The following is a 56,102-nucleotide window of genomic DNA, read 5'->3' on the forward strand; positions in this document are numbered from 1 at the left end:
AATATCAACAGCCATGTTTTCTCCCTGTGTGGCCTCAGCCACTGTATTTGTTAACGCCGCCGACCCCTGTAGGAGCGAGCTTGCTCGCGAAGGTCGTCAACGGTGACGCGGGCATCCTGGATGAACGCAGCGCCTTCAAGTTTTTCGCGAGCAAGCTCGCTCCTACAGGGAGCGAGCCAGTCCCGATTTTTTACGCGCTTTTCGCCGAAGGCAGCTTCGATACCAGGCGCAGCGACACGGTCAGCCCTTCGAGCTGGTAGTGCGGGCGCAGGTAGAACTTGGAGTTGTAGTACCCCGGGTTGCCCTCGACGTCTTCCACGATCACTTCGGCGGCGGCCAACGGGTGCTGGGCCTTGGTGGTTTCGGTGGAGTGCGCCGGGTCACCGTCGACGTAGTTGAGGATCCAGTCCTGCAGCCAGCGCTGCATCTCGTCCTTCTCTTTGAAGGAGCCGATCTTGTCGCGCACGATGCACTTCAAGTAGTGAGCGAAACGGCAGGTGGCGAACAGGTACGGCAGGCGCGCGGCCAGGTTGGCGTTGGCGGTGGCGTCCGGATCATCGTATTCGGCCGGTTTCTGCAACGACTGGGCGCCGATGAACGCGGCGAAGTCGGTGTTTTTCTTGTGCAGCAGCGGCATGAAACCGTTCTTCGCCAGCTCCGCTTCACGGCGGTCACTGATGGCGATTTCGGTCGGACACTTCATGTCCACGCCACCGTCATCGGTAGGGAACGTGTGGGCCGGCAGGTTTTCCACTTCACCGCCAGACTCCACGCCACGGATGCGCGAGCACCAGCCGTAGTGCTTGAACGAACGGTTGATGTTCACCGCCATTGCATAGGCCGCGTTGGCCCAGGTGTACTTGGAGCTGTCGGCGCCGTCGGTGTTTTCTTCGAAGGCGAAGGCTTCCACCGGGTCGGTCTTGGCGCCATACGGCAGGCGCGCCAGGAAGCGCGGCATGGTCAGGCCGATGTAGCGCGAGTCTTCCGATTCACGCAGCGAGCGCCAGCCGGCGTATTCCGGGGTGGTGAAGATCTTGGTCAGGTCGCGCGGGTTCGACAGTTCCTGCCACGAGCCCATGCCCATCACGGTCGGCGATGCCGCAGCGATGAACGGGGCGTGCATGGCGGCGCAGACTTTCGACAGCTCGCCCAGCAGTTCCACGTCCGGTGGCGACTGGTCGAAGTAGTAGTCGCCTACCAGGCAGCCGTACGGTTCGCCGCCGAACTGGCCGTATTCTTCTTCGTACATCTTCTTGAAGATCGGGCTCTGGTCCCACGCGGTGCCCTTGAATTTCTTCAGGGTCTTGTGCAGGTCCGGCTTGGAGATGTTGAGCACGCGAATCTTCAGCTGCTCATCGCTCTCGGTGTTATTGACCAGGTAGTGCAAGCCACGCCAGGCGCTTTCCAGTTGCTGGAAATCCTTGTGGTGGATGATCTGGTTGACCTGGGCGGTGAGCTTGGCGTCGATGGCGGCGATGATCGATTCGATCGACTTGATCGCATCGTTGGACACCAGGTCGGTTTGCGCCAGGGCCTGTTCGGCCAAGGTGCGCACGGCGGTTTCCACGGCTTCGCGGGCACGCTCGGTCTTGGGCTTGAATTCCTGCATCAACAAGGATGCGAACTCGCTGGTTTCCTCGGTTGCACCCAGGCTCTGGGCGCCTTCGCGGGCGGTATTGTCAGTCATGATTACTGCTCCCCTGCAGGCTTAGGCGCGCTGGCAAGTGCCTGGAGCAGTGCCGGGTCCTTGATCGCCTTCATGATGATTTCTTCAGCGCCAGTCTTGCCGTCCATGTAGGTCAGCAGGTTGGCCAGTTGGGTGCGGGCTTCGAGCAGTTGCTTGAGCGAGTCGACCTTGCGGGCCACGGCGGCCGGGCTGAAGTCGTCCATGCTTTCGAAGGTGATGTCCAGGCTCAGGTTGCCTTCGCCGGTCAGCTCGTTGGGTACGTGGAACGCCACGCGCGGCTGCATGGCCTTGAGGCGCGAGTCGAAGTTGTCGACGTCCACTTCAAGGAACTTGCGGTCGGCCACCGGCGCCAGAGGCTCGGCAGGCTTGCCAGCGAGGTCGGCCATCACACCCATCACGAAGGGCAGCTGGACCTTTTTCTCGGCGCCGTAGAGCTCGACGTCGTACTCGATCTGCACTCGAGGCGCGCGGTTGCGCGCGATGAATTTCTGAGAACTTTGCTTCGCCACGTTGCTGCTCCTGGTCGCTTGAGCGACGGTGTTGTTACTGCACAGTCGGGCGGCTTACTCGCCGTCCGGGCCGCGCAGGTTTTCAAATTGGGACATGCCATCGGGAATCAGGTTGCGCACGATGGCCGCGAAGTCGGCGTGCACCAGATGCTTGGCCCGGTTCAACAACACCGGCAGCGGGCTCGAAGGCTCGTGCCGGGTGTAGTACGCAAGAATCTTGTCGAGGCTGCGCAGCACGTCATCACGGTTGGTGATGTCGCCGGTAGGGCGAGGTGCGGCGGGGGCAGCGGCGAAGTCGACCGAGGGGGCATTGTCGTCACTGACGGCCTCGGGTTCGCTGCTGGTATCGCTGTTCGGTACGAATTGGTTGAGGACCTGCAGTGCTTGCTTGAGCGGTTGCTTCAACAGGCTGAGGTCCACGCCTTGGGCGGAACCCACTTGGTCGCTGACTTGCTGTTCGATGGCTTCGCAGGCAGCGCGCGCGGTGCTCAAGGCGTCGCGGGTGGCTTGCAGTTGTTCGGGGTCGCTGTCGAGGAACGCGGCGTTGAGTTGCTGGGCGCCGAGCTGTTCGTCGGGGAAACTCATGAGGCCGCTGGCATTCAGCGCGGCGCGCAGGCTCACAGGACCGAAGGTGCGCGAGCGCGTGAGGATACTTTCGCGCAGCAGACGAATGGTCGCATCGCTGGTCAAGCCGGAGAGGGCATTGATCCGTACGGTGGGGTCGTTATCGTCGTCGGCATCCAGGCGCGGATGCAGGTCGGCCCAGTATTCGCGCAGCAGCGCGTTGATCAGCGTAAGGACGTCTGCCAACCCGGCCACACCCTGGAGGGCGAGGGAGCTTTGCAGCAGGAAATGGGTGATGCGCAGGTCTTTGCTGCGCTGCAGCAAGTCGAGGCTCTGTTGCTGGATGCCACGCCATTCCGGCGGCTCAGCAGGCAGGATCGAGTCGCCCATGCTGCGCTCGGGTTGGCCCTTGGCATCACGCTCCAGTTGGAGAAAGTCCGCGTCATATTCCATATCTTCGCCACAGGGCGAAGTCGCGGAAACGGCGGTGAGCAGCAACGGCACATCCACTGGAATTGATCTCCCTATCAGCCCGTTAGATGACGGGCAATGCATGCATTAGTTGCGCGAGGAACTTTGCATGTTTTCTTGGTCATATAAGCAAGATGCCACTAATGTGCCATCACTGGTATTCAAGAAGTTGTGCATTTTTGGTGTAGTACTTAGGCCTTGTCAAGGTAAGCTATTCGCCCTCTGTGACAGATGTGCGGTGCTTAACAACCTGCGCGACTGGTGGGTCGAACGATGCACCGGCATAGGATTTTTGTCATGGAGCCCAGTTAAGATCAGCGATCATGCTGGCATCAGCCGGTTTTGGACGGTCGATTACACGACCCGATGGGGATCTCCCGGGAATCGCTGTCCCTGGGGTCGACTGCGCGCGAAGTATCAGCAAGGAGGCAAGATGTCGCTGTGTTTGACTATCACTAGTTATCACAAGATTACCCCCGGGCAATGCTCGGAAAAGTCCATGAATCAGGGCTCGATGGCCATTGGCCGCAGCTCGGATAATGACTGGGTATTGCCTGATCCTGAGCGGTTGGTTTCTTCACAACACTGCGTTATTCAATACAAAGATGGCCGTTATTATTTAACTGATCACAGTACAAACGGTGTGGAGTTGGTTAACGCCGGCATCCGTTTGCGCAGGGGTAATAGCGAGCTGTTGCAAGATGGCGAGCTGATCCGCATCGGCGATTACGAGATCCAGGCGCGTATTGACTTCAACGTGCAGGCCATCGACAGCCAGCCATTCGCCGGTGATTCGCCGAACAGCTTTGAGGCCTTGATGGGCGCCGTGGTGAGCAAGCCCGCGCCGACGCCGGTGATTGCCCCGCAGTTCCAAGGCGCCTCGTCGATGGACACGCTGCCGGACCTGTTCGACTTCCTCAGCCCCACCGCCGTGCCGCCGCCCACCGTGGCCGACCACGTCCCCAGCGAACAACACGACTTCCGCCCGCCGACGCCGGTGGCTGTGCCCGTGGTCGAGACGCCCGTGGTCTCGGGCTCGGTGATTCCCGAAGACTGGGACCTGTTTGGCGACACGCCAGCGCCGTTGGCCAGTGCACCGCCACCGCCACCTCCGCCACCCGCACCGATCATCCAGCCGCCACCCGTGGTCGAGCCAGCGCTCCCCGTGGCAGACAGCCAACAACCCGACCTCTTGCAAGCCTTCCTGCGCGGCGCCGGCCTGGACCAGTTGCGCCTGGATAAAGCCCAGGCTGAAGCGCAGATGGAGAACATCGGTCGCAGCTATCGCCTGATGGTCGAAGGCCTGATCGACGTGTTGCGTGCCCGCGCCAGCCTCAAGGGCGAATTCCGCATGCAGCAGACCATGATCCAGCCTGCCGAAAACAATCCGTTGAAATTCGCACCGAATGCCGACGAAGCGTTACTGCTGTTGCTTCGCCACGGCAACCAGGCGTTTATGGCGCCGGACCTCGCCGTGCGCGACAGTTTCAATGATCTGCGCGCCCACCAACTGGCAGTGATGGCCGGCGTGGAGGCGGCGATCAAACACCTGCTCACGCGCTTTGAACCGGCACAACTGGAAGAGCGCATGGGCAAGCCCGGCGGGCTGTCGAACCTGTTCGCCGGCTCGCGCCAGGCCCAGTACTGGCAGCAGTTCACCGAGCTTTACAGCAATATTTCCCGCGAGGCCCAGGAAGACTTCCAGGACCTGTTCGGCCGCGAATTCAGCCGGGCGTACGAAGAACACAGCGCGCGACAGCGTCGGTAAAGCTGCGCCGCAACACACGGATTAACGGATAGCTAAGTACGTCATTGAGGACGCAGGATGATTCCCAGGTTTTTACTCGCAGTCGCCACCGCGCTGCTGCTGACCGCGTGTGCCAAGGACGCGGCCAAACCCGAAACAGCCGCCGAGGCTGAAGCGGACACCGCCGCCGTCGAGCTGCATTTCCACGCCATTGCCGGGCTTAACCCGGGTGCCAACGGCCAGTCCGCCCCGGTGCGGGTGCGCATTTTCGAACTGAAGAACGCGGCCACCTTCGCCCGCTCCGATTACTTCGCCCTGGCCGACCGTGCGCAATCCACACTCGGTCTGGACCTGCTGGACCAGGACGAAGTCATGGTGCAACCCGGCCAGCAACTGAGCATCCAGCGCGATCTCGACCCCTCCACGCGCCAGATCGGCTTGCTGGTGGGTTATCGCGAGTTGGACCGCGCGCAATGGCGCACGGTGATCAACGTGCCGGCGCGCCAATACACCGAATACCAGATCAGCCTCGATGTACGTGCCGTGCGCGCCGACGTCGTGGTCACCCCATCCAGCCCTGCCCAATAAGAAGCAATCGGAGCTCCCCATGTCCTGGAACAATCGCGTGGTCTGGTCGGAAGGCATGTTCATCGGAACGCAGCACTTCCAGCAGCATGACCGTTACCTGGAAAACCTGATCGATGCCCGCAGCCGCCCGTTGTCCGCCGGCGCCTGGGGGTTCTCCGAGTTGCTGATCGACCAGGGCCTGTTGGCCCAGGGCAAGCTGGCCATCGTCTCGGCGCGCGGCCTGTTGCCCGACGGCACGCCGTTCAATATCCCCCAGGACGACCTGGCGCCCAGCCCGTTGAATATCGACGACAACCTGCGCGATGGCCTGGTCTACCTGGCCTTGCCCCTCAAGCGTGCGGGTGCGCGTGACACCGTGGATGAAGGCGAAGCCCTGGAAGCCGCGCGTTACGTGAGCCAGGTGCGCGAAGTGCGCGATGACAACGCGCCGTTCGAAAACCGCGCGCCGGTGGCCGTAGGAGCCCGAGCCCTGCGCTTGCTGACCGCCCAGGATGGCATCAGCGACTACGCCGCCGTGGGCCTGGTGCGCATCAAGGAAAAGCGCGCCGACCGTGCGCTGGTTCTCGACGACAGCTACATCCCGCCAGTCCTCGATGTGGCCGCCAGCAAACCGTTGAGCGCGTTTCGCAGCGAACTGCTCGGCCTGCTGCACCAGCGCGGCGAAGCCCTGGCTGGCCGCGTGGTTGCCTCGGGTGCGGGCGGTGCGTCGGAGATCGCCGACTTCATGCTGCTGCAACTGGTCAACCGCGCCCAGCCGTTGATCCAGCATTTCAGCCAGTTGAGCCCGCTGCACCCGGAGCGCTTCTTCAGCGAACTGGTGAGCCTGGCCGGTGAGTTCTCGACGTTCTCCACCTCTGGCCGTCGCCCCCAGGAATACCCGCAATACCAGCACGACGACCTGGCCCTGAGCTTCGCCCCTGTCATGGCGGCGTTGCGCGAAGCCCTGTCGATGCTGATCGACAGCAAGGCCACGCCGATCCCGATTGTCGAGAAAGCCTACGGCGTTCATGTGGCCATGTTGGCCGACAAGACCCTGCTCGACAGCGCCAGCTTCATCCTGGTGGTCCGCGCCGACGTGCCCGGCGAAACCCTGCGCGCGCGCTTCGGCCAGCAGAGCAAGGTCGGCTCGGTGGAGCACATCCGTGACCTGGTCAACCTGCAACTGCCGGGCATCACCTTGCTGCCGTTGCCAGTGGCGCCGCGCCAACTGCCGTACCACGCGGGTTCCACCTATTACGAGCTGGATCGCGGCAGCGAGCATTGGCAGCAACTGGGCAATTCCGGTGGTTTTGCCTTCCATATCGCCGGGCAGTTCCCGGGCTTGAACCTGGCCTTCTGGGCGATCCGAGGATAATCCGCGATGCATCCCAATGATGATGACCGCACCCAGTTCATGCCGCGCCCGGGTGGCCGTGCGCCGGAACCCGCGCGTGCCGAACCGGCCCCGCTGTCGATGCCGGCCGCGCCGATCCTCACCGGCAAAAGCCAGGGCCTGAACCCGCTGGAAAGCGCCGCCGGCCCGCTGCTGGCGCTGCTGACGCGCCTGCGCAACACCATCGCGCACCCGGCGCCGGCCAGCCTGCGCGCGCAGTTGCTGGCCTACCTGCGCCAGTTCGAAGAGCGCGCCGAAGCCGCTGGGGTGGCCCGCAACGAAGTGCTGCTGGCGCGTTACGCACTGTGCACCGCCCTCGATGAGGCGGTGTTGAGCACGCCGTGGGGCAGCACCAGCGATTGGGGCAAGCAGAGCCTGTTGATCACCGTGCACAACGAAGCCTGGGGGGGCGAAAAAGTCTTCCAGTTGCTCGACCACTGCCTGCAAAGCCCACGGGAGCGCCTGTACCTGCTGGAGCTGTTGTACCTGTGCATGTGCCTGGGTTTCGAAGGCCGCTACCGCGTGATGAACGACGGTCGCAGCCAGTTGGAAGCCTTGCGTGAGCGCACGGCGGCGGCGATTCGCAGTGCTCGCGGTGACCACGAGCGCGAGCTGTCGCCGCATTGGCGCGGCGTCACCGTGGCGCGTGATCGGCTGGCGCAGTTCATGCCGCCGTGGATCGCCGTGGCGATTGGCCTGGCGTTGCTGCTGGCCTTGCTGTTCACCTTGCGCATGCTGCTCGCGGCGCAGGCGGAGCCGGTGTTCAAAAATATCCATGCCCTGGGTGAGATCCCGGTGCAGGCCATCGACCGTCCCGTGGCGCAGCCCAAAGTGATTGAGCGTCCGCGTCTGGCCGGCTTCCTGGCGGAAGACATCAAGGCCGGTCGCGTCGCGGTGGAAGACAAGGTCGACCGTTCTGTCGTCACCATTCGTGGTGATGAGCTGTTTGCGTCCGCCAGCTCCAGCATCGTCGAGGACTACCAGCCGCTGATGCTGCGCATTGCCGACGCCATCCGTAAGGTCAAGGGCCAGGTGCGGGTCACCGGGCACAGCGACAACCGTCCGATTGCCACGCTGCGCTTCCCGTCGAACTGGGCGTTGTCCGAAGCGCGGGCCAAGTCGGTGTTGGAGATCCTCGCGGCCAAGACCGGCCAGGCCGATCGCTTCAGTGCCGAAGGCAGGAGCGACACCGAGCCGTTGGCGACCAACGCGACTGCCGAAGGCCGTGCCCGCAATCGTCGGGTTGAAATCACCGTATTGGCGGAGGGCGTCGAGTGAAGGCGTTTTTCAGTTTCATGATTCGCTGGGTGATCCCCGTACTGGGCCTGATCGCCCTGAGCCTGATCATCTGGTTTGTGGGGCCGTTGCTCGATGTGCTGGTGCCGGAAGGCCGGCGCTGGGCGCTGATCATCCTGGTGTTTGCGGTGTGGATCGCCTACCGCGTGTTTCGCATCATCCAGGCGCGGCGCCAAGCGGCCGAAGTGATGCGCAGCCTGGCCGCCGAAACCCCGGCCGACCCCAACAGCGTTGCTACTGCCGAAGAGCTCACCACCCTGCGCCAGCGCATGGACGAAGCCCTGGCGCTGCTGAAAAAGGCCAAGCTGGGTGGCGACGAACGCCGCAACCTCTACGAGCTGCCGTGGTACGTGATCATCGGCCCGCCGGGTTCGGGCAAGACCACGGCGCTGGTCAACTCCGGGCTGCACTTTCCGTTGGCGGCCCAGTTGGGCGCCGGGGCGGTGCGCGGTGTTGGCGGTACGCGTAACTGCGACTGGTGGTTTACCGACCAGGCGGTATTGCTCGATACCGCCGGCCGCTACACCACTCAGGACAGCAACTCCACGGTGGATAAGGCCGCGTGGCTGGGCTTTCTCGACCTGCTGAAAAAGCAGCGCTCGCGCCGCCCGATTGATGGCGCTTTTATCGCCATCAGCCTGTCGGACCTGCTGCTGGGCACCGATGCCGAACGCGCGGCCCATGCGGCGGCGATCCGCCTGCGTATCCAGGAGCTGTACACCCAATTGGGCGTGCGTTTCCCGATCTACCTGATGCTGACCAAGCTCGACCTGGTGCCGGGCTTCATGGAGTTCTTCGACAACCTGAGCAAGGAAGAACGCGCCCAGGTGTGGGGCATGACCTTTGCCCTCGATGACGGCAAGAACAGCGACAGTCCGCTGGCCCATCTGCAAAGCGAATTCGCCGGTCTGGAGCAGCGTCTCAACGAGCGTCTGGTGGAGCGCCTGCAACAGGAGCGTGACCCGGCGCGGCGCGACCTGATCTACGGCTTCCCGCAGCAGTTCGGCGCATTGAAGGATTGCCTGCAAAGCTTCCTCGAAGGCGTGTTCAAACCCAACGCCTTTGAAGAGCGCGTGTTGCTGCGCGGCGTGTACTTCACCAGTGGCACCCAGGAAGGCAGCCCGATTGACCGCCTGATCGGCGCCATGGCCCAGAGCATGAACCTGGACCGCCAGCACCTGGCACGCCAAAGCGGCACCGGGCGCAGTTACTTCATTGAAAAACTCTTCACCGCCGTGGCCTTTGCCGAACGTGGACTGGTGGGGGTGAACCCGAAAGTCGAACGCCGACGCAAGTGGATCGCGCGGGGTGTGCTTGCGGCCACCGTGGCCTTGGTGATCGTGGTCAGCAGCCTGTGGTGGGTGAGCTATCGCGCCAACCAGGCGTATATCGCCCAGGTCGACCAAAAGGTCGCGCCGCTGGGCCAGACCGTACAGAACCTGAGCCCGGCGCAGCGTGAAGTGCTCGCGGTGCTGCCGCTGCTCAATGCGGTGAAGAACCTGGCGGGCGATTCGCCGAGCTGGTCCGAAGGCCTGGGGCTGTATCAGGGCGATATGCTCGAAGCCGAGTCTGCCAGTGTCTATCGCAAGCTGTTGATCGCCGTGTTTGCGCCGCGTCTGGTGACGCGCATCGAGGAGCAACTGCACGGCGGCGGCAACTCGGACTTCCTCTACGAAGGCCTCAAGGCCTACCTGATGCTTGCCGACAGCGAGCATTACGACCCGGACTTCATCAAGGCCTGGATCGCCCTTGACTGGGACCGCAACCTGCCGCGCGACCTGCCGGCCGATCAGCGCCAGGCGTTGACCGGGCACTTGCAGGCGTTGTTCGAACGTCATCCGCCAAGTGCGCGCCTTGACCCCCGCTTGATCGACGATCTGCGTCGCCAGTTGCAACAACTGCCGGTGGCCCAGCGTGTCTACGACCGGGTCAAACGCCAGAAACTGCCCGAAGGCATCCCGGACTTTCGTATCAACGAAGCCGCTGGCCGTGACGCTGCGCTGGTGTTCAGCCGTAAAAGCGGCAAGCCGTTGGGCGAGCCGTTGAGTGGCTTTTTCACCGCCAAGGGCTATCGCCAGGCGTTTTTGCTGAGCAGCCTGAACCAGACCGGCACCCTGGCTGAAGAGCAGTGGGTGTTGGGCCGCGAGCAGGCCGATCAGCAGAACGTGGTCAGCCTCGCCGCCGATGTGCGTCGCCTGTACTTCCAGGACTACCAGCGCCAGTGGGATGCGTTGCTCGCCGACATCGACTTTGTGCCCATCACCAGCGTGGCCCAGGCGGCCGACGTGCTGCGGGTGATTTCCGGCCCGAGTTCGCCGCTGAAAAAACTGCTGGTGGCCGTGGCCAAGGAAACCGATCTGCAAGCTGAAGAGCGCCAATTGGCGGCCAAAGGCGTACCCGTGGAAGGTGGCGTCGACAAGCTCAAGGAGCGCCTCGGCAGCCTGCTCGGCCAGGAGCAACCGACGGCCAATGCGCCGGCGGCGGCGGATGATCCGGTGACCGCGCACTTTGCCGAACTCAACAGCATCGTCAGCAAGAACGAAGGCGAACCTGCGGCCATCGACGGCCTGTTGTCATACATGAACGCGCTGTATGTGCAGGTCAGCGCCATGGTCGGTGCCAGCGGCGATGCCTTGCTGGGCGAGGCCAAGAACCAGGCGGCGGCTGCGGCCACGCGGGTCAGCCTGAATGCCGAGCGCCAACCGCCGCTGGTGCAGGGCATGGTCAAGTCGGTGGTCAACTCCACCACCAACAGCATGATGGGCGGGGTGCGTAACCAGTTGAACGCGGCGTGGGTCAGCGAAGTGGTCAATGTGTACCGCCAGTCCCTGGCCGGCCGCTACCCGATGTCGCCGGGCAGTTCGCGGGATGCGACCCTGGATGACTTCGGTCAGTTCTTCGGCGTCGGCGGGGTGATGGACAACTATTTCCGCAAATACCTGCAGCCTTACGTGGACACGTCGGCACAGACCTGGCGCTGGCAGCCGGGTGCGGCGCAGAAGCTGGGGATTGCGCCGGGCGTGCTGCAAACCTTCCAACGGGCTGCAACGATCCGCGATGCGTTTTTCCGCTCCGGGGGCACCCAACCGATCGTGCGTTTCGAACTCAAGCCGGTGTCGATGGACCCGACCATCACCCAGTTCCTGCTCGACCTCGACGGCCAGCAATTGAGCTATGACCACGGCCCAAGCCGCCCGGTGGCGATGCAATGGCCGAACCCCGGCAGCATCGGCGTGGTGCGTATCTCGATCATGCCGCCGTCGGCCAGTGGCCGCTCGGGCGTGACCCTGGACGGGCCGTGGGCCTGGTTCCGCTTGCTGGAACAGTCGGACCTCACTGCCGGTAATTCGCCGGACCGCTTCAACCTGCGCCTGCGCGTCGACGGTGCGAGCATCGCCTACGAGTTGCGCGCCAACAGCGCCTTCAACCCGTTCAAGAGCCGCGTGCTCAGTGGCTTCAGCCTGCCGGAGCGGCTATGACGACGCTGGGCTTCTACGGCAAGTTGGCCAGCCGTGGTGACTTCGTCAGTCGCGCCTTGCCCCAGAGCTTTATCGGCCCGTGGGACAGCTGGCTGGCGGCGGGTTTGCTCGCCAGCCAGAACAGCCTGGGCGCCGGCTGGCTCAATGCGTACCTGGTCAGCCCACTGTGGCGCTTTGTGCTGGCGCCCGGCGTGTGTGGGCCGGACGCGGCGGCGGGCGTGGTGATGCCGAGCATTGACCGGGTCGGGCGCTATTTCCCGCTGGCGGTGGTCACCTTGCTGGATCACGACATCAACCCTGCGTCCCTGGTGGGTGGGCCGGATGCCTGGTTCGAGCAGGCCGAAGAGCTGTTGCTCAGCACCCTGGATGCCGGCGCCACGTTCGAACGCTTCAACGATGGCCTCGACGACCTGGGCTTGCCGGCGACAGAGCCGCGTGCGGTCGACAGCCGTTTCGCCGGCCTGCAGCGCGTGGCGGCGAGCGTGCCGCACCAGCGCATGACCGCGCTCGCCGAACAGGCCTGCGACGGGGCGAGCCTGTGGTGGGGGCGTGGTTCGCAGACGATTTCCCCTGGTTTATTGCGGTGTCAGGGCCTGCCAGCCGCTGGCGATTTTGCGCAGTTTTTGCTCGGACAAGAAGGTGTGGTGTAGATGGGGTCGACGTACAAATCCGCGAGCAAAAGCCATGTGGGCATGGTCCGCCAGGTCAACGAAGACGCGTGCCTGGACCTGCCGGAAAACCGCCTGTGGGTGGTTGCCGACGGCATGGGCGGGCATGCGGCCGGGGATTACGTCAGCAGCCTGATCGTCGACAGCCTGCGCAGCGTGCCGATGGGGCGCTCCCTCGACGAGTACTCGGCGGCCTTGCGCAATGACCTGATCCGCATCAACGCCGCCGTGCGTGAAGAAACCGCCAACCGTGGCGTGACCATGATGGGCAGCACGGTGGTGGTGCTCGCCGCCCGTGGCTTGCGCGGTGTGTGCCTGTGGGCCGGCGACAGTCGCCTGTACCGCCTGCGTGACGGCGTGCTCGAAGGCGTTTCCCGCGACCACAGCTACGTGCAGGACCTGCAAGACAGCGGCCTGCTCAGCGAAGCCGATGCCCGCGTGCACCCGCGCGCCAATATCGTCACCCGCGCGATTGGGGTGGAAGCCCAGTTGGAGCTGGCGGTGGTCGACCTGCTGATCGCCCCCGGCGACAGCTACCTGCTGTGCAGCGATGGCCTGAACAAAACCGTCGAAGACCATGAAATCCGCGAAGTGCTCAGCCACGACGCGCCGGACGAAATCGTGCGCAGCCTGGTGCACCTGGGGCTCAACCGCGGCGCGCCGGACAACATCACCGCCATCGTCGTGAAGGTATCGGCATGAACATTGTGATTCCGGGCTATGACATCGACGGCGAGATCGGCGAAGGCGCCATGGCCAGCGTGTACCTGGCGACCCAGCGCTCTCTGGAGCGCAAGGTGGCGTTGAAGGTGATGGCGGCGGCGCTGGCGGCCGACCCGAGTTTCTGCGAGCGTTTCCTGCGCGAGGGCAAGACCCTGGCGCGGCTGTCGCACCCGCACACGGTCACCATCCATGACATCGGCAATGTCGGTGAGCTGTATTACATGGCCATGGAATACCTGCCCAACGGCACGCTCAAGGAGCGCATCGCCGCCGGCCTGACGCCGGAGCAGGGCATTACGCTGATCCGCCAGATCGCCTCGGCGCTGGGCTATGCCCATGCCCAGGGGCTGGTGCACCGCGACGTCAAACCGGCAAACATCCTATTCCGTGCCGATGGCACGGCGGTGCTGTCGGACTTCGGTATCGCCAAGTCCCTGGACGACCGCACCCAGTTCACCCAGGCCGGTTTTGCCGTGGGCACGCCGAGCTACATGAGCCCGGAGCAGGCGCGGGGCCAGGAGATCGATGGCCGTGCCGACCTCTACGCGCTGGGCGTGGTGCTGTATGAAATCCTCGTCGGCAAGCTGCCCTATAACGGCAGCGATGCGCTGTCCACGGCGCTGGCGCACCTGACCGAACCCTTGCCGGAATTGCCGGTGCACCACGGCCGTTATCAGGGTGTGCTGCGCAAGCTGTTGGCCAAGGACCCGGCGGAGCGTTTCCCGGATGCGGCGGCGTTGCTGCAGGCGCTGGATAACCTGCCGACGGACTCGCCGGAAGCCACGCTGGTGCGGCCGTTGCCGATCCCGCTGAGTTTTGACCTGGCGGGCATGACGCCGGTCACCATCGACATCCCGACCGATAAACCCCAGCCGCAACCGGTGCGCCAGCCGGTGGTGACGCCGACCCAGCATCACGCCGTGTCCGAGCAGCGGCGTGGGCCGGTGTTGGCACTGGCCGCCGTAGCGGTGGCCGTCGCATTGGCCATTGCTGGCGGCAGCTACTGGTGGTTGAGCGGTAGTGATGAACCGGCCAAACCGCCGGCTGCCGTCGTGCCTCAGGCCAAGCCACCTGCAGCAGCAGCCGAAGTGCCCCAGGCAACACCACCCGTGTCGGTCGCCGAGGTGGACGGCGGCCAACGGCCGTTGTTGATGGCCGGCAAGAAGACCCTGTTCCAGCGCGTCCTCAGCAAGCCCGGCGCCAAGCTGTCGAATGACGCCGGCAGCGCACCGGGCAAGGCTCTGCCGGCGTTCTCCGTGCTTTATGTGTACCAGCGCAAAGACGTCGACGGCAGCCCGTGGGTGCGCGTCGGTGCCGCCACCGATGGTCGCAGCGACGGCTGGTTGCCGGCCGCCCAGGTCAGCGACTGGAAGCAAAGCCTCGTGCTCAAATTCACCGAACGCTCTGGCCGGGCGCCGGTGATGTTCCTGCGTCAATCCGCTGAAGTGGAAAAACTGCTGGCCGACCCTGCCGCCGCCAAAGGCGTGTTGGCCAAGGCGCAGAAGAACCGCGAAGACAACGGCCAGGTCCTGGCCCTGGAGCCGACCGCCAGCGCGGTGCCGCAGAACCAGTTCTACCTGCTGCCGATTTTCGACGCCAAGGAGAGCTTCGACGAAAACGGCCAGCCGGTGCAGTTGCTTAACATCGCCTCCATCGACCCAGGCAGCAACGCGGCGGCCAAGCCCGCGACGCCGGTGATCAACGCCAATGCTGATGCCTTCCGCACGGCGGTGGTGCTGGTAGTGGACACCACGGTCTCCATGCAGCCGTATATCGACCAGATCCGCGATGTGGTGCACGAGTTGCAAACCCGCATCGCCGAGCGTGGCGAGCTGGACAGTGTCAGCTTCGGCATGGTCGGTTTCCGGAGCAGCATCAAGAAAACCCCAGGCCTGGAATACGTGGCCAAGACCCTGATCAGCCTCGACCAGGGCCGCGACCCGCAACGCTTCCTCGACATGGCGCGCCAGGTCAAGGCGTCTACCGTGTCCAGCCACTCCTTCAATGAGGATGCGTTTGCCGGCGTGATGCAGGCCGTGGACGGCATGGACTGGTCTGGCTACGGCGGTCGTATCATCCTGCTGGTCACCGATGCCGGGGCGCTGCGCAAGAACGACCCCTTTGCCGCCACCCAGATGAACGAAGCCGAAGTGCGCCAGGCCGCGCTGGGCAAGCAGATCAAGATCTACGCGCTGCACCTGCGCACCGACGCCGGCAAGAAAACCCACGCCGGCGCCGAGAGCCAGTACCGCATCCTCACGGCCGACGCCAACCCGCAGATCGGCGACCTCTACACAGCGGTTCCGGGTGGCGACGTACGCAAGCTGGGCGAGCGCGTCGATGAGATCGGCAGCGTGTTCGCCAACCTCGTGCATCAAGTGCGCAGCAACACCCCGCAACCGGTGCCGCTGCTGAGTGCCGCGCCGAGCCTGGCGGACAAATCCGCAGCGGTCGGTTATGCGATGCACATGGATTTCCTCGGTCGTAAGAGCGCGAGTCAGGCACCGCAGCTGGTCAGCGCCTGGACCGCCGACCGCGACCTCACCAACCCCGCGCTGCCGGCGTTCCAGGTGTGCGTGATGCTGACCAAATTACAGCTCAACGACCTGCAACAGTCGCTGAAACTGATCGTCGATGCGGCGCGCAAGACCCAGACCTCGCCCAAGGATTTCTTCCAGGAAATCGCCAGCGCCTCGGCCTACATGAGCCGCGATCCGCAGGCCCTGCGCAAGGGCGGCAACCTGGCCGACGGCGGCATTCTTGGCGAATACCTGGAAGGCCTGCCGTACCGCAGCAAGTCGCTGAACATGACCCAGGACCTGTGGTTGTCGTTGAGCGTGGCCGAGCAGGAAGACTTTATCGACGAGTTGGATTCGAAAATCCGCCTCTACGAAACCTTCCACAATGACGTGGCCAACTGGGTCCGTTTCGGCGATGCCGAGCCGGGCGATGCGTTGTACCGCGTGCCCTTGTCGACACTGCCGTAATGCTGAACCTGAGCGCGGTGCATAAGAGCCGGGGGATCGGGAGCCAGCGTTACAGCCTGGTGATCCCGGCGCTGCACCTGCGGGCCGGGGAGCAGTTGGCGATTGTCGGGCCGAGCGGGTGCGGCAAGAGCACCTTGCTGGATCTGTTGGCGCTGGTACTGGCGCCGGATCAGGTGGGTCGGTTCGAATTCAATCAGCAGGACGTTGGTGGACTGTGGCGCGTCGATCAGCAATCCACCCTGGCCGCGCTGCGCAGCCAGCACTTGGGCTATGTGCTGCAAACCGGCGGGCTGCTGGGCTTTCTGGATGTGCGCAGCAATATCGCGCTGTCGCGGCAGTTGCTGGGCCTGAAGGATGACGGCAGCGTGACGCGCCTGGCTGAACAGCTGGAGATCAGCGACCAGTTGGCCAAGAAGCCCGCCGCGTTGTCGGTGGGCCAGCGCCAACGGGTGAGCTGCGCCCGCGCCCTGGCCCATGCGCCGCAACTGGTGCTGGCCGATGAACCGACTGCGTCCCTTGACCCGCTGAATGCCGAGCGCGTGATGCAGGCCCTGCTGGCCCAGGCCCGCGAGCACCGCGCCGCCTGTGTGATCGCCACCCATGACGAACCCCTGGCCCGCGCCAGTGGCTTGCAGGTGCGGCGTATCAGCTGTCGGCGCGACACCGACGGCGGCGTCACCGCGACCCTCGGGGAGGCGTGCTGATGCGCATCCCTCTGGTGGCGTCCTTGGCCTGGCAGGATTACCGCAACGATGCCTGGCTGTCGGCCTGTTCGGTGCTGGCGCTGGTGGCGGTGATCGCGCCGTTGCTGGTGTTATTCGGCCTGAAATTTGGACTGGTTAGCAGTTTGACCGAACGTTTGGAGACCGATCCGGCTACCCGTGAAATTATTCCGTTGGGCGGTGGTCGATTCAGCAGTGCATTTGTCGAACAGCTCGGCCAGCGCAGTGATGTGGCGTTCGCGCTACCGCGTACGCGGCAGATTGCGGCGACGGCGCAGGTCGGCACGCTGACCTTGGAGATGCTGCCGACGGCGGCGGGTGACCCGTTGCTGGGCGGCCTGCCGATGCCCAAGGGCCTGGACCAGATTGTGTTGAGCCACACCGCTGCCGAGAAGCTCGCGGCGCGGCCTGGGGATTGGTTGGAGACCAGCTTTGCGCGGCAAGTGGCAGGGCGCGTGGAGGCCCAGCGCACCCGCGTGCAGGTACTGGCGGTGCTGCCGCTGGAAGCCTTCGCTCGGGATGGGTTGTTTGCCGATTTGAGATTGCTGGAAGCGGCGGAAGATTACCGCGATGGCCGTGCGGTGCCGGCGTTGGGTTGGGCCGGTGATGAGGTCGCTGTGAGCGAACAGCGGGTGTATCCGGCGTTTCGTTTGTACGCGCGTAGCCTGGTCGATGTGGAGCCACTGCGGGTATTTTTCGCCGGGCAGAATTTGTTGGTATCGACCCAGGCCCAGACCATCGCCCAGGTGCAGTCGCTGAGCCGCAACCTGTCGATCGTGTTTTGGATCATCGCCGGGTTGGCCTTGGCGGGCGCATTTGCGGCGATCTTCGCCGGGGCGTTGGCGGCTGTGGCACGCAAGCGTCGAGAGTTGTCGGTGTTGCGCCTGTTGGGGTTTTCCACCGGCGCGCTGTTGCTGTTTGTGGTGCTGCAAGCGCTGTACAGCGCAGGGTTTGCCGCTTTGCTCAGTGCCGGGTTGTATGGCCTGGCCGAAACAGCTGTGAATAAGCTATTTGTGCAGGTGCCGGGCGAACACGCCAGCCACCTGCTGGCGCGTCACTATGGCCTGGCCCTGGTTGCAGTCCTTGGCGTCAGCGCCGTGGCGGCCGCCTGTGGTGGTTGGCGAGTGGCGCGTATCCAGGCTTCTGAAGGAATCAGAGATGTATAAGTTACTGGGCGCCGTTGTGGCGCTGAGCCTGGCCTCGATGGCCTGGGCCGATGAGGCAAGCGACAAGCTCGACAACCCCAAGCCGTTGCCGGATGACGTCAGCCTGCCGCTGCCGTGCGAAGGCAATATGGTGTTCCGCTACGCCTACGTGCTGGCCCAAGGAACTTTGGATGACCGCGAGATCAGCCTCGGCTACCCCTTCGCCGAAGGTGAGGCGGGTTATCAGCAGTCGTTTATTTCCGGCTATCGCCGCGACTTTATCAACGGCCAGTTCACCCTCAAGGATTTGCCGAAAGACTGGAGCAAAGTCATCGCGCCCCTGATGCCGAAGACCGACGCCAAGACCCCGCTCAAGCCCATGCTGTATTTCATCGGCAAGTACGAAGTGACCGCACGCCAGTACGCCCAGGTGATGGCCCAGGCGCAGTCGCTGGCCAGTGGCGAGCCAGCGCCGGCGTGCGATGCACCCACCGGCATGGCCGGGCGTTTGCCCAAGGTGAAGCTGTCGCGCTTCGAGGCTGAACGCTTTTCGGCGGTGTACAGCGCCTGGCTGATGAAATACCACCGCGACTTGCTGCCGGTGAGCGGTCGCGGTTCGTCGGCAGAAGATGGCGGCCTGGGCTTTGTACGCCTGCCCACCGAAGTGGAATGGGAGTTCGCCGCGCGCGGTGGCCAGGCGGTGAGCCGTCAGGATCTGGAAGGGCGCCTGTTTCCACGCCGCGTCGAAGGCAGCGACAGCGATGGCCCGCTGGGTGATTACGCGGTGTTCAATCAGGTCGCCGGCGGCACCGGCCAGGCCGCGCGCCTGATGCCCATCGGCACCAAGCTGCCCAACCCCATCGGCATGTTCGACGTGATCGGCAACGCTGCGGAGATGGTCCAGGAGTCCTTCCAACTGGTCCACGCCGGTCGTCGCCAGGGCACGTACGGTGGCTTTGTGGTCAAGGGTGGCAACTACCTGGAAGGCGAGGGCACGTTGTTTACCGGCATGCGCCGCGAATACCCGCTGTTCGCCGCCGACGGCACCGAGCAAAGCAATGAGACCACCGGGTTCCGCGTGGCGATTGGTGCGTTGTCTGCGCCGCGTTCGCGTTACAAGGAGCTGTTTGCGCAATGGCAGAAAGAGGGCCGCCTGGCCTCGCTGACCGATGCCATCGACGACGCCCAGGACCCGACCAAGCGCCTGGACAGCATTATCGCCGCCAGCGTCGATCCCAAGCTGCAAGCCGAGTTGGGGCTGGTCAATGAAGAGCTCAAGCGCAATGTCTCGCTGATCGCCCAGCAACGCGAAGAAGCGGCGGGCAACCTGATTCAGTCGGCCGCGTTGGTGGCCGAGACCATCGGCAACTACAACATCCGCCTGGCCAACCTGCAGAAGAGTCGCCAGCAGGCCCTGGACAATAAGGACGAGGCCAGCGCGGCGCTGTTTGCCACGGCCATCGACAACGGGCGCAGCGCCCTTGATGGCGCGGTGGCGATCTATATCGACAACCTGGCCACCGGCACGCGCTACACCGATGCGGTGATCCAGGCGCAGTTTCAACGGATCAAGGAAGAGTTGGATCGCAAGCCAGTGCTCGGCAAAAGCCTGGTGACGCGCGCAACACTGTTCGTTCGCCATGTCGGCAACTACCGCAAGCAACAGCGGGCCGACCCGGCGACGATCTTGAAGGAATTGCTCGCAGCGAGCGGTCAGCGATGATCGCTGGCTGTATGGCGAGCTTGGAAGGGACTCAGGCGGCAGTGGCCGTGCTGGGCAAGTCAAACTTAGAAGAGAACACAACCTATGCTTTTTTCCCGTAAGGCGGTTTCCAAGCGTCATCTTTTGCTGATTGCCGCTGGCTTCAGCACCGTGTTGACAGGCTGCGCCACGTCACCGGCTTCCAAGGTCGCGTCCAGCACCAAGGTCGAGTACTACCCCAACTGCTACGAGCCGGTGCAGCACTTGCGCGCCACCGATTCGAACATGACCAAGTCGGTGGTCACCGGTGCAGCCATCGGCGCGGCCGGCGGTGCATTGTTGGGCGCCCTGACCGGCGACAAGGAAAAGCGCGGCCGTAACGCCGCCATCGGCGCAGCGGGCGGGGCCCTGGCCGGCGGCGCAGCGGGTTATTACACCGAGCGTCAGAAGCAGATCGCCGATGACAACCAGCGCATTGCCTCGTATGCGGCTGACGTGAACAAAAGCGCCTCCGACATCGACCGCAGTACCGCGTACGCCAAGGCGTCCCAGCAGTGCTACCAGAGCGCATTCACCAAGTTGGTGAATGATCGCAAAGCCAAGACCGTCAACGACACCGAAGGCCGCAAACGCCTGGCGGAAATCGTCTCGGGCCTGAAGGAGTCCAATGACCTGATCGTTGCGGTCAACGGCAAAGCCGCCGAAGACCTGAACAACTACACCCAGGCGTACGAGAAAGATCTGCAGCAGGTTGGCGTACAGCGTGCCGACGTGGTCACCGTGGCCAAGGCCGATGCAACACCCGTTGTGCCAGCGGGCAAGAAGAAAGGTACCGGTACCAAACCGCCGAAAAAGCCGCCGCTTCCAACCGTACCAACAGAAGCGGTGAGCACCGAGAAAACCTTCCAGACCGCCCAGACCAAGCAAGATGAAAGCAAGAAGGTCGCCAGCGCCGGTAAAGCGCAGATCGAAGGCACTTGCCGTGATCCAAACCTGGCCGACTGGGCGCCGGTTCCTTGCCCTAACGTTTAAGTAACATGCTGCTATAAGCGTCAAACGCCAGCCGATCTTCCGCTAATGCGCAAGATCGGTGGCGTTCTTTTTGCAATTGGTTAAACTGCTGCGGCCACTCAATAATTACACCGAGGCCGTGTGCATGAAATTTCGTCTTCTGCTGTGGGTGCTGGGCCTGATGATGGGCAAAGCCAGCCGCACCAATCCTGCCTTCCAGCAACAGCTGGGTGACAAAGACCTGGCGTTCCAGTTGCAGACCCTCGACGGCAAGGTTGCCCGTCACTTCATCGTCAAAGACCAGCGCATTACCAGCCGCTCGGGTGTCCATCCGGCGCCGGCGTTTGCCATCGCGTTCAAGGATGCCGCCTACGGCTTCGCCACGATGCAGGCGAAGAACAAGCAACTGGCGTTCATGACGGGCATTCAGGACAAGTCGATCCAGATCAAGGGCAACCCGGCGCTGGTGATCTGGTTCCAGGGGTTGACCAAGTATTTGAAGCCGAAGAAAAAGGCAAAAAGTTAAGACGGTTATCGGAACTCTTCATAAACAAAAACCACGCATTGGAGAACAGCGATCCCCGGTGCGGACATGAAGATTGATGTGTCAGTTAAGCCCTCGTATCACACGAGGGCTGCAGCAGAAGAGCCTTTCAACAAGCTTGCAGATAGCCCCCGGCCGCCTCTCAAGGCCGCGCTGGCTCCCGATGCATTACGACCTCCTGAGGCGGTCTGCAATGCGAGGCTCAATAAAGCCGATCTTTCAGCGGGAGATATTCTGCTCTTGATGGACCAGCCACAAAACACCGCGATGAGTCATCGGTTAATCAAGCTTGGCCAGCGATTGCCTGCGCTTTCGGTATTACGTCGTAATGGCGGCGATGCTGAATTGGTGCATGCGGTTATGTGGTCTAAAAGACCGAATAACGGTGCGAAACTTGGACCGAGCGCTGAGGGCGAATCGGAAATAGTCGAGATGCGGGGCGGATCCAAACTTTCATCCTCATCAAGTGCAGTTCGACAGGGGCTTTACAAAGTCTACTCGCCAAAAGATAAAAATCTGGGCGACTGGGCCGCACAAGTCGGGCAAGTTTGGAGCGTCGAAGGAGGGATTCCTTATTCAAAGCCGCAATCGGTATTGAGTGTATTGAGAAACTCGAACTTCAAGGAAAATGCGGCGGTGGCGAGCGAGCGATATGCCAACCAGGCCTTTGAAAATGAGCCTCGGTTTTTGAAAAAGGGCTCCTTCTGCTCGCATTTTGTACTTGCGGCCTATCAGGCGGCAGCAAAAAACATAGGCGTTGAGCTGAGCGGCGCATTAAAGGTGGATGCGCAAGGCACTTCGGTAAGAACGTTGGAGCATTTCCTCAAAGAGGATAAGCAGGGGTTCGATTTCAAAGGGTATTTGAACGTCGAACCCCAGGATGTGCTGTATCAAGAATAACGGTGTTGTACTTATCCCTGACTGAACTGCGATGCCAATTCGCGCAGCAGCACTTCGGCATCCAGCACCTTGCCCACTACTTCCTCAGCCTTGTCACGGCTCAAGCCCAAACGCTCAAGCAATTCGTCCGGGATGGTCTCATCCGGCCCGGAGCCGATCCCCCGGCTGCGCAGCAAGCGCACGGCCAGACACACCAGGTTCGGGTACTCGGCGTATTGCCCATCGTAGGTCGGGTCGTGCTGGAAGCGCAGGGCGGTGGACAGTTCGTCCGGCATGTCCCAGTAGCGCATCAGCCAGGCGCCGATCTGCTCGCGGCTGATGCCCAACAAGTGTTGCTCCACGTAGCTGTGGCACAGGTGCGGGTTGACCTCCAGGTGGCGGCAGATCAGTGAGAAATGCGGCGGGAACACATGGGCCAGCAGCAGGTAGCCGAAGTTGTGCAGCAGGCCGGCGAGGTAGGTCAGGCCGGCTTCCGGGCGCTGGGCGCGAGGCATGGCGCGGGTCAGGCCTTCGATCACGGCGGCGGTGTAGATGGACTGGTGCCAGTACGGCGTGGCCTGGTGCGGGTGGTCCTTGGGCAGGCTCAAGGTCTTGCCCAGGGCCAGGCCCAATGCCAGGTTGATCACCAGGTCAAAACCCAGCACGCGTACGATGGCGTCTTCCACCGAGCGGATCTTGCCCGGCGATGCGTAGTACGGTGACGCGGCCCAGCTCACCACTTGGGCGGCCAGGGCCGGGTCGGTTTCGACCACGCCGGTGATGTCGTCGATGGTGGCATTGGGGTCGACGCGCAGCTTGATGATCTTCTGTGCGGTGTCGGCCAGCGGTGGAATCTCGATGGTCGCTTCCAGGCGTTGCTGGATGCGGCGGGCGGTAAACGCCTGCATCGCCTGGGTGATTTCCTCACGGTCATCATTCGGGCGGTCGAGGTTCGGGCGGATATTGCTCAGTGGCTCACCGAACTGGGCGGCGCTGGCTTTGGTGAGCATGGTCTTGAAGGCGTCGCTGGCGATTTCCAGCAGCAGCCCGGCTTCACCTGAATGCACCAGCAGGCTCGGCTCGTTGAGCAGGCTGCCTTCGTACAGGCACGGCGAACTGGTGAGTGCCGGCAGACCCGGCAGCAGGCTCAGGTCGTGCTTGCCCAGCATGCGTGCGACGCGATCCGGTGACACGGCCGTAAGGCGGCGACCGGTGAGTTCGGTGAGGCGGTTGAGGTCGAGCAGCTGGCTCTGTGGGAACAGCACCATCAGAGCGCCCACCGCGTCTTCCAGCAATACGGCCTGGACCTTTTGCGCAGGATTCAGGCCCGGATGTTCGGTGACTTCCGTGTAGCTGATGGCGAGTTTTTCGAGCAGCGCGCGAATGACCGGCGGGGCGGTCAGTGGGGCTGTGGCGAGGGCAACTTCTGACATGGCCTGATCCAATTTCCTACAGTCACCGGAGTATAACCAGCTTGATACAACTGTAGGTCGGATAAGTGAGTCTGGTGTCACACTTGGCCGTATTGCTGTCCATGACGCAGCCAGCGATCCAGCAGCGGGCTGACATGATCCGGCCAGCGTTCCAGCAGCGCTTGCGCGGCATCGCGCACGGCGGGCAACAGGTCGGCGTCGCGCATCAGGTCGGCGACCTTGAATTGCAGCAGGCCGGTCTGGCGGGTGCCGAGCATTTCACCGGGGCCGCGCAGTTCGAGGTCTTTTTCGGCGATGACAAAACCGTCGTTGGTTTCGCGCATGATCCCCAGGCGCTGGCGGCCGATCTGCGACAGCGGTGGGTGGTAGAGCAGCACGCAATGGCTGGCGGCGCTGCCCCGGCCGACACGGCCGCGCAACTGGTGCAGTTGCGCCAGGCCCAGGCGCTCGGGGTTTTCGATGATCATCAGGCTGGCGTTGGGCACGTCCACGCCCACTTCAATCACCGTGGTAGCAACCAGCAATTGCAGGTTGCCGGCTTTGAATTCGGCCATCACCGCGGCCTTTTCCGCGGGTTTCATGCGCCCGTGGATCAGTCCGACCTTGAGCTCGCCCAAGGCGCTGGTGAGGTCTTCATAGGTGGTCTCGGCGGCCTGGCAGGTCAGCTCCTCGGACTCTTCGATCAGCGTGCACACCCAGTACGCCTGGCGGCCTTCGGCGCAGGCGCCGCGCACACGCTCGATCACTTCGACCCGCCGCGTATCGGTGACCAGCACGGTATTGACCGGTGTACGGCCGGGGGGCAGTTCGTCGAGGATCGAGGTGTCGAGGTCGGCATAGGCGCTCATGGCCAGGGTGCGCGGGATCGGGGTGGCGGTCATGATCAACTGGTGCGGGTTCATGCGCCCGCCCACGCCTTTCTGGCGCAGGGCCAGGCGCTGCTGCACGCCGAAGCGGTGCTGTTCGTCGATGATCACCAGGGCCAGGTTCTTGAACTGGACTTCGTCCTGGAACAGCGCATGGGTACCCACCACCATCGGTGCGCCGCCGGCGATCTGCTCCAGCGCTGCCGCGCGCGTCTTGCCCTTGAGCTTGCCGGCCAGCCACGCGACTTCCAGGCCCAGGGGTTCGAGCCAGCGCTTGAACGTGATGAAGTGCTGCTCGGCGAGGATCTCGGTGGGCGCCATCAGCGCCACCTGGTAACCGGCTTCCAGGGCTTGCAGGGCGGCGAGGGCGGCGACCACGGTCTTGCCTGCGCCCACGTCGCCCTGGATCAGGCGCAGCATCGGCTCGTGCTGGCTGAGGTCGTAGGCGATTTCATTGCCCACGCGCTGCTGGGCACCCGTCGGCGCAAAGCCGAGGTTGGCCAGGTATTGCGCAGGCAGGCGCGTGGCCTTGGGCATGGCGGGCGCACGCAGGGAGCGCATGCTTTCGCGCAGGCGTTGCTGGGATAGCTGGTGGGTCAGCAGTTCTTCGAACGCCAGGCGATGCTGGGCCCAGTGATGACCGAGGGCCAGTTCGTCGACATCGGCGTCGGCCGGTGGGTGGTGCAGGTAGCGGATCGCATCGGCCAGCGGCGCCAGTTGATAGTCGCGCGCCAGCTCCAGGGGCAGCCAGTCGGGCAGGCTCTGCGGGCCGAGCATGCCCAGGGTCTGCATGCACAATTGACGCAGGCGTTGTTGGGTCAGGCCTTCGGTGAGCGGGTAGATCGGCGTCAGGGTGGTGTCCACCGGAGGCGGTTCATCGCCGGTGATGGCGCGGTACTCCGGGTGGTAGATCTCCAGGCCCGAGGCGCCGGGGCGGGCTTCGCCGTAGCAGCGCACGCGGGTGCCGCGCTTGAGGCCTTCCTTTTGTGCGTTGCTGAAATGGTAGAAGCGCAGGCTCAGGCCACCGGTGCCGTCCTGCAGGCGCACCACCAGACTGCGGCGCTTGCCCATCACCACGTCGGCGCCGCTGACGGTGCCTTCGACCACGGCATCCTGCCCCGGGCGCAAATGGCCGATGGGCACCACGCGGGTGCGATCCTGATAGCGCAGGGGCAGGTGAAACAGCACGTCCTGGAGATTCTCCAGGCCGACCTTGGCCAGCTTTTCGGCCATGGCTTCACCGACACCCTTGAGTGCCGTCACCGATACCTGCGACAGCTCAGTCATACGTTTACTTAGCTCGCAGCAGGCGGCTTGGCCACCGAGCACAGGCGGATCGAGTCGGCGAGGATCTCAATCGCTTTGGGCCGTGGGAAGCTGGCGCGCCAGGCGATCGCTACGGTGCGGAACGGCACCGGTGGCGTGAGTGGACGCACTTCGATCACACCGGGGGCGTAGTGATGGCTGTCGACTGCCGACAGCGGCAGGATCGAGATGCCCAGCCCGGAGGCGACCATATGGCGGATGGTTTCCAGGGAGCTGGATTCCACGGTGGTGTGCTTGGCGCCATCGTTGCCTTTGGTCAGGGTCGGGCAGGCTTCCAGCACCTGGTCGCGGAAGCAGTGGCCTTCGCCGAGCAGCAGCAGGCTCTTGTCGTTGAGCAGGCCGGCATCGATGGTGTTTTTTTGCGTCCACGGATGGGAGGCGGGCATCAGCACGTAGAACGGCTCGTCGTAGAGCTGCAGGGTCAACACATCCGCTTCGTTGAACGGCAGGGCGATGATGATCGCATCCAGCTCGCCGTTGCGCAGTTTGTCGCGCAGCACGTGGGTGAAGTTCTCTTCGATATACAGCGGCATCTGCGGCGCGACGCGGTGCAGTTGGGGGATCAGGTGCGGGAACAGGTACGGGCCGACGGTATAGATGGCGCCGACTTTCAGCGGTGCAGTCAGCTGGTTCTTACCGGCCTGGGCCAGTTCGCGAATGCTCTGTGCTTGCTCCAGCACCTTCTGGGCCTGGGCAACGATGCCTTCGCCCACCGGGGTGAGGCGCACGGCGCTTTTGCTGCGCTCGAAAATCAGCACACCGAGTTCGTCTTCAAGCTTTTTCACACCCACCGACAGCGTCGGCTGGCTGACGTGGCAGCGTTCGGCCGCGTGGCCAAAGTGCTGCTCTTGGGCGAGGGTAACGATGTAGCGTAATTCTGTAAGAGTCATAGCGGGCGTCCATGAGGTTGCGGGCCAAGCATACCGGCTGCAATCGATAGACGCACGTTATCAGAACTTTGCTGGGCATTGAGGGGGGAATGCGCGGGATTTTGCTGAGAGTGGCGAGGGGGCCCCTCGCCACCTTCATTTTCAGCGACGACGTTTTTCGATGTTGTACACAAACGGTGCAACGATCTCGATGCTGCCGCCCTTGAGCATATCGGCCGGCGGCTTGGGCAGCGGCTGGGCACGACGGATCATGTCCAGGGTGGCACGGTCCAGGTCGGCGTTGCCGGAGCGGCCCACCAACTCGTAGGACAGCACGTTGCCGTCGGCATCCACCACGAACTTCAGGCGGTTCAGGCCTTCCTTGCCACGGGCCTGAGCACCTGGCGGGTACTTCTTGTACTTCTGCAAGTGTGCCAGCAGGGTGCCTTCCCAGGACGCTTTGGCGGCGATCTGTTGCGGCGACGGGCCTGGAACCGGCTGGGCCGATTTTTCAGCTGGAGCCTTGGTCGGCGGAGCGTCACTCGGTGGGTCCTCGGAGGGTTTCTCCTTGGGCGGCTCGATCTTCTTCTCCACCGGCTTGGGCGGTTGCGGTTTAGGCTTGGGCTTGACCGGTTTGGGCACCTGGATCGTTGGCTTGGGTGCCTCGGCCAGTTTCGGCAGGGGCAGCTCTTCCACCGGTGCAGGCGGTTGCGGTGGCGTTACCACTTTCGGCGGCGCCGGAGGCGGCGGTGCAGGCATCGGGGCCAGGTCGATGACCATGGCTGCCGGAGGCAACTGCACCGTGCGTGGCGCTGACCAATGGAGCGCGATGGCAATCGCGACGGCATGCACGCCCAGCACGACGGCGAGGCTGGTGCCATAACGCGTCAGTTTGTGGCGCGTCGTGATCATTTCTTGGCTGCCGTCTCGAGTCCGACCAGGCCTACCTTGAGGTAGCCGGCTGCCCGCAGGGCATCCATCACGCTCATCAGGTCGCCGTAGTCCACGCCCTTGTCAGCCTGGAAGAAGATCGTCGTGTCCTTCTTGCCTTGGGTCTTGGCGTCGAGCACCGGCCCCAGGGTTTCAGCTTTGACTTCTTCTTCGCCCAGGAACAGGCGTTGGTCCGCCTTGACGCTGAGGAAGATCGGTTTCTCTGGCCGCGGCGCCGGCTTGGCGCTGGAGGCGGGCAGGTCAACCTTGATATCCACGGTGGCCAACGGTGCGGCCACCATGAAGATGATCAGCAGCACCAGCATCACGTCGATAAACGGCGTGACGTTGATTTCGTGGTTCTCGACGAGTTCGTCGTCGCCTTGATTCAAATGCAGGCCCATGGCCGATTACCCCACTTTCACCATGTGCGGTTGCGAGCTGCGCTCGGTAGGCAGGTGATCGAGGTCGCGGCTGACCAGCAGCAGGACTTCTGCCGACGCATCCGATACCTGGGCCTTGTAGCCGGCAATCGAACGGGCGAAGACGTTGTAGATCACCACCGCAGGAATTGCGGCAACCAGGCCCAGGGCGGTTGCCAGCAGGGCTTCGGCGATGCCCGGGGCAACGACGGCGAGGTTGGTGGTCTGGGTTTTGGCGATGCCGATGAAGCTGTTCATGATGCCCCATACGGTACCGAACAGACCGACGAAAGGCGCGGTAGAGCCGATGGTCGCCAGCACGCCAGTGCCGCTGCTCATGTTACGGCCGCAGGCTGCAACGAGACGCTCCAGACGGAAGGCCACGCGTTCCTTGATACCTTCTTTTTCGCGGGTGTTGGCCGACAGGCGCATTTCTTCCAGCGCGTCGTGCACCAGGGTGTTGGCCAGGGTGCCTTTCTTGGTCGCGCTTTCGCTGGCTTCCTTGAGGGTGGTGGCCTTTTTCAGGTGGACGATTTCATTGCGCAGACGACGCTTGGCGCCCAGCAGCTCGAAGCCCTTGGCGATCCAGATGGTCCAGGTGATGATCGAGGCGATGGCCAGGCCGATCATCACGGCTTTAACCACCACGTCAGCGTTCTGGTACATGCCCCATGGGGACAGGTCGTGGGCCATGCCCAGGGTGTTGTCTTCTTCCAGCACCACCCCGGTGTCGCCGGCGGAGGCCGCTGGGTCGGCAGCCAGGGCCGGGTCGGTAGCCACTGGCGCAGCGGCTGGAGCCGCCGTGCTGTGCTCTGCAGCCGGTGCAGTGGCAGGTGCGGTGGCATCAGCGAATGCGGCGGTCGGTGCCAGCAGTACGCTGAACAGCAACGCAGCAATCGCGCGCCAGGCGCGGGACGGGCTGTGAGGCTTGGTTGGCGAAGCGGGGGTTGTATTACGTGTCATGCTGGCCGGACCTGAGAGGAAAAAATGGGTAATCGTCCTTCCAGACCCTTTAGGGCCGAGGACAAATGGGCGGTTATTATTGCAAGTAATTCTTGTTAACAAAAGTAATACAGTAACTTTATTTGCCCTTTTTCTGGCCGCCGGTCTGCTACGAGGGCTAATCTAGACCTTTAAGTAGGGAGTTTTTTGATGTCTGCGCCGTCTGTTGTGATTGCCGGTTGTGGCGATGTGGGTAGCCGGCTGGCTAGCCAATTGCTCGCTTCGGAATGGGAAGTTCATGGTCTGCGACGGGACATTTCGCGCCTGCCGGAAGGAGTGATCGGCATTGCCGGTGACCTGTTCAACAAGGACTGCCCGGACACCTGGCCTATCGGTGGGGTGGATTACCTCGTCTACTGCGCCGCTGCGACCGACCACGATGAAGCCGGTTATCGCGCGGCTTACGTGCAAGGTTTGCGGCATGTCTTGGAATGGCTGAAAGACTACGGCCAGGAACCGAAACACCTGCTGTTTGTATCCAGCAGCAGCGTATACGGGCAGCAGAATGGGGAATGGGTCGACGAAACATCCGAGACCCAGGCGAAAGGCTATTCCGGGCAGGTGATGCTCGAAGCCGAGCAAGTGGCGCTCGGCAGCGGCATTCCGGCCAGCGTTGTGCGGTTGACGGGGATTTACGGCCCGGGCCGTGAGTGGCTGCTGACCCAGGTGCGCCAAGGTTATCGCGTCGCGATCGATCCACCGCTGTATGGCAACCGGATTCACGCGGACGATGCGGCAGGCTTGTTGGCGTTTTTGCTCCGGCATGTGGAGCAGGGCGGTTCGCTGGATAAGGTCTATATCGGCGTCGACGATTCACCGGCGCCGCTGGCTGAGGTGGTGGCCTGGTTGCGTGAGTACCTGGGCGTGACAGAGTGGTCCGAAGACGCCAGTGTGCGGCGGGCGGGCAGTAAGCAGTGCAGTAATGCGCGGATCAAGGCGTTGGGTTGGGTACCGACGTATCCAAGCTATCGCGAAGGGTATGCAGCCATTCTTAAAGGCTGAAATGCGGTTAAAGATGTGGGAGGGCTTGCCTCCTCCCACATTTGGATCTGGGTGATGACGGCTATTGTTTTTCAAGCAGCCATTGGCGTGGACCTTGGGTGAATTGCGGCACTTCGTCCGCCTGTGCGGTGTTGACCGCCTGGAATATTTCCAGCTGCTTGCCTTTGCGGGCGAAGATCCAGGGGTTGCCGACACCGTTGAGTTGCAGCCAGATGCTGTCGTAGCCGCCGCTCATGGAGGCGCAGTCGCCCGCCAGGCACAGTGAGTACCGATCAACATTTGGCAGGCCCACGACCTTGCCGTCGGGCTGGAACTGCACGATGGCGCCGTTTCCGAAGCCGTCAGTGATCTTCCAGTCGCCGCCCATATAGGCCGCGTACAGCGCACGCTCAAAGTTGGCGCCTAGTGGCGCGCCTTCCGGTGCGGGGTCCTGGGCACGGGCGAACAGTTGCTCAGGCTCATTGTCGTTGGCGGATTGCAGCAGTTGCTTGCCTTTGCGCTTGAGTTCGGTGGCGGAGCTGCCGTAGAAATCCACGTTCCAGGCGCCGGATTTTTCACCCAGCAACTTGCCTTCGGCGACTTCAAAACCGTTGTAGTAGCGCGCCTGCGAAGCCTTGGGGTTGATCTCCCATTCGAGGTTCGGGCCATAGCTTTGCAGCGCTTCACGCAAAGGGCCGCCTTTGGCTGCCGCATCGATGGCGACCTGATTGATCCAGGTGCCGCTCACATCCAAATCGGCAGGGTTGCTGGCGCAGCCGCCAAGCAGCAGGGCGAGCAACGACGTGGCTACAAGCGCTTTGCGCATCATGAAATCCTTTTAAAACGAAGTCGGCGCAGCCTGTGGAAGCTGCGCCGGGTGTTTTACTCGATGACCAGAATCGCGTCCATTTCAACCTGCGCGCCCTTTGGCAGGGCTGCAACACCAATCGCGGCACGGGCGGGGTAAGGCTGTTCGAAGTACTTGCCCATGATCTCGTTGACCTTGGCGAAGTGGCTCAGGTCGGTGAGGAAAATGTTCAGCTTGACGATGTCCTTGAAGGAGCCGCCGGCAGCTTCTGCTACGGACTTGAGGTTTTCGAAGACCTGAACGGTCTGGGCTTCGAAGCCTTCCACCAGTTCCATGGTCTTTGGATCCAGCGGGATCTGGCCGGACATGTAGACGGTGTTGCCCGCCTTGATGGCCTGGGAATAAGTACCGATGGCGGCTGGGGCTTTGTCGCTGGTGATAACGGTCTTGGTCATGAATGACTCCTTGTAATGGATGGGCTACGCACGCATGCGGGTGATGCGGATCACACCGGTCAAGGCGCGCAGTTTCTTGATCACGCGGGCCAGGTGCACGCGGTCATGCACACTGACCACCAGCTGGACCACGCTGATGCGACCATCGCGCTCGTCCATGCTGATTTTCTCGATATTGCCGTCGGCAGCGTTGACGCTGCTGGCCAGCAGGGCGATCAGGCCGCGCTGGTGTTCCAGCTCCACGCGCAGCTCGACGTTGAATTCGCCGGTGACATCCTTGGCCCACGAGAGCTGGATGCATTTTTCCGGGTTGTGACGGATCTCGGTGATGTTGCGGCAGTTGTCGAGGTGAACGACCATGCCCTTGCCAGCCGACAGGTGGCCGACAATCGGGTCGCCAGGGATCGGCGTGCAGCATTTGGCGTAGCTGAGCACCAGGCCTTCGGTGCCGCGAATCGCCAGCGGGCCTTCGGGGCTTGGCAACTGTTCGCCTTCGCCCAGCAGGCGGCGTGCGACCACGTAGGCCATGCGGTTGCCCAGGCCGATATCTTCCAGCAGGTCTTCGATGGTTTCCTGGCGGTACTCGTGGAGCATCGCTTGCACGCGCTCTTGCGGAATCTTGTCCAGGGCGCTGTCGAAGCCGTTGAGCACTTTGTTCAGCAGGCGTTCGCCCAGGCTGATGGACTCGGAGCGGCGCTGCAGTTTCAGGGCATGGCGGATGTGTGTGCGGGCCTTGCCGGTGACCACGAAGTTGAGCCACGCCGGATTCGGGCGGGCTCCGGGTGCACTGACGATCTCGACCGTGGAGCCGCTTTGCAGCGGTTCTGACAGCGGCGCGAGACGGCGGTTGATCCGGCAGGCAATGCAGCTGTTGCCGACGTCGGTGTGCACCGCGTAGGCAAAGTCGACCGCAGTGGAGCCTTTGGGCAGCTCCATGATGCGGCCTTTGGGCGTGAACACGTAGACCTCGTCCGGGAACAGGTCGATCTTGACGCTTTCGATGAATTCCAGGGAGTTGCCGGCTCGTTGCTGCATTTCCAGCACACCCTTGACCCACTGGCGGGCGCGGGCATGGGTGCCTTTGGGCTGCTCGTCGCCGCTGGATTTGTACAGCCAGTGCGCAGCGATGCCATTGTTGGCCATCTCTTCCATTTCGCGGGTGCGGATCTGGATCTCGATGGGCACCCCGTGCATACCGAACAGCGTGGTATGCAGCGATTGATAGCCGTTGGCCTTGGGAATGGCGATGTAGTCCTTGAAGCGCCCCGGCAGGGGTTTGTACAAATTATGCACAGCCCCGAGTACGCGGTAGCAGGTATCGACCTTGTCCACGATGATGCGGAACGCGTACACGTCCATGATCTCGTTAAAGGCCCGGCGCTTGCCGCGCATCTTCTTGTAGATGCCGTAGATGTGCTTCTGCCGGCCGCTGACCTCGCCCTCGATCTCGTCGATCGCCAGGCAATGGCTCAGGGATTCTTCGATCTTGTTGACGATTTCCTTGCGGTTGCCCCGGGCACGCTTGACCGCCTGGTAGATGCGCGCCGAACGCATCGGGTGCATGGCTTTGAAGCCGAGGTCTTCGAACTCGATACGAATGGCGTGCATGCCCAGCCGGTTGGCGATGGGCGCGTAGATTTCCAGGGTTTCCTTGGCGATGCGCCGGCGTTTTTCGCCGGACAGCACTTCCAGCGTACGCATGTTGTGCAGCCGGTCGGCCAGCTTGACCAGGATCACGCGGATATCGCGGGCCATGGCCATGGCCATCTTCTGGAAGTTTTCCGCCTGGGCTTCGGCCTTGGTCTCGAAGTTCATCTGGGTCAGTTTGCTGACCCCGTCGACCAGTTCGGCCACGGTTTCGCCAAATTGCGCACTGAGCGCTTCCTTGGCAATGCCGGTGTCTTCGATCACGTCATGCAGCATCGCGGCCATCAGGCTCTGATGGTCCATGTGCATGTCGGCCAGGATATTTGCCACCGCAAGAGGGTGGGTGACGTACGCCTCGCCGCTTCGGCGGCGTTGGCCGTCGTGGGCTTGTTCGGCGTAGAAATACGCTCGGCGGACCAGGTTGACCTGGTCGGGACCGAGGTAGGTCGATAAGCGATCGGCGAGGGCGTCTATGCTCGGCAAAGTGTGAACTCCTGCCGAAGGCTGTGACCCCGCGCCGTGCTACGTCGACCAGGCATAGGCTTAGACGGCCTCGTTGGACTCGTCCTCGAACGCTGCGAACAGCGGTTCGTCTTCAACGATCTCAGCGTTGGCGATGAACTCGTAGCTCATCAGGCCTTCAGCGATTTCGCGCAGGGCTACAACGGTAGGCTTGTCGTTTTCCCACTGGACCAGGGGCTCTTTGCCGCCAGTGGCCAGTTGACGGGCACGCTTGGTAGAGAGCATGACCAGCTCAAAGCGGTTTGCCACGTGGTCTAGGCAGTCTTCAACGGTTACGCGGGCCATGATATTCCTCGGAGCGAATGCAAGATGCGCGCTGCCCGGTTGGGCGAGCGGACTAAACAGTTTAAAAAATCACCAGCGTTTAGGGAAGCGCTGATTTTTCGCAGGCCCTCGCAAAACCGCTACAAGCGCCAATGTAAAGCCCTTGCAGCGGTTTTGGGAAGAGCCAATCAGCCGAGCAGTTCGGCCAGTAATTTGCCGAAACGCTGCTGTTGACGCTTTTGCTGGAGCTGATTGGCACGAAAAATCGCCTTCAAGTCATCCAGTGCATGGGAAAAATCGTCATTGATGATCAGGTAGTCGTAGTCGACGTAGTGGCTCATTTCGCTGACGGCTTCACGCATGCGGCCTTCGATGATTTCGTCGCTGTCCTGTCCCCGGTTGGTCAGGCGCTGGTGCAACGCCTCGAGGGACGGCGGCAGGATGAAGATCGAGCGTGCCTTGGGCATCAGCTGGCGTACTTGCTCGGCGCCCTGCCAGTCGATTTCCAGGATCAGGTCATGGCCTTCGTCCAGGGTCTGCTGCAGGTGGCTTTGCGAGGTGCCATAGAGGTTGCCGAATACTTCGGCGCGCTCCAGGAAGTCGCCGTGTTCGATCATCTTGACGAACTCGGTGCGCTCGACAAAGTGATAGTGCACGCCGTTCACCTCGCCCGGGCGCATGGCACGGGTGGTGTGGGAGACCGAGATGCGAATCTGCTCGTCGGCGTCGGTCAGGGCCTTGACCAGGCTGCTCTTGCCCGCGCCCGAAGGGGCGGAAATGATGTAAAGGGTGCCGGTGCTATGGGTCATGGAGGTTGCCTTACTCAATATTCTGTACTTGTTCGCGCATCTGCTCGATCAACACCTTGAGGTTGACCGCCGCCGTGGTGCTGCGCGGATCGAAAGCCTTGGAGCCCAGTGTATTGGCTTCGCGGTTGAGTTCCTGCATCAGGAAGTCCAGGCGCCGACCAGCGGCGCCGCCGGACTTGAGCACGCGGCGCACTTCGAGGATGTGGGTGCTCAGGCGGTCCAGTTCTTCGGCGACGTCGCTCTTCTGCGCCAGTAGCACCATTTCCTGCTCCAGGCGCACGGGGTCGAGGTCGGCCTTCATGTCGGTGAAGCGATCGAGGACCTTCTGGCGTTGGGTGGCGAGCATTTGCGGGACCAGCTCGCGCAGGATGACCACGTCTGCTTCGATCGATGTCAGGCGCTCATTGATCAGCCGGGCCAGTTCGGCGCCTTCGCGCTCGCGTCCGGCCTTGAGCTCCTTCAAGCCCTGGGTGAACAGGGCGAGGGCTTCGGCATTGAGGGCTTGCGGGTCGGTGGCATCGGCCACCAGCACGCCGGGCCAGGCCAGCACTTCCAGAGGGTTCAGCGCGGCGGGTTGCTTGATCAGGCCGGCGATGGTTTCGGCGGCAGCGACCAGTTGCGCTGCGCGCTCGCGATCCACCTGCAGCGGCTTGCCAGTGGTTTCCTCGGTAAACCGCAGGGTGCATTCCAGCTTGCCGCGGGAAATCCCCTGGCGCAGTGCCTCACGCACGGCGCCTTCGAGGTCGCGGAAGGATTCCGGCAGGCGCAGGTGCGGTTCCAGGTAGCGGCTGTTGACCGAGCGCAGTTCCCAGCTCAGGGTGCCTTGGACACCGGCTTTTTCGACGCGGGCGAAGGCGGTCATGCTGTGCACCATGGAGGTACCTCGCGTTACAGCCTGCAAACACGGGCTGATGGGTAAATTGAAGCCGACTGGCTGCGAAGGCGCAGGATTGTAGCGCAGTGGGGCGAGCGCGCCCAAACAATGGGCGATAGGCTGGCCATTCGTAACCAGATTTTTAGCAGTGCCCCGAATCGGCTCGCGGCTCTATAATGCTCGGCAGTTTTTCGTCCTCAGTACAGGTATCCCCTATGAAACGTCCAAGTGGTCGCGCTGCCGATCAGCTCCGCTCGATCCGCATCACCCGCAACTACACCAAACACGCCGAGGGATCCGTACTGGTCGAGTTTGGCGATACCAAGGTGATCTGCACCGTCAGCGTCGAAAACGGCGTGCCGCGTTTCCTCAAGGGCCAGGGCCAGGGCTGGTTGACCGCCGAATACGGCATGCTGCCGCGCGCCACCGGCGAGCGTAACCAGCGTGAAGCCAGCCGTGGCAAGCAAGGCGGCCGCACCCTGGAAATCCAGCGTCTGATCGGGCGCTCCCTGCGCGCCGCGCTGGACATGTCCAAGCTGGGCGACGTGACCCTGTACGTCGACTGCGACGTGATCCAGGCCGACGGTGGTACGCGTACTGCGTCCATCACCGGCGCCATGGTGGCGCTGGTTGATGCACTGAAAGTCATCAAGAAGCGTGGCGGCCTGAAAGGCGGTGACCCGCTCAAGCAGATGATCGCCGCCGTATCGGTGGGCATGTACCAGGGCGAGCCAGTGCTGGACCTGGACTACCTGGAAGATTCGGCCGCCGAGACCGACCTGAACGTGGTGATGACCAGCACCGGTGGTTTCATCGAAGTGCAGGGCACCGCCGAAGGCGCGCCTTTCCAACCGGCCGAGCTGAACGCCATGCTGGCCCTGGCGCAGAAAGGCATGACCGAAATCTTCGAATTGCAAAACGCCGCACTGGCTGACTAAGCCGGCTTCAAGGAGAAGCGCCATGAGTGACAGTCAATTGCCGGTTCCGGCACCGACCAAGGAAGTTCGCCAGTGGGCGATGTTGTGTCACTTCGCGGCGTTCCTGGGGTTGGTATTCCCCTTTGGCAGCCTGTTAGGGCCGCTGATCGTGTGGCAGATCAAGAAGGATATGGACCCGCTTATCGATGATCAGGGCAAGGAAGCCCTGAACTTCCAGATCACCGTGGCCATCGCCTGGCTGGTCTGCATGGTGCTGGGGTTCGTGGTGATCGGCTTTCTGCTGATGTTGATCCTGGTGGTGGCGGCGCTGGTGCTGACGATCATCGCTGGCATCAAGGCCAACAACGGCACTGCCTATCGCTACCCGTGGACCTGGCGCCTGGTCAAATAATGAACACCCACAAAAAAACCGACAGCGATGTCGGTTTTTTTGTGCCTGGATAAAGACCTTAGATGGTCAGTGTCCAGTCGTAGTCCACGATCAGTGGCGCGTGCTGCGAGAAGCGCGGCTGGCGCGGCAAACGTGCACTGCGCACGAACCGGCGCAGACCTGGGGTCAGCAACTGGTAGTCGAAGCGCCAGCCCAGGTTGAGCATCTCAGCCTGTTCGTTGTCTGGCCACCAGCTGTACTGGTCGCCTTCGCGGCTGACTTCGCGCAGGGCATCCACATAGCCCATGTTACCGACAATCTCGTCCATCCAGGCCCGTTCCGGCGCCAGGAAGCCCGGGGATTGCTGGCTGTCGCGCCAGTTCTTGATATCCAGCTTTTGTTGCGCCACGTACAGCGAGCCACAATAAATGTACTCGCGACGTTTGCGTCGCTGTTTATCCAGGTAACGGGCGAAATCGTCCATTAGCTTGAACTTCTGGTTCAAGTCTTCATCGCCGTTCTGCCCCGAAGGAAGCAGCAAGGTCGCGATGCTGACCTTGTCGAAATCGGCTTGCAGGTAGCGCCCGTAGCGGTCGGCTGTCTCGAAGCCGAGGCCGCTGATGACCGCCTTGGGTTGCAACCGCGAGTACAAAGCCACGCCACCTTGGGTGGGCACTTCGGCATCGCAGGCATAAAGGAAGTAGCCATCCAGTTGGAAGGCTGGGTCGTCCAGTTCAAAGGCGGAGGCGCGGGTGTCCTGCAGGCAGATGACGTCGGCATTCTGAGCTTGCAGCCAACTGAGCAAACCACGCTCGACTGCAGCCTGAATACCATTAACGTTCACACTGATGATCCGCATAAATGGCCCCAAAAATCGCGTGCGTGTATGATACACGCCGTCTACCTAATTAGCTAAATCCGTGGTATCTGAGGCTTTTTTCATGCAGGCGTATCAACGCGATTTCATTCGTTTTGCCATCGATCGCGGGGTTTTGCGCTTCGGTGAGTTCACCCTCAAGTCCGGGCGCACCAGCCCGTACTTCTTCAATGCGGGCTTGTTCAACTCGGGTTCGGCCTTGGCTCAGCTGGGTCGTTTCTACGCGGCAGCCATTGTTGAAAGCGGTATTTCCTTCGACGTGCTATTTGGCCCGGCCTACAAGGGTATTCCCCTGGCAGCTGCTACGGCCGTGGCCCTGGCGGAACATCATGGGCGGGATCTGCCATGGTGCTTCAACCGCAAGGAAGCCAAGGCGCATGGCGAAGGCGGCAGTCTGGTGGGTGCGCCGCTGACCGGCGATGTATTGATCATTGATGACGTGATCACGGCAGGTACGGCTATCCGTGAAGTGATGCAGATCATCGCTTCCCAGGACGGCGCCAAGGCCGCTGGTGTGCTGATCGCGCTGAACCGTCAGGAGCGTGGCAACGGTGAGTTGTCGGCGATCCAGGAAGTGGAGCGTGATTTCGGTATTCCAGTGGTAAGCATCGTGTCGTTGAACCAGGTGTTGCAGTTCCTGGAAGATGATCCGCAGCTCAAGCAGCACTTGCCGGCAGTGAAGGCGTATCGCGAGCAGTTCGGCGTTCAGTAATCGCCGCCCAACAAAAAGCCCCACCCCTTGTAGGAGCGAGCAAGCTCGCTCCTACAAGGGGTGGGGCTTTTTAGTGCTTTAAGGACGCTTGCGGTTACTGATCAGCGTGCCCACGCCGGTATCGGTGAAGATTTCCAGCAGGATCGCATTCGGCACACGGCCATCCAGGATCAGCGAGCTGCCGACGCCGCCTTGCACGGCTTCCAGCGCGCAACGGATCTTCGGCAGCATGCCGCCGTAGATGGTGCCGTCGGCGATCAGTTCGTCCACTTGTTGAGTGGTCAAGCCGGTCAGTACCTTGCCTTCCTTGTCCATCAGGCCGGCGATGTTGGTCAGCAGCATCAGCTTTTCAGCCTTCAGCGCCTCGGCTACCTTGCCGGCGACCAGGTCGGCGTTGATGTTGTAGGACTCACCGTTGGCACCCACGCCGATCGGCGCGATCACCGGGATGAAGTCACCCTTGACCAGCAGGTTCAGCAGGTCGGTGTTGATGCCGATCACTTCGCCTACCTGGCCGATATCGATGATTTCCGGCTGGGTCATTTCCGGCGTCTGACGGGTAACGGTCAGTTTTTTCGCACGGATCAGCTCGGCGTCCTTGCCGGTCAGGCCAATGGCGCTGCCGCCGTGACGGTTGATCAGGTTGACGATGTCTTTGTTCACCTGGCCGCCGAGGACCATCTCCACCACGTCCATGGTTTGCGCGTCAGTGACGCGCATGCCATCGATGAAGTGACTCTCGATCGACAAGCGCTTGAGCAGGTCGCCGATTTGCGGGCCGCCACCGTGGACAACAACAGGGTTGATCCCCACGGCTTTCATCAACACGATGTCGCGGGCAAAGCCGGTTTTCAGCTCGTCGCTTTCCATGGCATTGCCACCGTACTTGATCACCAGCGTCTTGCCGACGTAGCGTCGAATGTAAGGCAACGCTTCGGACAGGACCTTGGCGGTGTTAGCAGCGGCTTCGCGTTCGAGGGTCATTCAGGGCTCCGGTAAAAATCAGAACGGTAATTGGAGATCAGGGGCAACACGTTTCAACTGGGCGTGGAACACGTCCTTGATGCGCTGCAACTCAGCCTCGGTATCCGCCTCGAAACGCAGCACCAGCACCGGTGTGGTGTTGGACGCGCGAACCAGGCCCCAGCCTTTGGCGTAATCGACTCGCACACCATCAATGGTAGTCAGGTTGGCGCCTTCACCCCATTGCGCATCGTGCAGTGCGTCAATGATGCTGAATTTGCTCTCCTCGGTCACATGGATATTGATCTCTGGCGTAGAAATATCATTCGGGAAGGTCTGAAACAGCTCTTCGGCGGTGGATTTTTCCTTGCTGAGGATCTCCAGCAGACGGGCGGCGCTGTAAATGCCGTCATCAAAGCCGAACCAGCGCTCCTTGAAGAACACGTGGCCGCTCATTTCGCCGGCCAACAGTGCGCCGGTTTCTTTCATTTTCTTTTTGATCAACGAGTGACCGGTCTTCCACATTAGCGGACGGCCGCCATATTCCTTGATCAACGGGGTGAGGCGGCGGGTGCACTTCACGTCGAAAATGATTTCGGCGTTGGGGTTGCGCGCCACCACGTCACGGGCAAACAGCATCAGCAAACGGTCCGGGAATACGATCTCGCCGGTTTCGGTCACCACGCCCACGCGGTCGCCGTCACCGTCGAAGGCCAGGCCGACGTCAGCACCGGTTTCCTTCACCTTGGCGATCAGGTCTACCAGGTTTTCTGGCTTGCCTGGATCCGGGTGGTGATTGGGGAAGTTGCCGTCGACCTCGCAGAACAGTGGGATCACTTCGCAGTTCAGGGCTTCGAGCAGTTGCGGAGCGATCACGCCAGCCGCGCCGTTGCCGCAATCCACCACCACTTTGAGGCGGCGCGCGAGTTTGACGTCGCGGGTGATTTCGTCAGAGTAGCGCGGCAGGATGTCAACTTTAGTGATGCTGCCTTGGCCGCTGGTCAGGTCATTGGTCTTCAGGCGGGTGTGCAGGGCCTGGATCTGTTCGTTGGCCAGGGTGTCGCCGGCGATGACAATCTTGAAGCCGTTGTAGTCCGACGGGTTATGGCTACCGGTCAGCATCACCCCGGATTTGCCGGCCAGTACGTTGGCGGCGTAGTACAGCGCCGGGGTGGGCACCAGGCCGACGTCGCTGACATGGCAGCCGCTGTCGGCCAGGCCCTGGATCAGTTGCTCCACCAGTTCCGGACCGGACAGGCGACCGTCACGGCCGACGGAAACGTTCGGCTCGCCCTGGGCCAGGCTCTGGGCGCCAATGGCACGGCCAATCCAGTAGGCGGTTTCGGCGGTCAGGGTCTTGGGCACCACGCCACGAATGTCATAGGCGCGAAAGATGCTGTCAGGGAATGTCGGGGCTACTCGGGCTGCGGTACTCATCGCGGGGGGAAACTCCATCTCAAGGGGGCAAGGCTGGCCTTAATGTGGCTGACCGGCAGGCTCAAACTGAAGGGTATGACGGTGTTTTCGGCAGAGAGTTCGTGGTGCAAAAGTGCCATCGGAGCTTGGCTCCTGTCTTTTTGTCTGCGTAATGCATTGATTTCAAAGGTGAAATCTCGCTGATAAAGTCCGCGCATTCTTCATCCTGAAAAGCCTTGCGGGGGCGTCGAGCCGGGCAAAAGCGCCCGGCCAGGTTCAGCGTAGTCAGTGACTGCCGGAATGCCCAAAACCGCCTGCGCCGCGTTGGGTTTCGTCGAAATCCTGTACCAGCTCGAAATGCGCCTGCACCACCGGTACCAGTACAAGCTGGGCAATGCGCTCGCCGACGACGATGTTGAACGCCGTCTGGCCACGGTTCCAGCACGACACCATCAGCTCGCCCTGGTAGTCCGAATCGATCAGGCCGACCAGGTTGCCCAGCACGATGCCGTGTTTGTGTCCCAGGCCGGAGCGCGGCAGGATCAGCGCCGCCAGGCCTGGGTCGCCGACGTAGATCGACAGGCCAGTGGGGATCAGGAGGGTCTGGCCCGGTTCAAGCACGGTGTCTTGCTTGAGCATGGCACGCAGGTCCAGGCCGGCGGAGCCTGGGGTGGCGTAGGCCGGCAGTGGAAATTCGGTGCCGATGCGGGGGTCGAGGATCTTGGCTTGCAAAGCGTGCATGGAAATTAAACCTGGTTCAGCCGTTGGGCGATAAAAGAGATCAGTTGGCGGGCAATCTTGCCTTTGCTGGTCTGGGCGAAAAGGGTGGCGTGCAGGTCGCGGTCGATCACGCTGCAGGCGTTTTCCTCGCTGTTGAAGCCGATGCTCGGGTTGGCGACATCATTGGCAACGATCAGGTCGAGATTTTTGTCTTTCAGTTTGCGTGCGGCGTAGTCCAGCAGGTGCTCGGTCTCGGCGGCGAAGCCGACACTGAACGGGCGGTCCGCACGCGTGGCGATAGTGGCCAGAATGTCCGGGTTGCGCACCATTTGCAGGAGCAGGCCGTCGCCGCTCGTAGGGTCTTTCTTGAGCTTTTGCGGGGCGACGACTTCCGGGCGGTAGTCTGCAACCGCTGCCGAAGCGATAAACAGGTCACAGGGGATGGCGGCCTCACAGGCGGCCAGCATGTCCCGGGCGCTGACTACGTCGATTCGCGTGACGCGATCGGGGGTCGGCAAGTGCACCGGGCCGGTGATCAGGGTTACGCGTGCGCCTGCCTCGACCGCCGCTTCCGCCAAGGCAAAACCCATTTTTCCTGAGCTATGGTTGGTGATGTAGCGCACCGGGTCGATGTTTTCCTGGGTCGGGCCTGCCGTAATCAGCACGTGCTTACCGGTCAGGGCCAGGTGCTGGAAGCACTCCGCGGCGCACAGTGCCAGGTCGGTGGCTTCGAGCATGCGGCCCATGCCGACATCGCCGCAGGCCTGGCTGCCGGAGGCCGGTCCGAACACCTTGAGGCCACGGCTTTGCAGGAGTTGGGTGTTCGCCTGGGTTGCCGGGTCACGCCACATGGCCTGGTTCATGGCCGGGGCGATGGCGACGGTGGCGTCGGTGGCCAGTACCAGGGTGGTCAGCAGGTCATCGGCGATGCCTTGCGCCAAGCGGGCGATCAGGTCGGCGGTGGCAGGGGCGATCAACACCAGGTCGGCCCACTTGGCCAGCTCGATATGGCCCATGGCAGCTTCGGCTGCTGGGTCCAGCAGGTCCAGGTGGACCGGGTGTCCGGACAAGGCCTGCATGGTCAGCGGGGTGATGAACTCACTGCCGCCGCGGGTCATGACCACGCGCACTTCGGCGCCCTGGTCGAGAAGCCTGCGGACCAGCTCTGCGCTCTTGTAGGCGGCAATGCCGCCGCCGACGCCGAGAACGATGCGTTTCCGATACAGACGCTGCATTGGTTTGCCTTTCCAGTTCAGTGAAGCCAGTTCAGTGACGCCTGCGATGTCCCCTCCCCAGGTGAAATCGCATGCAAAAAAGAGGGCCTACGATAACACAGCGCCTGCCAGGCAACAGCGGCGCACATGCACAGGGAGGTGGGATGAGTATTCGTGATTGGCCGGCAGCAGAGCGGCCGCGAGAGAAGCTTTTGGAGTGGGGCGCGGCGAGTCTGTCCGACGCTGAATTGCTGGCGATCTTCCTGCGCACCGGGGTAACCGGTAGGAGCGCGGTGGACCTGGCGCGGCATCTGCTGGCGCAATTTGGCGGTTTGCGCCCGCTCATGGAAGCCAGCCAGACATTGTTCAGCCAGCAATTGGGCTTGGGCCCGGCGAAGTTTGCCCAGTTGCAGGCAGTGCTGGAAATGTCCCGGCGCCATATGGCTGAGCGCCTGCGCAGCGATTCGGTGCTGGAAAGCCCGGTAGCGGTGCGCGACTACCTCAAGGCGTTGTTGCGTCATGAGCCTCACGAGATCTTCGGCTGCCTGTTCCTGGACTCAAAGCATCGGGTGTTAGGGTTCGAGGCGTTGTCCGAAGGGACCATCGACGCGGCCGTGGTTTACCCCCGGCAAGTGGTCAAGCGCGCCCTTGCCTATAACGCGGCGGCGTTGATTCTGTGTCACAACCATCCATCCGGGAGTGTGGAGCCCAGCGCAGCTGATCGAAAATTGACCAAGGTGCTGCAAAAGGCCTTGGAAGTGGTGGATGTGCGAGTACTGGATCACATCATCGTGGGGGATGGTGATCCGTTGTCGATGGCGGAATATGGCTGGATGTAAGCCCGCCCAGTGAGGGCGGGCGTGGTTCTCAGGGCTTGACGCTGACCTTCGAGAAGTCCTGGCGCCCGAACGGGCTCACCTGGTAGCCCTCGACGCTCTTGCGCGCCAGGGCGAAGGCCGTCGGGTGCGCCAGCGGCAACCACAGCGCCTGCTGCTGGATCTGCGCCTGGGCCTGCTGATACAGCTTGCTGCGCACGCCTTGCTCGCTGGTGGTCTTGCCGGCGCTGATCAGCTTGTCCAGTGCCGGATCACAGTAGCGCGCGAAGTTGGTGCCGGACTTAACCGCCGCGCAGGAAAACTGCGGGGTGAGGAAGTTATCCGGGTCGCCGTTATCACCGGCCCAGCCCATGAACAGCAGGTCGTGTTCACCCGCTTTGGCGCGGCGAATCAGCTCGCCCCACTCGATCACGCGGATCTCGGCCTGGATGCCGACCTTGGCCAGGTCCGCCTGCAGCAGTTGTGCGCCGAGGTTCGGGTTGGGATTCAGCAGGCTGCCGGTGGGGCGCGTCCAGATGGTGGTCTTGAAACCGTCCTTGAGGCCGGCACAGTCCAGCAAGGCCTTGGCCTTGGCGAGGTCCTGTGGATAACCCGGCAAGTCCTTGGCGTAGCTCCAGGTATTGGGCGGGTAAGGGCCATTCGCGGCTTCGGCGGTGCCTTCGAACACGGCCTTGAGGTAGCTGTCTTTGTCGAAGGCCAGGTTGATTGCCTGGCGTACCTCGGGTTTGTCCAGCGGCGGATGCTGGCTGTTGATGGCCACGAATGCGGTCATGAACGCTGCGGTTTTTTCCACCTTGAGTGCGGGGTCCTTCTCCGCCTCGCCCACGTCCAGGGGCTTGGGCGACAGGGCAATCTGGCATTCATCGCGGTGCAGTTTCTGCAGGCGCACGTTGGCGTCCGGGGTAATGGCAAAGATCAAGTTATCCACAGCCGGTTTGCCGGCGAAGTAGTCCGCGTTGGCCTTGTAGCGCACCACGGCGTCTTTCTGGAAACGGCTGAAGATGAACGGCCCGGTGCCGATTGGTTGGCTGTTCAGCTTCTCTGGCGTGCCAGCCTTGAGCAGTTTATCGGCGTATTCCGCCGGGTAGATCGAGGCAAAGCCCATGCTCAGGGCCGCGAGGAAGGTGGAGTCGGCGTGATCGAGGGTAAAGCGCACGGTCAGCGGGTCGAGCGCATCGATCTTCTTGACCAGGGCCGGCAATTGCAGGGACTGGGCGTGGGGAAAGCCGCTCTGGGCGATCTTGTGCCACGGGTTGGCCGGGTCGAGCATGCGCTCGAAGCTGAAGCGTACGTCTTCGGCGGTCAGGGTGCGGCTTGGGGTGAAATACTCGGTGCGATGGAATTTCACGTCCGGGTGCAGCTTGAAGGTATAGGTCAGGCCATCCGGCGAGACGTCCCAGCTGTCCGCCAGGCTTGGCACCAGTTTGCCGCTGGCCGCGTCGTAGTCCACCAGGCGGTTCATCAGCACGTCGGCCGAGGCGTTGGTGGTGGTCAGTGAGTTGTATTGCACCACATCGAACCCTTCGGGGCTGGCCTCGGTGCAGACGCTCAAATTGCTGGCGGCGGAGGCCAGCGGCGCGATAAATAGAGGGGCTAGCAATAGCGGTAGGGCAGCGAGGCGCATGTTCGGTTTCCTTTGCAGATCGAAGGCCCATCTGCGAGTGCAGTCTGGAAAAGTCCTACCGTAGTGCTCTGATTGATAAATGACTAGCCCATTTTTGCCTGTGCTTTTGGGCAAAATGCTGTTTTGATGGCGCCTCAGATCGTTTCGTCATGCGCTTTGCGGTGCTGGCGGGCGCTGAAAATCATTCTGTGCGACGAGCGGTCGGCTGTTGTAGCGGCCCCTCCTGGCAACGGTTCAGGTATCAACAGCCGAGATTTGCGTCGATAAAAATATACGGCCTGTTGTTGCACCGGGGTCTTTCTGGTATAAAGCAGCGCTCTTTTCTAGGGGCCCGGTTCCTTCGCTTGTAGGTGTAGCCGGTAAGACCCTAAAGAAACGCGGCGCCTGGCGCCAAATGACTGAGAGATTAAGCGGCCAACCCATGCCGGGTTGGGCATGTGGTTTTAGAGGGCTGAGGCATGTCGAGAGTCTGTCAAGTTACCGGTAAGGGTCCGGTGACTGGGAATAACATTTCCCACGCAAATAACAAAACCCGTCGTCGTTTCCTGCCGAACCTGCAGCATCACCGCTTCTGGGTTGAAGAAGAGAAACGTTTTGTTCGCCTGCGTGTATCTGCCAAAGGCATGCGTATTATCGACAAGCGTGGCATCACTGTCGTGCTGGCCGAAATCCGCGCCGCTGGCAAGATCTAAGGAGCTCTATCATGCGTGAATTGATTCGAATGATCTCTAGCGCCGGTACTGGTCACTTCTACACTACCGACAAGAACAAGCGTACTACCCCGGACAAGCTCGAAAAGAAAATGTTCGACCCGCGCGTTCGCAAGCACGTGATCTACAAAGAAGGCAAAATCAAGTAATTGATTTTCTTCCTTGTGAAAAAACGCCCGTATCTCACGATACGGGCTTTTTTTTGCCTGGCGTTTGTTGATCAGGCCTTCTGTTCGAACACCACATAGATCTTGCGGCACGGCTCCAGCACTTCCCAGGTGCCACTGAAGCCGGCCGGGATCACGAAGCGGTCGCCGGCACGCAATGTCTTGGCATTGCCCTCGGCGTCGCGCAATACGGAAACCCCCTGCACGATCTCGCAGTATTCATGCTCGGTGTAGTTGACCTTCCACTGCCCGACCTCACCTTCCCAGACCCCGGCGTTCATCTGGCCGCACGGGCTGTTGTAATGGTTGTACACCGTTTGTTCAGGATCGCCCTTGAGGATTTTTTCGGCGGCAGGGCGGTAGCGGTCGGGGGCGGTGTTGGCTTGGCTGAAGTCGACGATGTCCTGGATGCTCATGTGCGTGTCCCGTCTGGCCTGGGGTTGGAGAGCCCAAAGTCTATGTTTATTAAAATGAACATCGCAAGGGCATTTCCCGGCGTTATGTCAAATATATTGAAACATCCCCAGCCGCTGGTTTAGGGTGGCAGCTGCCTTTGAGCCGAACAGCTGGCTGGCGGGCAAGCATTCTTTGAGGCTGCCGGGGGACATCGCCTGGCCCTTGTATTCAATAAGAGGAGGACACTCGCATGACCACCCTGACCCGTGCCGACTGGGAACAACGCGCCAAGGACCTGAAGATCGAAGGCCGCGCCTACATCAATGGCGAATACACCGCCGCTGTTTCCGGTGACACCTTCGAATGCATCAGCCCGGTCGATGGCCGCCTGCTCACCCGCGTAGCCAGTTGTGACGCCGCCGACGCCCAGCGCGCGGTGGAAAACGCCCGCGCCACCTTCAATTCCGGTGTCTGGTCGCGCCTGGCGCCGGCCAAACGCAAAGCCACCATGATCCGTTTCGCCGCGCTGCTCAAGGCCAATGCCGAAGAGCTGGCGCTGCTCGAAACCCTGGACATGGGCAAGCCGATCAGCGATTCCCTGAACATTGACGTACCCGGCGCGGCAAATGCCCTGAGCTGGAGCGGCGAGGCAATCGACAAGATCTATGACGAAGTCGCGGCCACCCCGCACGATCAACTGGGCCTGGTGACCCGCGAGCCGGTCGGCGTTGTGGGGGCCATCGTGCCGTGGAACTTCCCGCTGATGATGGCCTGCTGGAAGCTCGGCCCGGCGCTATCGACCGGTAACTCGGTAATCCTCAAACCGTCTGAAAAATCCCCACTTACCGCCATCCGCATCGCGGCCCTGGCCGTTGAAGCTGGTATTCCGAAAGGCGTGTTCAACGTGTTGCCGGGCTACGGCCACACCGTGGGTAACGCGCTGGCGCTGCACATGGACGTCGACACCCTGGTGTTCACCGGTTCGACCAAGATCGCCAAGCAACTGTTGATCCGCTCCGGCGAATCGAACATGAAGCGCGTCTGGCTGGAAGCTGGCGGCAAGAGCCCAAACATCGTGTTCGCCGATGCTCCGGACCTGCAGGCTGCCGCCAAATCCGCTGCCAGCGCCATCGCCTTCAACCAGGGCGAAGTCTGCACGGCCGGCTCGCGCCTGCTGGTGGAGCGTTCGATCAAGGACACCTTCCTGCCGCTGGTGATTGAGGCCCTCAAAGGCTGGAAACCCGGCAACCCGCTGGATCCGGCGACCACCGTGGGTGCGCTGGTGGACACCCAGCAGATGAACACCGTGCTCTCGTATATCGAAGCGGGTCACGCCGATGGCGCCAAGTTGGTAGCGGGCGGCAAGCGCATTCTGGAAGAGACGGGTGGCACCTACGTCGAGCCGACGATTTTCGACGGTGTGACCAACGCCATGAGAATCGCCCAGGAAGAGATCTTCGGCCCTGTGCTGTCGGTGATCACCTTTGACGGCGCCGAAGAAGCGATCAAAATCGCCAACGACACCCAATACGGCCTCGCCGCTGCGGTGTGGACTTCGGACATTTCCAAGGCGCACCTCACCGCCAAGGCCCTGCGCGCCGGTAGCGTGTGGGTTAACCAATATGATGGCGGCGACATGACCGCGCCGTTTGGTGGCTTCAAGCAGTCGGGTAATGGTCGCGACAAATCGCTGCATGCGTTCGACAAATACACCGAGCTGAAGGCGACCTGGATCAAGCTCTAAGCAACACCGCTGACCCCTGTAGGAGCGAGCTTGCTCGCGAAGAACTTGAAGGCGCCGCGTTTATCCAGGATGAGCGCGTCATCGTTAACGTTTTTCGCGAACAAGTTCGCTCCTACAGTTCGTTTTGAAACGAGATAAATAATTATCCACAGGAGCGTGGACATGCGTTGGGCGACCTATTTCGCCGTCCTGACCTCGGTACTCAGTGTCGGTCTGGCCCTGGGCGTCAGCATGCCGCTGGTGTCGCTGCGCCTTGAAGGCTGGGGCTACGGCAGTTTTGCCATTGGCGTGATGGCCGCCATGCCGGCGTTCGGCGTGCTGCTCGGCGCCAAGGTCTCCAGCCGTCTTGCTTCATGGCTGGGCACCGCCAATCTGATGCGCCTGTGCCTATGGGCCGGAGCCGTGTCCATCGGCCTGCTGGCAATTTTGCCCAGCTACCCGGTGTGGCTGGTGCTGCGGCTGATGATCGGGGTGATCCTGACCATCGTGTTTATCCTCGGTGAAAGCTGGATCAACCAGTTGGTGGTGGAACAGTGGCGTGGCCGGCTGGTGGCGCTGTATGGCTGCAGTTACGCCTTGAGTCAGCTCTCGGGGCCGTTGCTGCTGGGCGTGATCGGCACCGACCATGACTATGGTTTCTGGGTCGGCGTTGGCCTGTTGCTGGTGGCACCGCTGGCCTTGCTGGGTCGCTCCGGTGCGCCCAGTGCCGAGTCGTTCAGCGTGACCTTCGCGGACCTGTGGCGCTTCTGCCTGAGCCTGCCAGCGATTGCCTGGGCGGTGGCGCTGTTCGCGGCGTTCGAGGCGATGATCCTGACGCTGCTGCCGGTGTACTGCCTGCAGCAGGGCTTCACCGCCGAAGTCGCCTTGGCGATGGTCAGCACGGTGGTGGTCGGCGACGCGTTGCTGCAACTGCCCATTGGCGCGCTGGCGGATTACCTGTCGCGGCGCACCTTATTCCTGAGTTGCGCGGTGCTGTTGCTGGCGTCGAGCCTGGCAATCCCATTGTTGATGCACACGCCGTTGATCTGGCCGGTGTGGGTGCTGTTCGGCGCCAGTGCTGGTGGGTTGTTCACGTTGTCGCTGATTCTGATCGGCGAGCGTTATCGTGACGATGCGCTGGTGCGCGCCAATGCTCACATTGCGCAGTTGTGGGGAATCGGTTGCCTGATCGGCCCGCTGGTGGCTGGCGCGGGTAGCCAGTGGATCAGCGGGCATGCGTTGCCGTGGCTGATGGCCGCCGGAGCGCTGGGGTTGGTGGTGCTGTTGTTGCGCCAAGGCGCATTTGGTGCCGCACAGCCTGCTTGATCCTCGCTGTTCCTAGAGCATGCGCTCCAGGCCGACCGAGGTGGCGAACCAGGCATTGAAGCGTCGCCACCAACTGCCAGGCTCACGGGTCAGGGTGTGCAGTTGGCCGTTGTCCTCGGTCACCCACACCAGGTTGCCGTCCTGCAATTTCGCCTCGTAGCTCAAGGCCGGCGCCATGCCTTGCAGAGCCAGGTTGCGCACGTGTTCCGCCAGCTCGGGGCTGTCCACCAGCACACCGACTTCGGTGTTCCACAGCACGGAGCGAGGGTCGAAATTGAAAGAGCCGACAAACGATTTTTGCCGATCAAAGATCATCGCCTTGCTGTGCAGGCTCGAGTCCGAGCCGCGGAACGTGCCTCGCCGAAACAGGTGCGGGCCGCTGCCGCCACCGTCACCCGGTTGGCGGCGCAGTTCGTAGAGTTTTACCCCGTGCTCCAGCAGTGCCTTGCGATACGGCGCATAGCCGCCATGTACGGCAGGCACGTCGGTGGCTTCAAGGGAATTGGTCAACAAGCTCACCGATACGCCCGCGTCGGCGCGGCCCGTCAGGTACACCAGCCCTGGCTGCCCCGGGACGAAGTACGCCGAGATCATGATCAGCTCATGGTTGACGCCTTCCAGTTCCGGGGCCAGTTGGGTGGTCAGCAGCAGGTGCGGGTCCGGGTCGGCCTTGGACAGGACCTTGCTCGGCGCGTCCCACAATGCCTGGTTCCAGGCCCAGATCAGTTCGCGGCGCCAGATGTCCATGCGCGGCTGGGTTTGATAGGTCCGCAAACGCGCATACAACGCATGCTTTTGCTGGCGCGACTCGGCCAGCGATGCTTCCAGGCTCAGGCGCGCGGCGGCCAGGTCACCTTTGGAGGGCGTATTGGAGACAAAGTCATCAATGGGTTTGCTCAGGGCGCTGTTCCAGTACTGATCGAAACTGTGCCCGAGTTGCTCGGCCACCGGTCCGACGCTGAGCATGTCGATATCGGTGAAGTTCAGGTTGGGCTCGGCGTCGAAATACTCGTCCCCCAGGTTGCGCCCACCGACGATGGCCACGCTGTTGTCCGCCAGCCACAGCTTGTTGTGCATGCGCCGGTGCTGCAGCGACAGGTTGAACAGGCGACCCATGGCGCGCGTCACGCCGGTGCTGCGCCCCAGGTGCAAGGGGTTGAACAGGCGAATCTCGATCTTGGGGTGGGCGGCGAGGGTGGCGATGATCTGGTCGAGGCCGTCGCTGGTGGTGTCGTCCAGCAGGATGCGCACGCGCACCCCACGGTCGGCAGCCTTGAGCAGTTCATCCACCAGCATGCGGGTGCTGATGCCGTCGTGGACGATGTAGTACTGCAGGTCGAGGCTGGTCTGGGCGTTGCGGATCAGCTCGGCGCGGGCCATGAAGGCTTCGCTGCTGTTGGGCAGCAGGCGGAAACCGGAGCGCCCTTGATACGGCGCGGCCTGGGTCTGGATCGAGCGGCCGAATGACGACTGGGCAGCCGGTAGGGCATCGCTGGGGATGCGCGGGGTACTCACCGTGGCACAGCCGCCCAAGGCCAGGGCTCCCAACAGGAAAAGCGGTAAAAGCCGTCGAATCATCAAGGGAGTCGCTTCCAGGTCAGGGCGGTTGTCGACATATGACGGCGAATTCTCGTGAAAGGTCAGTCGGCGGCCTCGCCAGCAGTTTGCTCGCGGCGGCGCCGACCTTGCGCACGGCCTCTTCGATCTGTGCGGTTGGCTTGGCAGCGTAGTTCATGCGCAGGCAATTCCTGTACTTGCCCGAGGCGGAAAAGATGCTGCCCACCGCCACCTGAACACCTTGTTCCACCAGCACACGGTTGAGCTTCAACGTATCAAAACCTTCCGGCAGTTCGATCCACAGCATAAAACTGCCCTGCGGGCGGCTGGCACGGGTACCCGCTGGGAAATAGCGGCTGACCCAGTCGAGCATCAAGTCGCGATTACGTTGATATTGCGTGCGCATTCGCCGTAGATGCGGCTCGAAATGCCCGCCCTTGAGAAACTCGGCAATGGCGATCTGTGGCTGTGTGGCGGTGGAGCCGGTGCTGATGTACTTCATGTGCAGCACCCGCTCCAGGTACCGGCCCGGCGCCACCCAGCCAATACGCAGGCCCGGCGCCAGGGTCTTGGAGAACGAGCTGCACAGCAGCACGCGGCCGTCTTCGTCGAAGGATTTAATGGTGCGCGGGCGCGGGTAGCTGTAGGCAAGCTCGCCATACACGTCGTCTTCGATAATCGCCACGTCAAAGCGCTGGGCCAGGTTCAGCAGCGCTCGCTTGCGTGCCTCCGGCATGATGTAGCCCAGAGGGTTGTTGCAGTTTGGGGTCAGTTGGATGACCTTGATCGGCCACTGCTCCAATGCCAGTTCCAGGGCTTCGAGGCTGATGCCGGTGATCGGGTCGGTGGGGATTTCCAGGGCTTTCATGCCCAGGCCCTTGAGGGTCTGCATGGCGCCGTGGAAGCTGGGCGAGTCCACCGCAACGATGTCGCCGGGCTCACAGATGGCGTGGATGCTGGCGGACAGCGCCTCGTGGCAACCAGTGGTAATCACAATGTCCTCGGCCGTCAGTTGGCAGCCGGAGTCCAGTGACAGTCGGGCAATCTGCTCGCGCAACTCCATACAGCCGAGGATGTTGTCGTAATACAGCCCCGGCAAGTCCTGGCGCCGGCTGACACGGGCCAGGCTGCGCAGCAAAGGCTTGATGGTGGGCGACAATACATCCGGCATGCCGCGACCCAGCTGTATGACGTCTTTGCGCGGAACCGCGCGAATCAGTTCCAACACCAGGTCCCATTGCGAAATCTCCACCGGGCGCTGGGCCGGGCGGCTGACCTCAGGCAGCGCCGGTAACTCACGGCCCACCGGTACAAAGTAGCCGGACTTGGGCTTGGGCATCGCCAGGCCATTGTCTTCCAGCAACCGATAAGCCTGCTGCACGGTGCTCAGGCTGACCCCGTGCTCCACGCTCAAGGCGCGTACGGACGGCAGTCGATCACCGGGGCGATAGAAACCCTGCTCGATGCGCGTGCCCAGTAATTCGGCGAGGTTGACGTAAAGCGTCATGGCGGTCGCTCCCAGGGGACCAGTACAGATTGTGGGAAAATACAGGATTCAGCCACGTAAAGGCAGTATCTGTATGGATTTAATAAAGATTGGTTGAATCTGTAATGGTTTTGCTCGCTCACCCATTCTAGTCACTCATGGCAATAGGCAAATGAGGGGCAGCAAAATGAACGGCATGAGCGATGTGCGGCTGATGTTACACAGTCAGGAATTGCAGGCTGGGCAAGAGCGGGCGACGTCGCCGCGTGAGATCAGCCGCTGGAGTCTGTTCTGGCACCGCCGTCATACGCGCAAGGCCCTGCTGCACTTGACCTGCGAGCAATTGCGCGACGTTGGATTGACTCCTGAGCAAGCGCGCCAGGAAGGCCTGAAACCCTTCTGGCGCGATTGATCAGGCCAGCTCTTTGAGGCGGTGCCAGAGCATTCCCAAGGCCAGCAGCGGCGAGCGCAGGTATTTGCCGCCGGGGAAGGTGATGTGTGGCACCTGGGCGAACAGGTCGAAACGCCCCTGCTGCTGGCCACTGATGGCTTCGGCCAGCAACTTGCCCGCCAGGTGCGTGGCGTTGAGGCCATGGCCTGCATAGGCCTGGGCGTAATACACGTTGGGCTGATCCGCCAAGCGGCCGATCTGCGGCAGGCGGTTGGCGCCGATGCCGATCATGCCGCCCCATTGGTAATCGATCTTCACCTCTGCCAACTGCGGGAATACCTGCAGCATCTTTGGCCGCATGTAGGCGCCGATGTCCTTGGGGTCGCGTCCGGAGTAGTGGCAGGCGCCGCCGAATAACAGGCGGCGGTCGGCGGACAGGCGGAAGTAATCCACCGTCACGCGCTGGTCACACACCGCCATGTTCTGCGGCAGCAGGTTGGCGGCTTGTGCTTCGCTCAACGGTTCGGTGGCGATGATGTAGCTGCCGGCGGGCAGCACCTTGCCGCTCAATTGCGGGTTCAGTCCATTCAGGTAGGCATTGCAGGCCAGCACCAGGGTCTTGGCGCGCACATGGCCCTGGGCGGTGTGCACCTTGACCTCGGGGCCGTAGTCGATACGCGTGACTTCGGACTGTTCGAACAAACGCACGCCTAACTGCTGCGCCGCGGCTGCTTCACCCAGCGCCAGGTTCAGCGGGTGAAGATGGCCCGAGCCCATGTCGATCATGCCGCCCACATAGCGGTCGGAGCCGATGACGCTGCCCATTTCGCTCGCTTGCAGCAAGCGTACTTCGTGGCGATAGCCCAGGCTGCGCAGTTCTTCGGCGTCTTCGGCCAGGCCGTGCAGGTCGCGAGGCTTGTTGGCCAGGTCGCAGTAGCCCCAGGTCAGGTCGCAGGGGATCTGGTAGCGTTCGACACGTTCACGCACGATCTCCACGGCTTCCAGGCCCATCAGCTTCATCTGGCGCACGCCATCGGTGCCGATCACGTTGGTGAACTGCTCCAGGCCATGACCGACGCCGCGAATCAACTGGCCGCCATTGCGCCCGCTGGCGCCCCAGGCGATCTTGCGCGCCTCCAGCAGCACCACACTGAAGCCGCGCTCAGCCAGCTCCAGGGCCGTGTTGAGCCCGGAGAAACCGCCGCCGATCACGCACACATCGGCGCTCACTTCGCCCGTCAACGCTGGGTAATCGGGTTGCGGCACGCTGCTGGCGGCGTAGTAGGAAGCGGTGTGCCGGGTGCTGGCAGTCATGGGGAGCATCCCTGTTTGGAAAATTTGACGCAGGATACAGCGGTCGGACGAAGCTGTCTGCGCAGGGCGTTTTGCTTCAGAATCCACCTCTATTTGCCGTTCGGTACGTGTTTCGATGAGTTGCAACAGTCAGAAAATCAGCGCGCTGCGCCGTCAGATTCCTTCGTTCGAGTGCGTCCCTGGCTGCCACGACTGCTGTGGGCCGGTCACCACTTCGCCCGAGGAAATGTCGCGCCTGCCACGCAAGACCGCTGCCGAGCAGGACGCGGCGATGGACGAGCTGAACTGCGTGCACCTGGGCCCCAACGGCTGCACCGTGTATGACGAGCGGCCGCTGATCTGTCGGCTGTTCGGCACCACCAAGACCTTGCCTTGCCCCAATGGGCGCGGGCCGGTGGAGCTGATTCACCCTCGGGTGGAGAAGCAGATCCATGAGTACATGGCGAGCACCCGGCAGGTGCTGGTCTGACAGGCGTATGTGCCGATCAGTCAGGGATCGGCAGGTTCAGGCTCTCTTTCACCTCTTCCATCACGATATAGCTCTTCGATTCCCGCACATGGGGCAGCTTGAGCAGGATATCGCCGAGCAATTTGCGGTACGAGGCCATCTCGGAAATTCGCGCTTTCACCAGGTAGTCGAAGTCTCCCGAGACCAGGTGGCACTCCAAGACATGGGGCAGTTTCAGCACGGCGCGGCGGAACTCTTCAAAGGTGTCGCCGGATTTGTAATCGAGGCTGATCTCGACAAATACCAGCAAACTTCCCTTCAAATGCTGTGGGTTTAGACGCGCGTTGTAGCCCATGATGATCCCCTCGCGCTCCAGTCGCCGTACCCGCTCGGTACACGGCGTGGTGGAGAGCCCAACCTTTTCCCCCAGCTCGGTGAACGAAATTCGCCCGTCGGTTTGCAGGATGCGCAGGATGTTGCGGTCGATCTTGTCCAGCTCCCGCTTGGTCTGGGTGTTGGTACGCATAGGGGATACGCCTCTGTGAAAAGGGTTTTTGCCGAGAATTGTCGCCAAATATAGGCATTTATATAGTGAAATGCACTGGTGATTGCTTTTTATACTGCGCCCATCATTGCTCGAATAACACACGTCAGCGGCTAAGCCCGTGATGAGGATATAAAAATGCGCGTTCTGGTCTTAGGTAGCGGCGTCATTGGTGTGACCAGTGCCTACTATTTGGCGCGGGCCGGCTTTGAAGTCGTTGTAGTCGACCGTCAGCCTGCGGCTGCCATGGAAACCAGTTTCGCCAACGCCGGCCAGGTGTCCCCAGGCTATGCATCGCCATGGGCCGCGCCGGGCGTGCCGCTCAAGGCCATCAAGTGGCTGCTGCAACGCCACGCGCCGCTGGCGATCAAGGCCACTGCCGATATCGACCAATACCTGTGGATGGCGCAGATGCTGCGCAACTGCACCGCCAGTCGTTATGCGGTGAACAAGGAGCGCATGGTGCGCCTGTCCGAGTACAGCCGTGACTGCCTCGACGAATTACGTGCCGAAACCGGCATCGCCTACGAAGGCCGCAGCCTCGGGACTACCCAGTTGTTCCGCACCCAGGCCCAGTTGGATGGCGCCGCCAAAGACATCGCCGTGTTGAAAGAGTCCGGCGTGCCGTTCGAACTGCTCGACCGCGCCGGTATCGCCCGTGTTGAGCCGGCCCTGGCCAGTGTCACCGATATTCTCGCCGGTGCCCTGCGCCTGCCCAACGACCAGACCGGCGACTGCCAGATGTTCACCTCCCGCTTGGCCGAGATGTGCAAGCAGTTGGGCGTGGAGTTCCGCTTCGAACAGGACATCCAGCGCCTCGACTACGCCGGCGAGCGCGTTAACGGCGTGTGGATCGACGGCAAGCTGGAAACCGCCGACCGCTACGTGCTGGCCCTCGGCAGCTACTCGCCGAAGCTGCTAAAGCCGCTGGGGATCAAGGCGCCGGTGTACCCGCTCAAGGGTTACTCGCTGACGGTGCCGATCACCAACCCGGCGATGGCGCCAACGTCGACCATTCTCGATGAGACCTACAAGGTCGCCATCACCCGCTTTGACAACCGCATCCGC

Annotated in this window: 51 protein-coding genes and 2 pseudogenes (1 of these 53 running past the window's edge); 27 read left to right on the forward strand and 26 right to left on the reverse strand. The window is 62.2% G+C overall.

The genetic code is table 11. The annotated features are described in order from the left end of the window. Positions 1–47 precede the first annotated feature (47 nt). Positions 48–167 (forward strand): annotated as a pseudogene (locus tag J1G35_RS30845) (outer membrane lipoprotein carrier protein LolA); the annotation flags it as partial. A 23-nt stretch (positions 168–190) separates the two neighbouring features. Here J1G35_RS30845 and tssC read toward each other — a convergent pair. Genes tssC through tssA form a run of 3 tightly spaced genes read right to left on the reverse strand, consistent with a single transcriptional unit; the run spans position 191 to position 3,270 of the window. Further along, complete coding sequence (gene tssC, locus J1G35_RS05400; RefSeq protein ID WP_053127606.1) at positions 191–1,687, reverse strand: type VI secretion system contractile sheath large subunit; 1,497 nt, start codon at positions 1,685–1,687, stop codon at positions 191–193. A 2-nt stretch (positions 1,688–1,689) separates the two neighbouring features. Then, positions 1,690–2,196, reverse strand: coding sequence for a type VI secretion system contractile sheath small subunit (gene tssB, locus J1G35_RS05405; RefSeq protein WP_003213340.1), 507 nt, complete (start codon positions 2,194–2,196; stop codon positions 1,690–1,692). Positions 2,197–2,250: 54 nt separating this feature from the next. Further along, entirely contained in the window at positions 2,251–3,270 is a 1,020-nt protein-coding gene (tssA, locus tag J1G35_RS05410; protein ID WP_223013974.1) for a type VI secretion system protein TssA, read from the reverse strand. Positions 3,271–3,664: 394 nt separating this feature from the next. On the opposite strand from tssA, the gene tagH reads away from it, so the two are divergent. The 14 genes from tagH to J1G35_RS30850 all read left to right on the forward strand — a co-directional run bounded on the left by tagH (position 3,665) and on the right by J1G35_RS30850 (position 22,115). Further along, entirely contained in the window at positions 3,665–4,999 is a 1,335-nt protein-coding gene (gene tagH / locus J1G35_RS05415; protein ID WP_223013976.1) for a type VI secretion system-associated FHA domain protein TagH, read from the forward strand. Positions 5,000–5,056: 57 nt separating this feature from the next. Further along, positions 5,057–5,566 carry a type VI secretion system lipoprotein TssJ gene (gene tssJ / locus J1G35_RS05420; protein ID WP_223013978.1) on the forward strand — a complete coding sequence of 170 codons (510 nt, stop codon included), beginning with the start codon at positions 5,057–5,059 and terminating at the stop codon, positions 5,564–5,566. A gap of 19 nt (positions 5,567–5,585) precedes the next feature. Then, the gene (tssK, locus tag J1G35_RS05425) at positions 5,586–6,920 is read left to right on the forward strand and encodes a type VI secretion system baseplate subunit TssK (RefSeq protein WP_053127614.1); all 1,335 of its coding nucleotides are present in this window, start codon (positions 5,586–5,588) and stop codon (positions 6,918–6,920) included. A 6-nt stretch (positions 6,921–6,926) separates the two neighbouring features. Further along, on the forward strand, positions 6,927–8,216 hold the full coding sequence (locus tag J1G35_RS05430; protein WP_053127616.1) for a DotU family type VI secretion system protein: 1,290 nt from the start codon (positions 6,927–6,929) through the stop codon (positions 8,214–8,216). After that, positions 8,213–11,713, forward strand: a complete 3,501-nt coding sequence (gene tssM, locus J1G35_RS05435; protein ID WP_223013979.1) for a type VI secretion system membrane subunit TssM — start codon at positions 8,213–8,215, stop codon at positions 11,711–11,713. The genes J1G35_RS05430 and tssM overlap by 4 nt, the downstream gene beginning before the upstream one ends. Continuing rightward, entirely contained in the window at positions 11,710–12,363 is a 654-nt protein-coding gene (gene tagF, locus J1G35_RS05440; RefSeq protein ID WP_115485462.1) for a type VI secretion system-associated protein TagF, read from the forward strand. Before tssM ends, tagF begins: the two co-directional genes overlap by 4 nt. After that, on the forward strand, positions 12,364–13,083 hold the full coding sequence (locus J1G35_RS05445) for a protein phosphatase 2C domain-containing protein (protein ID WP_223013981.1): 720 nt from the start codon (positions 12,364–12,366) through the stop codon (positions 13,081–13,083). It abuts the gene before it with no gap. Next, positions 13,080–16,091 (forward strand): serine/threonine-protein kinase, encoded by a 3,012-nt coding sequence (locus tag J1G35_RS05450; RefSeq protein ID WP_223013983.1) that lies wholly within the window; start codon positions 13,080–13,082, stop codon positions 16,089–16,091. Before J1G35_RS05445 ends, J1G35_RS05450 begins: the two co-directional genes overlap by 4 nt. Continuing rightward, positions 16,091–16,795, forward strand: coding sequence for an ABC transporter ATP-binding protein (locus J1G35_RS05455; protein ID WP_223013985.1), 705 nt, complete (start codon positions 16,091–16,093; stop codon positions 16,793–16,795). The genes J1G35_RS05450 and J1G35_RS05455 overlap by 1 nt, the downstream gene beginning before the upstream one ends. After that, positions 16,795–17,979 (forward strand): ABC transporter permease, encoded by a 1,185-nt coding sequence (locus J1G35_RS05460; protein WP_223013987.1) that lies wholly within the window; start codon positions 16,795–16,797, stop codon positions 17,977–17,979. The genes J1G35_RS05455 and J1G35_RS05460 overlap by 1 nt, the downstream gene beginning before the upstream one ends. Next, a complete protein-coding gene (locus J1G35_RS05465) occupies positions 17,972–19,681 on the forward strand; it encodes an SUMF1/EgtB/PvdO family nonheme iron enzyme (protein WP_223013989.1) in 1,710 nt (569 codons plus the stop codon). The genes J1G35_RS05460 and J1G35_RS05465 overlap by 8 nt, the downstream gene beginning before the upstream one ends. An 84-nt stretch (positions 19,682–19,765) precedes the next feature. Continuing rightward, positions 19,766–20,692, forward strand: coding sequence for a type VI secretion system-associated lipoprotein TagQ (tagQ, locus tag J1G35_RS05470; RefSeq protein WP_053127634.1), 927 nt, complete (start codon positions 19,766–19,768; stop codon positions 20,690–20,692). A gap of 124 nt (positions 20,693–20,816) precedes the next feature. Further along, entirely contained in the window at positions 20,817–21,197 is a 381-nt protein-coding gene (locus J1G35_RS05475) for a hypothetical protein (protein ID WP_053128151.1), read from the forward strand. A gap of 66 nt (positions 21,198–21,263) precedes the next feature. Further along, positions 21,264–22,115, forward strand: a complete 852-nt coding sequence (locus tag J1G35_RS30850; protein ID WP_262417165.1) for a hypothetical protein — start codon at positions 21,264–21,266, stop codon at positions 22,113–22,115. A gap of 11 nt (positions 22,116–22,126) precedes the next feature. Here the strand turns inward: J1G35_RS30850 and J1G35_RS05485 are convergent, their stop codons facing one another. The 6 genes from J1G35_RS05485 to exbB form a co-directional block, all read right to left on the reverse strand. After that, positions 22,127–23,527: an aminoacyl-tRNA deacylase and HDOD domain-containing protein gene (locus tag J1G35_RS05485; protein ID WP_053127636.1), complete on the reverse strand. Its 1,401-nt coding sequence runs from the start codon at positions 23,525–23,527 to the stop codon at positions 22,127–22,129. A gap of 77 nt (positions 23,528–23,604) precedes the next feature. Further along, positions 23,605–25,680, reverse strand: a complete 2,076-nt coding sequence (gene recG / locus J1G35_RS05490; RefSeq protein ID WP_053127638.1) for an ATP-dependent DNA helicase RecG — start codon at positions 25,678–25,680, stop codon at positions 23,605–23,607. An 8-nt stretch (positions 25,681–25,688) separates the two neighbouring features. Then, positions 25,689–26,609 carry a hydrogen peroxide-inducible genes activator gene (locus tag J1G35_RS05495; RefSeq protein ID WP_223013991.1) on the reverse strand — a complete coding sequence of 307 codons (921 nt, stop codon included), beginning with the start codon at positions 26,607–26,609 and terminating at the stop codon, positions 25,689–25,691. Positions 26,610–26,750: 141 nt separating this feature from the next. Further along, positions 26,751–27,500, reverse strand: a complete 750-nt coding sequence (locus J1G35_RS05500; protein ID WP_053127642.1) for an energy transducer TonB — start codon at positions 27,498–27,500, stop codon at positions 26,751–26,753. Continuing rightward, positions 27,497–27,922 (reverse strand): TonB system transport protein ExbD, encoded by a 426-nt coding sequence (gene exbD, locus J1G35_RS05505; protein ID WP_003195519.1) that lies wholly within the window; start codon positions 27,920–27,922, stop codon positions 27,497–27,499. Before exbD ends, J1G35_RS05500 begins: the two co-directional genes overlap by 4 nt. 6 nt (positions 27,923–27,928) lie before the next feature. Beyond that, positions 27,929–28,903: a tonB-system energizer ExbB gene (exbB, locus tag J1G35_RS05510; protein ID WP_223013993.1), complete on the reverse strand. Its 975-nt coding sequence runs from the start codon at positions 28,901–28,903 to the stop codon at positions 27,929–27,931. Positions 28,904–29,092: 189 nt separating this feature from the next. Between exbB and J1G35_RS05515 the strand changes: the two genes are divergently transcribed. Further along, positions 29,093–29,944, forward strand: a complete 852-nt coding sequence (locus J1G35_RS05515) for an SDR family oxidoreductase (protein WP_223013995.1) — start codon at positions 29,093–29,095, stop codon at positions 29,942–29,944. Between the two features lie 61 nt (positions 29,945–30,005). Here J1G35_RS05515 and J1G35_RS05520 read toward each other — a convergent pair whose 3' ends face one another. From J1G35_RS05520 to J1G35_RS05545, 6 genes are all read right to left on the reverse strand, one after another. After that, positions 30,006–30,749 (reverse strand): hypothetical protein, encoded by a 744-nt coding sequence (locus J1G35_RS05520; RefSeq protein WP_053127648.1) that lies wholly within the window; start codon positions 30,747–30,749, stop codon positions 30,006–30,008. Positions 30,750–30,805: 56 nt separating this feature from the next. Continuing rightward, positions 30,806–31,186, reverse strand: a complete 381-nt coding sequence (locus J1G35_RS05525) for a RidA family protein (protein WP_003176922.1) — start codon at positions 31,184–31,186, stop codon at positions 30,806–30,808. A 24-nt stretch (positions 31,187–31,210) separates the two neighbouring features. Then, a complete protein-coding gene (gene spoT / locus J1G35_RS05530; protein ID WP_015886535.1) occupies positions 31,211–33,316 on the reverse strand; it encodes a bifunctional GTP diphosphokinase/guanosine-3',5'-bis pyrophosphate 3'-pyrophosphohydrolase in 2,106 nt (701 codons plus the stop codon). Positions 33,317–33,376: 60 nt separating this feature from the next. Next, positions 33,377–33,640: a DNA-directed RNA polymerase subunit omega gene (rpoZ, locus tag J1G35_RS05535; protein ID WP_017735757.1), complete on the reverse strand. Its 264-nt coding sequence runs from the start codon at positions 33,638–33,640 to the stop codon at positions 33,377–33,379. Between the two features lie 167 nt (positions 33,641–33,807). Next, on the reverse strand, positions 33,808–34,428 hold the full coding sequence (gene gmk, locus J1G35_RS05540) for a guanylate kinase (RefSeq protein WP_053127649.1): 621 nt from the start codon (positions 34,426–34,428) through the stop codon (positions 33,808–33,810). 10 nt (positions 34,429–34,438) lie between these two features. Next, on the reverse strand, positions 34,439–35,302 hold the full coding sequence (locus J1G35_RS05545) for a YicC/YloC family endoribonuclease (protein WP_053127652.1): 864 nt from the start codon (positions 35,300–35,302) through the stop codon (positions 34,439–34,441). A 215-nt stretch (positions 35,303–35,517) separates the two neighbouring features. Here J1G35_RS05545 and rph point away from each other — a divergent pair, with 215 nt between their 5' ends. Beyond that, positions 35,518–36,240, forward strand: a complete 723-nt coding sequence (rph, locus tag J1G35_RS05550; RefSeq protein WP_016975928.1) for a ribonuclease PH — start codon at positions 35,518–35,520, stop codon at positions 36,238–36,240. 22 nt (positions 36,241–36,262) lie between these two features. After that, positions 36,263–36,631 carry a DUF4870 domain-containing protein gene (locus tag J1G35_RS05555; protein ID WP_053127655.1) on the forward strand — a complete coding sequence of 123 codons (369 nt, stop codon included), beginning with the start codon at positions 36,263–36,265 and terminating at the stop codon, positions 36,629–36,631. Between the two features lie 58 nt (positions 36,632–36,689). Here J1G35_RS05555 and J1G35_RS05560 read toward each other — a convergent pair whose 3' ends face one another. Then, positions 36,690–37,469, reverse strand: coding sequence for an exodeoxyribonuclease III (locus J1G35_RS05560; protein ID WP_003195493.1), 780 nt, complete (start codon positions 37,467–37,469; stop codon positions 36,690–36,692). Between the two features lie 82 nt (positions 37,470–37,551). Here J1G35_RS05560 and pyrE point away from each other — a divergent pair, with 82 nt between their 5' ends. Beyond that, positions 37,552–38,199 (forward strand): orotate phosphoribosyltransferase, encoded by a 648-nt coding sequence (gene pyrE / locus J1G35_RS05565; protein ID WP_027608288.1) that lies wholly within the window; start codon positions 37,552–37,554, stop codon positions 38,197–38,199. Between the two features lie 78 nt (positions 38,200–38,277). Here pyrE and argB read toward each other — a convergent pair whose 3' ends face one another. From argB to coaBC, 4 genes and pseudogenes are all read right to left on the reverse strand, one after another. Next, complete coding sequence (gene argB / locus J1G35_RS05570; RefSeq protein WP_015886532.1) at positions 38,278–39,183, reverse strand: acetylglutamate kinase; 906 nt, start codon at positions 39,181–39,183, stop codon at positions 38,278–38,280. 18 nt (positions 39,184–39,201) lie between these two features. Further along, positions 39,202–40,623: pseudogene (locus J1G35_RS05575) on the reverse strand (phosphomannomutase/phosphoglucomutase); the annotation flags it as partial. Between the two features lie 240 nt (positions 40,624–40,863). Further along, positions 40,864–41,319, reverse strand: coding sequence for a dUTP diphosphatase (gene dut / locus J1G35_RS05580; RefSeq protein ID WP_053127661.1), 456 nt, complete (start codon positions 41,317–41,319; stop codon positions 40,864–40,866). Positions 41,320–41,324: 5 nt separating this feature from the next. After that, positions 41,325–42,533 carry a bifunctional phosphopantothenoylcysteine decarboxylase/phosphopantothenate--cysteine ligase CoaBC gene (coaBC, locus tag J1G35_RS05585; protein ID WP_028618473.1) on the reverse strand — a complete coding sequence of 403 codons (1,209 nt, stop codon included), beginning with the start codon at positions 42,531–42,533 and terminating at the stop codon, positions 41,325–41,327. Between the two features lie 143 nt (positions 42,534–42,676). Here coaBC and radC point away from each other — a divergent pair, with 143 nt between their 5' ends. Further along, entirely contained in the window at positions 42,677–43,351 is a 675-nt protein-coding gene (gene radC, locus J1G35_RS05590; protein ID WP_053127663.1) for a DNA repair protein RadC, read from the forward strand. A 28-nt stretch (positions 43,352–43,379) separates the two neighbouring features. Here radC and J1G35_RS05595 read toward each other — a convergent pair whose 3' ends face one another. Continuing rightward, positions 43,380–44,972, reverse strand: a complete 1,593-nt coding sequence (locus J1G35_RS05595) for an ABC transporter substrate-binding protein (protein ID WP_223013997.1) — start codon at positions 44,970–44,972, stop codon at positions 43,380–43,382. 458 nt (positions 44,973–45,430) lie between these two features. On the opposite strand from J1G35_RS05595, the gene rpmB reads away from it, so the two are divergent. Both rpmB and rpmG read left to right on the forward strand, forming a co-directional pair. Beyond that, positions 45,431–45,664 carry a 50S ribosomal protein L28 gene (gene rpmB, locus J1G35_RS05600; RefSeq protein WP_003176907.1) on the forward strand — a complete coding sequence of 78 codons (234 nt, stop codon included), beginning with the start codon at positions 45,431–45,433 and terminating at the stop codon, positions 45,662–45,664. Between the two features lie 11 nt (positions 45,665–45,675). Next, the gene (gene rpmG, locus J1G35_RS05605) at positions 45,676–45,831 is read left to right on the forward strand and encodes a 50S ribosomal protein L33 (RefSeq protein ID WP_003176906.1); all 156 of its coding nucleotides are present in this window, start codon (positions 45,676–45,678) and stop codon (positions 45,829–45,831) included. Positions 45,832–45,902: 71 nt separating this feature from the next. Here the strand turns inward: rpmG and J1G35_RS05610 are convergent, their stop codons facing one another. Beyond that, complete coding sequence (locus J1G35_RS05610) at positions 45,903–46,265, reverse strand: cupin domain-containing protein (RefSeq protein ID WP_053127665.1); 363 nt, start codon at positions 46,263–46,265, stop codon at positions 45,903–45,905. Positions 46,266–46,495: 230 nt separating this feature from the next. Between J1G35_RS05610 and J1G35_RS05615 the strand changes: the two genes are divergently transcribed. Next, entirely contained in the window at positions 46,496–47,989 is a 1,494-nt protein-coding gene (locus J1G35_RS05615; protein WP_053127666.1) for an aldehyde dehydrogenase, read from the forward strand. 162 nt (positions 47,990–48,151) lie between these two features. Then, positions 48,152–49,294, forward strand: a complete 1,143-nt coding sequence (locus J1G35_RS05620; RefSeq protein ID WP_223013999.1) for an MFS transporter — start codon at positions 48,152–48,154, stop codon at positions 49,292–49,294. 12 nt (positions 49,295–49,306) lie between these two features. Here the strand turns inward: J1G35_RS05620 and J1G35_RS05625 are convergent, their stop codons facing one another. Next, a complete protein-coding gene (locus tag J1G35_RS05625) occupies positions 49,307–50,872 on the reverse strand; it encodes a phospholipase D family protein (protein ID WP_223014001.1) in 1,566 nt (521 codons plus the stop codon). Positions 50,873–50,891: 19 nt separating this feature from the next. Next, positions 50,892–52,358 (reverse strand): PLP-dependent aminotransferase family protein, encoded by a 1,467-nt coding sequence (locus J1G35_RS05630; RefSeq protein ID WP_223014003.1) that lies wholly within the window; start codon positions 52,356–52,358, stop codon positions 50,892–50,894. A gap of 166 nt (positions 52,359–52,524) precedes the next feature. Here J1G35_RS05630 and J1G35_RS05635 point away from each other — a divergent pair, with 166 nt between their 5' ends. Continuing rightward, positions 52,525–52,749 carry a DUF1127 domain-containing protein gene (locus tag J1G35_RS05635; RefSeq protein WP_053127674.1) on the forward strand — a complete coding sequence of 75 codons (225 nt, stop codon included), beginning with the start codon at positions 52,525–52,527 and terminating at the stop codon, positions 52,747–52,749. On the opposite strand, the gene J1G35_RS05640 is transcribed toward J1G35_RS05635, so the two are convergent. Further along, positions 52,750–54,042 (reverse strand): FAD-binding oxidoreductase, encoded by a 1,293-nt coding sequence (locus tag J1G35_RS05640; protein ID WP_223014005.1) that lies wholly within the window; start codon positions 54,040–54,042, stop codon positions 52,750–52,752. Between the two features lie 115 nt (positions 54,043–54,157). On the opposite strand from J1G35_RS05640, the gene J1G35_RS05645 reads away from it, so the two are divergent. After that, complete coding sequence (locus tag J1G35_RS05645) at positions 54,158–54,511, forward strand: YkgJ family cysteine cluster protein (protein WP_003176897.1); 354 nt, start codon at positions 54,158–54,160, stop codon at positions 54,509–54,511. A gap of 16 nt (positions 54,512–54,527) precedes the next feature. Here J1G35_RS05645 and J1G35_RS05650 read toward each other — a convergent pair whose 3' ends face one another. Next, positions 54,528–55,016 (reverse strand): Lrp/AsnC ligand binding domain-containing protein, encoded by a 489-nt coding sequence (locus J1G35_RS05650; RefSeq protein ID WP_003176896.1) that lies wholly within the window; start codon positions 55,014–55,016, stop codon positions 54,528–54,530. 156 nt (positions 55,017–55,172) lie between these two features. Between J1G35_RS05650 and dadA the strand changes: the two genes are divergently transcribed. After that, on the forward strand, positions 55,173–56,102 hold the 5' portion of the coding sequence (gene dadA, locus J1G35_RS05655; RefSeq protein ID WP_053127678.1) for a D-amino acid dehydrogenase. Its footprint extends 372 nt past the window's final position; 930 of the gene's 1,302 nt are visible here — the first part of the coding sequence; its start codon is at positions 55,173–55,175; its stop codon lies beyond the right edge, outside the window.

The sequence above is a fragment of the Pseudomonas sp. SH10-3B genome, assembly GCF_019891415.1.
In the GTDB taxonomy this organism is placed as follows: domain Bacteria; phylum Pseudomonadota; class Gammaproteobacteria; order Pseudomonadales; family Pseudomonadaceae; genus Aquipseudomonas.

Excerpts from the sequence above, each read along its gene's own strand:
- J1G35_RS05430 (WP_053127616.1), top strand. The coding sequence starts at position 6,927 with ATGCATCCCAATGATGATGACCGCACCCAGTTCATGCCGCGCCCGGGT.
- rph (WP_016975928.1), top strand. The coding sequence starts at position 35,518 with ATGAAACGTCCAAGTGGTCGCGCTGCCGATCAGCTCCGCTCGATCCGC.
- J1G35_RS05500 (WP_053127642.1), bottom strand. The coding sequence starts at position 27,500 with ATGATCACGACGCGCCACAAACTGACGCGTTATGGCACCAGCCTCGCC.
- dut (WP_053127661.1), bottom strand. The coding sequence starts at position 41,319 with ATGCACGCTTTGCAAGCCAAGATCCTCGACCCCCGCATCGGCACCGAA.
- exbB (WP_223013993.1), bottom strand. The coding sequence starts at position 28,903 with ATGACACGTAATACAACCCCCGCTTCGCCAACCAAGCCTCACAGCCCG.
- J1G35_RS05645 (WP_003176897.1), top strand. The coding sequence starts at position 54,158 with ATGAGTTGCAACAGTCAGAAAATCAGCGCGCTGCGCCGTCAGATTCCT.
- J1G35_RS05465 (WP_223013989.1), top strand. The coding sequence starts at position 17,972 with ATGTATAAGTTACTGGGCGCCGTTGTGGCGCTGAGCCTGGCCTCGATG.
- J1G35_RS05520 (WP_053127648.1), bottom strand. The coding sequence starts at position 30,749 with ATGCGCAAAGCGCTTGTAGCCACGTCGTTGCTCGCCCTGCTGCTTGGC.
- J1G35_RS30850 (WP_262417165.1), top strand. The coding sequence starts at position 21,264 with ATGAAGATTGATGTGTCAGTTAAGCCCTCGTATCACACGAGGGCTGCA.
- J1G35_RS05475 (WP_053128151.1), top strand. The coding sequence starts at position 20,817 with ATGAAATTTCGTCTTCTGCTGTGGGTGCTGGGCCTGATGATGGGCAAA.
- J1G35_RS05625 (WP_223014001.1), bottom strand. The coding sequence starts at position 50,872 with ATGATTCGACGGCTTTTACCGCTTTTCCTGTTGGGAGCCCTGGCCTTG.
- rpoZ (WP_017735757.1), bottom strand. The coding sequence starts at position 33,640 with ATGGCCCGCGTAACCGTTGAAGACTGCCTAGACCACGTGGCAAACCGC.
- exbD (WP_003195519.1), bottom strand. The coding sequence starts at position 27,922 with ATGGGCCTGCATTTGAATCAAGGCGACGACGAACTCGTCGAGAACCAC.
- J1G35_RS05450 (WP_223013983.1), top strand. The coding sequence starts at position 13,080 with ATGAACATTGTGATTCCGGGCTATGACATCGACGGCGAGATCGGCGAA.
- rpmB (WP_003176907.1), top strand. The coding sequence starts at position 45,431 with ATGTCGAGAGTCTGTCAAGTTACCGGTAAGGGTCCGGTGACTGGGAAT.
- tagQ (WP_053127634.1), top strand. The coding sequence starts at position 19,766 with ATGCTTTTTTCCCGTAAGGCGGTTTCCAAGCGTCATCTTTTGCTGATT.
- tssK (WP_053127614.1), top strand. The coding sequence starts at position 5,586 with ATGTCCTGGAACAATCGCGTGGTCTGGTCGGAAGGCATGTTCATCGGA.
- J1G35_RS05545 (WP_053127652.1), bottom strand. The coding sequence starts at position 35,302 with ATGGTGCACAGCATGACCGCCTTCGCCCGCGTCGAAAAAGCCGGTGTC.
- J1G35_RS05595 (WP_223013997.1), bottom strand. The coding sequence starts at position 44,972 with ATGCGCCTCGCTGCCCTACCGCTATTGCTAGCCCCTCTATTTATCGCG.
- tagF (WP_115485462.1), top strand. The coding sequence starts at position 11,710 with ATGACGACGCTGGGCTTCTACGGCAAGTTGGCCAGCCGTGGTGACTTC.
- tagH (WP_223013976.1), top strand. The coding sequence starts at position 3,665 with ATGTCGCTGTGTTTGACTATCACTAGTTATCACAAGATTACCCCCGGG.
- J1G35_RS05455 (WP_223013985.1), top strand. The coding sequence starts at position 16,091 with ATGCTGAACCTGAGCGCGGTGCATAAGAGCCGGGGGATCGGGAGCCAG.
- coaBC (WP_028618473.1), bottom strand. The coding sequence starts at position 42,533 with ATGCAGCGTCTGTATCGGAAACGCATCGTTCTCGGCGTCGGCGGCGGC.
- J1G35_RS05615 (WP_053127666.1), top strand. The coding sequence starts at position 46,496 with ATGACCACCCTGACCCGTGCCGACTGGGAACAACGCGCCAAGGACCTG.
- J1G35_RS05485 (WP_053127636.1), bottom strand. The coding sequence starts at position 23,527 with ATGTCAGAAGTTGCCCTCGCCACAGCCCCACTGACCGCCCCGCCGGTC.
- pyrE (WP_027608288.1), top strand. The coding sequence starts at position 37,552 with ATGCAGGCGTATCAACGCGATTTCATTCGTTTTGCCATCGATCGCGGG.
- rpmG (WP_003176906.1), top strand. The coding sequence starts at position 45,676 with ATGCGTGAATTGATTCGAATGATCTCTAGCGCCGGTACTGGTCACTTC.
- recG (WP_053127638.1), bottom strand. The coding sequence starts at position 25,680 with ATGACTGAGCTGTCGCAGGTATCGGTGACGGCACTCAAGGGTGTCGGT.
- J1G35_RS05495 (WP_223013991.1), bottom strand. The coding sequence starts at position 26,609 with ATGACTCTTACAGAATTACGCTACATCGTTACCCTCGCCCAAGAGCAG.
- J1G35_RS05445 (WP_223013981.1), top strand. The coding sequence starts at position 12,364 with ATGGGGTCGACGTACAAATCCGCGAGCAAAAGCCATGTGGGCATGGTC.
- J1G35_RS05525 (WP_003176922.1), bottom strand. The coding sequence starts at position 31,186 with ATGACCAAGACCGTTATCACCAGCGACAAAGCCCCAGCCGCCATCGGT.
- argB (WP_015886532.1), bottom strand. The coding sequence starts at position 39,183 with ATGACCCTCGAACGCGAAGCCGCTGCTAACACCGCCAAGGTCCTGTCC.
- J1G35_RS05640 (WP_223014005.1), bottom strand. The coding sequence starts at position 54,042 with ATGACTGCCAGCACCCGGCACACCGCTTCCTACTACGCCGCCAGCAGC.
- J1G35_RS05560 (WP_003195493.1), bottom strand. The coding sequence starts at position 37,469 with ATGCGGATCATCAGTGTGAACGTTAATGGTATTCAGGCTGCAGTCGAG.
- gmk (WP_053127649.1), bottom strand. The coding sequence starts at position 34,428 with ATGACCCATAGCACCGGCACCCTTTACATCATTTCCGCCCCTTCGGGC.
- J1G35_RS05610 (WP_053127665.1), bottom strand. The coding sequence starts at position 46,265 with ATGAGCATCCAGGACATCGTCGACTTCAGCCAAGCCAACACCGCCCCC.
- J1G35_RS05650 (WP_003176896.1), bottom strand. The coding sequence starts at position 55,016 with ATGCGTACCAACACCCAGACCAAGCGGGAGCTGGACAAGATCGACCGC.
- J1G35_RS05460 (WP_223013987.1), top strand. The coding sequence starts at position 16,795 with ATGCGCATCCCTCTGGTGGCGTCCTTGGCCTGGCAGGATTACCGCAAC.
- tssC (WP_053127606.1), bottom strand. The coding sequence starts at position 1,687 with ATGACTGACAATACCGCCCGCGAAGGCGCCCAGAGCCTGGGTGCAACC.
- J1G35_RS05620 (WP_223013999.1), top strand. The coding sequence starts at position 48,152 with ATGCGTTGGGCGACCTATTTCGCCGTCCTGACCTCGGTACTCAGTGTC.
- J1G35_RS05630 (WP_223014003.1), bottom strand. The coding sequence starts at position 52,358 with ATGACGCTTTACGTCAACCTCGCCGAATTACTGGGCACGCGCATCGAG.
- radC (WP_053127663.1), top strand. The coding sequence starts at position 42,677 with ATGAGTATTCGTGATTGGCCGGCAGCAGAGCGGCCGCGAGAGAAGCTT.
- tssJ (WP_223013978.1), top strand. The coding sequence starts at position 5,057 with ATGATTCCCAGGTTTTTACTCGCAGTCGCCACCGCGCTGCTGCTGACC.
- J1G35_RS05515 (WP_223013995.1), top strand. The coding sequence starts at position 29,093 with ATGTCTGCGCCGTCTGTTGTGATTGCCGGTTGTGGCGATGTGGGTAGC.
- J1G35_RS05635 (WP_053127674.1), top strand. The coding sequence starts at position 52,525 with ATGAACGGCATGAGCGATGTGCGGCTGATGTTACACAGTCAGGAATTG.
- J1G35_RS05555 (WP_053127655.1), top strand. The coding sequence starts at position 36,263 with ATGAGTGACAGTCAATTGCCGGTTCCGGCACCGACCAAGGAAGTTCGC.